Origin of the sequence: Xylanibacter brevis ATCC 19188, from assembly GCF_000621725.1 — a bacterium.
In the GTDB taxonomy this organism is placed as follows: Bacteria; Bacteroidota; Bacteroidia; order Bacteroidales; family Bacteroidaceae; genus Prevotella; species Prevotella brevis.
Window position 1 is genome coordinate 1 of sequence record NZ_KK211334.1, and the last position, 57,671, is coordinate 57,671.

General features: G+C 51.6%; 41 protein-coding genes (1 of these 41 running past the window's edge). 19 read left to right on the top strand and 22 right to left on the bottom strand.

Annotation, left to right across the window (positions count from 1 at the left end; translation table 11 throughout):
• The 5 genes from T433_RS15610 to T433_RS0113745 form a co-directional block, all read right to left on the bottom strand.
• Window positions 1-718: hypothetical protein (locus T433_RS15610; RefSeq protein ID WP_155808521.1), on the bottom strand; the 718-nt coding region annotated here is incomplete at its 3' end.
• A 58-nt stretch (window positions 719-776) separates the two neighbouring features.
• Complete coding sequence (locus T433_RS16610; protein WP_155808522.1) at window positions 777-2,621, bottom strand: autotransporter outer membrane beta-barrel domain-containing protein; 1,845 nt, start codon at window positions 2,619-2,621, stop codon at window positions 777-779.
• 130 nt (window positions 2,622-2,751) lie between these two features.
• A complete protein-coding gene (locus tag T433_RS0113730; RefSeq protein ID WP_155808523.1) occupies window positions 2,752-5,706 on the bottom strand; it encodes a right-handed parallel beta-helix repeat-containing protein in 2,955 nt (984 codons plus the stop codon).
• A 532-nt stretch (window positions 5,707-6,238) separates the two neighbouring features.
• A complete protein-coding gene (locus T433_RS0113740; protein WP_027456181.1) occupies window positions 6,239-7,246 on the bottom strand; it encodes a hypothetical protein in 1,008 nt (335 codons plus the stop codon).
• Between the two features lie 140 nt (window positions 7,247-7,386).
• Window positions 7,387-7,662, bottom strand: a complete 276-nt coding sequence (locus T433_RS0113745; protein ID WP_155808524.1) for a hypothetical protein — start codon at window positions 7,660-7,662, stop codon at window positions 7,387-7,389.
• Window positions 7,663-8,301: 639 nt separating this feature from the next.
• Here T433_RS0113745 and T433_RS0113750 point away from each other — a divergent pair.
• Genes T433_RS0113750 through T433_RS0113760 form a run of 3 tightly spaced genes read left to right on the top strand, consistent with a single transcriptional unit; the run spans window position 8,302 to window position 10,473 of the window.
• Window positions 8,302-8,796 carry a type IV toxin-antitoxin system AbiEi family antitoxin domain-containing protein gene (locus tag T433_RS0113750; RefSeq protein WP_231478038.1) on the top strand — a complete coding sequence of 165 codons (495 nt, stop codon included), beginning with the start codon at window positions 8,302-8,304 and terminating at the stop codon, window positions 8,794-8,796.
• Entirely contained in the window at window positions 8,793-9,668 is an 876-nt protein-coding gene (locus tag T433_RS0113755; RefSeq protein WP_027456183.1) for a nucleotidyl transferase AbiEii/AbiGii toxin family protein, read from the top strand. The genes T433_RS0113750 and T433_RS0113755 overlap by 4 nt, the downstream gene beginning before the upstream one ends.
• On the top strand, window positions 9,661-10,473 hold the full coding sequence (locus tag T433_RS0113760) for a metallophosphoesterase (RefSeq protein ID WP_027450571.1): 813 nt from the start codon (window positions 9,661-9,663) through the stop codon (window positions 10,471-10,473). The genes T433_RS0113755 and T433_RS0113760 overlap by 8 nt, the downstream gene beginning before the upstream one ends.
• 883 nt (window positions 10,474-11,356) lie before the next feature.
• Here the strand turns inward: T433_RS0113760 and T433_RS0113765 are convergent.
• From T433_RS0113765 to T433_RS0113775, 3 genes are all read right to left on the bottom strand, one after another.
• Window positions 11,357-12,871, bottom strand: coding sequence for a hypothetical protein (locus T433_RS0113765; RefSeq protein WP_155808525.1), 1,515 nt, complete (start codon window positions 12,869-12,871; stop codon window positions 11,357-11,359).
• Complete coding sequence (locus tag T433_RS0113770) at window positions 12,868-13,278, bottom strand: energy transducer TonB (protein ID WP_027456185.1); 411 nt, start codon at window positions 13,276-13,278, stop codon at window positions 12,868-12,870. The genes T433_RS0113765 and T433_RS0113770 overlap by 4 nt, the downstream gene beginning before the upstream one ends.
• A 105-nt stretch (window positions 13,279-13,383) precedes the next feature.
• Window positions 13,384-14,805, bottom strand: coding sequence for a Na+/H+ antiporter NhaC family protein (locus T433_RS0113775; protein ID WP_027456186.1), 1,422 nt, complete (start codon window positions 14,803-14,805; stop codon window positions 13,384-13,386).
• A 126-nt stretch (window positions 14,806-14,931) separates the two neighbouring features.
• Between T433_RS0113775 and msrA the strand changes: the two genes are divergently transcribed.
• The gene (msrA, locus tag T433_RS0113780; RefSeq protein WP_027456187.1) at window positions 14,932-15,441 is read left to right on the top strand and encodes a peptide-methionine (S)-S-oxide reductase MsrA; all 510 of its coding nucleotides are present in this window, start codon (window positions 14,932-14,934) and stop codon (window positions 15,439-15,441) included.
• A 164-nt stretch (window positions 15,442-15,605) separates the two neighbouring features.
• On the opposite strand, the gene T433_RS15615 is transcribed toward msrA, so the two are convergent.
• The 5 genes from T433_RS15615 to T433_RS0113805 all read right to left on the bottom strand — a co-directional run bounded on the left by T433_RS15615 (window position 15,606) and on the right by T433_RS0113805 (window position 21,473).
• Entirely contained in the window at window positions 15,606-16,913 is a 1,308-nt protein-coding gene (locus T433_RS15615) for an endo-1,4-beta-xylanase (RefSeq protein ID WP_081778515.1), read from the bottom strand.
• Between the two features lie 27 nt (window positions 16,914-16,940).
• Window positions 16,941-17,747, bottom strand: coding sequence for an N-acetylmuramic acid 6-phosphate etherase (gene murQ / locus T433_RS0113790; RefSeq protein WP_027456188.1), 807 nt, complete (start codon window positions 17,745-17,747; stop codon window positions 16,941-16,943).
• A gap of 263 nt (window positions 17,748-18,010) precedes the next feature.
• Window positions 18,011-20,143 carry a M3 family metallopeptidase gene (locus T433_RS0113795; protein ID WP_044110105.1) on the bottom strand — a complete coding sequence of 711 codons (2,133 nt, stop codon included), beginning with the start codon at window positions 20,141-20,143 and terminating at the stop codon, window positions 18,011-18,013.
• Between the two features lie 241 nt (window positions 20,144-20,384).
• On the bottom strand, window positions 20,385-20,975 hold the full coding sequence (locus T433_RS0113800; protein ID WP_155808526.1) for a hypothetical protein: 591 nt from the start codon (window positions 20,973-20,975) through the stop codon (window positions 20,385-20,387).
• 15 nt (window positions 20,976-20,990) lie between these two features.
• Window positions 20,991-21,473, bottom strand: coding sequence for an RNA polymerase sigma factor (locus tag T433_RS0113805; protein WP_027450876.1), 483 nt, complete (start codon window positions 21,471-21,473; stop codon window positions 20,991-20,993).
• Between the two features lie 132 nt (window positions 21,474-21,605).
• Here T433_RS0113805 and T433_RS0113810 point away from each other — a divergent pair, with 132 nt between their 5' ends.
• Window positions 21,606-22,622: a transposase gene (locus T433_RS0113810; RefSeq protein WP_044110108.1), complete on the top strand. Its 1,017-nt coding sequence runs from the start codon at window positions 21,606-21,608 to the stop codon at window positions 22,620-22,622.
• A gap of 93 nt (window positions 22,623-22,715) precedes the next feature.
• On the opposite strand, the gene T433_RS0113815 is transcribed toward T433_RS0113810, so the two are convergent.
• From T433_RS0113815 to T433_RS0113835, 5 genes are all read right to left on the bottom strand, one after another.
• Window positions 22,716-23,609: a hypothetical protein gene (locus tag T433_RS0113815; protein ID WP_155808527.1), complete on the bottom strand. Its 894-nt coding sequence runs from the start codon at window positions 23,607-23,609 to the stop codon at window positions 22,716-22,718.
• A gap of 137 nt (window positions 23,610-23,746) precedes the next feature.
• Window positions 23,747-24,505 (bottom strand): succinate dehydrogenase/fumarate reductase iron-sulfur subunit, encoded by a 759-nt coding sequence (locus T433_RS0113820; protein ID WP_027450874.1) that lies wholly within the window; start codon window positions 24,503-24,505, stop codon window positions 23,747-23,749.
• Between the two features lie 5 nt (window positions 24,506-24,510).
• Window positions 24,511-26,490 carry a fumarate reductase/succinate dehydrogenase flavoprotein subunit gene (locus T433_RS0113825; RefSeq protein ID WP_027456193.1) on the bottom strand — a complete coding sequence of 660 codons (1,980 nt, stop codon included), beginning with the start codon at window positions 26,488-26,490 and terminating at the stop codon, window positions 24,511-24,513.
• 35 nt (window positions 26,491-26,525) lie between these two features.
• Window positions 26,526-27,257, bottom strand: a complete 732-nt coding sequence (locus tag T433_RS15620) for a fumarate reductase (RefSeq protein ID WP_044110111.1) — start codon at window positions 27,255-27,257, stop codon at window positions 26,526-26,528.
• A gap of 285 nt (window positions 27,258-27,542) precedes the next feature.
• Window positions 27,543-31,412, bottom strand: a complete 3,870-nt coding sequence (locus tag T433_RS0113835; RefSeq protein ID WP_027456194.1) for an Ig-like domain-containing protein — start codon at window positions 31,410-31,412, stop codon at window positions 27,543-27,545.
• A gap of 201 nt (window positions 31,413-31,613) precedes the next feature.
• On the opposite strand from T433_RS0113835, the gene T433_RS0113840 reads away from it, so the two are divergent.
• From T433_RS0113840 to deoC, 7 genes are all read left to right on the top strand, one after another.
• Entirely contained in the window at window positions 31,614-33,839 is a 2,226-nt protein-coding gene (locus T433_RS0113840) for a carbohydrate-binding domain-containing protein (protein ID WP_081778516.1), read from the top strand.
• 143 nt (window positions 33,840-33,982) lie between these two features.
• Window positions 33,983-35,854 (top strand): tRNA uridine-5-carboxymethylaminomethyl(34) synthesis enzyme MnmG, encoded by a 1,872-nt coding sequence (mnmG, locus tag T433_RS0113845; RefSeq protein WP_027456196.1) that lies wholly within the window; start codon window positions 33,983-33,985, stop codon window positions 35,852-35,854.
• Window positions 35,855-35,902: 48 nt separating this feature from the next.
• Complete coding sequence (locus tag T433_RS0113850; RefSeq protein ID WP_027450869.1) at window positions 35,903-36,433, top strand: adenine phosphoribosyltransferase; 531 nt, start codon at window positions 35,903-35,905, stop codon at window positions 36,431-36,433.
• Window positions 36,434-36,543: 110 nt separating this feature from the next.
• On the top strand, window positions 36,544-38,370 hold the full coding sequence (gene uvrC, locus T433_RS0113855) for an excinuclease ABC subunit UvrC (protein WP_027456197.1): 1,827 nt from the start codon (window positions 36,544-36,546) through the stop codon (window positions 38,368-38,370).
• A 492-nt stretch (window positions 38,371-38,862) separates the two neighbouring features.
• Window positions 38,863-39,315 (top strand): D-aminoacyl-tRNA deacylase, encoded by a 453-nt coding sequence (gene dtd / locus T433_RS0113860; RefSeq protein ID WP_027450866.1) that lies wholly within the window; start codon window positions 38,863-38,865, stop codon window positions 39,313-39,315.
• A gap of 51 nt (window positions 39,316-39,366) precedes the next feature.
• Complete coding sequence (locus T433_RS0113865; protein ID WP_027456198.1) at window positions 39,367-39,714, top strand: nucleotide pyrophosphohydrolase; 348 nt, start codon at window positions 39,367-39,369, stop codon at window positions 39,712-39,714.
• A gap of 5 nt (window positions 39,715-39,719) precedes the next feature.
• Window positions 39,720-40,610, top strand: a complete 891-nt coding sequence (deoC, locus tag T433_RS0113870; RefSeq protein WP_044110113.1) for a deoxyribose-phosphate aldolase — start codon at window positions 39,720-39,722, stop codon at window positions 40,608-40,610.
• 172 nt (window positions 40,611-40,782) lie between these two features.
• On the opposite strand, the gene T433_RS0113875 is transcribed toward deoC, so the two are convergent.
• On the bottom strand, window positions 40,783-41,760 hold the full coding sequence (locus T433_RS0113875) for a polyprenyl synthetase family protein (RefSeq protein WP_027450863.1): 978 nt from the start codon (window positions 41,758-41,760) through the stop codon (window positions 40,783-40,785).
• Between the two features lie 86 nt (window positions 41,761-41,846).
• Between T433_RS0113875 and polA the strand changes: the two genes are divergently transcribed.
• Window positions 41,847-44,615: a DNA polymerase I gene (gene polA, locus T433_RS0113880; protein WP_027456200.1), complete on the top strand. Its 2,769-nt coding sequence runs from the start codon at window positions 41,847-41,849 to the stop codon at window positions 44,613-44,615.
• 72 nt (window positions 44,616-44,687) lie between these two features.
• On the opposite strand, the gene T433_RS0113885 is transcribed toward polA, so the two are convergent.
• Window positions 44,688-45,392, bottom strand: a complete 705-nt coding sequence (locus tag T433_RS0113885; protein ID WP_044110115.1) for a hypothetical protein — start codon at window positions 45,390-45,392, stop codon at window positions 44,688-44,690.
• Window positions 45,393-45,830: 438 nt separating this feature from the next.
• On the opposite strand from T433_RS0113885, the gene ychF reads away from it, so the two are divergent.
• Window positions 45,831-46,931: a redox-regulated ATPase YchF gene (ychF, locus tag T433_RS0113890; RefSeq protein WP_027456201.1), complete on the top strand. Its 1,101-nt coding sequence runs from the start codon at window positions 45,831-45,833 to the stop codon at window positions 46,929-46,931.
• Entirely contained in the window at window positions 46,928-47,758 is an 831-nt protein-coding gene (gene lgt, locus T433_RS0113895) for a prolipoprotein diacylglyceryl transferase (RefSeq protein ID WP_027456202.1), read from the top strand. The genes ychF and lgt overlap by 4 nt, the downstream gene beginning before the upstream one ends.
• Before the next feature lie 194 nt (window positions 47,759-47,952).
• On the opposite strand, the gene mutS is transcribed toward lgt, so the two are convergent.
• Entirely contained in the window at window positions 47,953-50,574 is a 2,622-nt protein-coding gene (gene mutS, locus T433_RS0113900) for a DNA mismatch repair protein MutS (protein ID WP_027456203.1), read from the bottom strand.
• Window positions 50,575-50,747: 173 nt separating this feature from the next.
• Window positions 50,748-52,073, bottom strand: a complete 1,326-nt coding sequence (locus tag T433_RS0113905) for a hypothetical protein (protein WP_155808528.1) — start codon at window positions 52,071-52,073, stop codon at window positions 50,748-50,750.
• Window positions 52,074-52,267: 194 nt separating this feature from the next.
• Here T433_RS0113905 and leuS point away from each other — a divergent pair, with 194 nt between their 5' ends.
• The 4 genes in view from leuS to porZ are tightly spaced (at most 1 nt apart) and all read left to right on the top strand, a layout consistent with a single transcriptional unit that may run on beyond the window.
• Window positions 52,268-55,096 carry a leucine--tRNA ligase gene (gene leuS / locus T433_RS0113910; RefSeq protein ID WP_027456205.1) on the top strand — a complete coding sequence of 943 codons (2,829 nt, stop codon included), beginning with the start codon at window positions 52,268-52,270 and terminating at the stop codon, window positions 55,094-55,096.
• On the top strand, window positions 55,097-56,071 hold the full coding sequence (locus T433_RS0113915) for a YitT family protein (protein WP_027456206.1): 975 nt from the start codon (window positions 55,097-55,099) through the stop codon (window positions 56,069-56,071). It abuts the gene before it with no gap.
• Window positions 56,068-56,694 (top strand): non-canonical purine NTP diphosphatase, encoded by a 627-nt coding sequence (locus tag T433_RS0113920; protein ID WP_027456207.1) that lies wholly within the window; start codon window positions 56,068-56,070, stop codon window positions 56,692-56,694. The genes T433_RS0113915 and T433_RS0113920 overlap by 4 nt, the downstream gene beginning before the upstream one ends.
• Window position 56,695: 1 nt before the next feature.
• A protein-coding gene (gene porZ / locus T433_RS0113925; RefSeq protein ID WP_027456208.1) for a type IX secretion system anionic LPS delivery protein PorZ crosses the window boundary here: on the top strand, window positions 56,696-57,671 show its 5' portion. The gene runs 959 nt beyond the window's last position; 976 of the gene's 1,935 nt are visible here — the first part of the coding sequence; it begins with the start codon at window positions 56,696-56,698; its stop codon lies beyond the right edge, outside the window.

The following is a 57,671-nucleotide window of genomic DNA, read 5'->3' on the forward strand; positions in this document are numbered from 1 at the left end:
CGTCGTCAGCGACGTCCTTGGCTGTGGGCACTGTGGCGCTGAAGGCGGTGAGTGCGGGGGCCTCGGTGGCTGAGGTGCCGATGGCGTACATCAGCGTGCCCTGCGTGACCTCGGTGCTCGTTCCGGCGAAGGCCACGATGCCGGTGCCCTCGGCGATGAGCGATGCGTCGGTGCCGGCGATGACGCCTTCAGCGGCTTCGGGCAGCAGCGGCTTCACTTCGGGCTCGGTGCCCGTGGTGGCGAATGCGGCTGCCTTGGCGTAGATGGGTGTCAGCACGACGTCGCTGCCGGGCATCGCGAAGGTGCCGGTCTTGGTTGCAGCGTTCCAAGCGACCTTGGGACCACCGGGGGTGGTATAGCAGATTTTAGCATTAAAATTTGTCTGAAACACTATAAACATTCTCCTGGCTTCTGGAGAACCATCATCATAATCATCATCGATAAATGTGCCACCTTCAAATTGAATCTTTTTAACGTTGTCGCCATCAAAACCATAGATGAGAACAACGATGCCATCTGGAACGGCCAGCGCCTTTGCCTCATCTTTGGTTATCTGCACAAAGTCTTTCGGCAGGTCGGCAGCCGATATTGGAGTCTCGTCACCTGTCCACGAAGCGGGAACGTCAAAGACTTTGGCTTCGTAGCTTTGTGCCCACGCGCCCGTGACTGCCGTGAGTAGCAGCGCGAGCGTCATTATATATCTTGATATTGTTTTCATATATTGTATTTCTTTATGTTGTTTATACCTTTTATATTATATACGCGCGAGAGGGGGATTAGCGGTTATCGGTCACGGTTCCTGCGACAGCCTTACCGCCTTTACCTGCAGTACAATCATCACAATCTTCGCCGATAGAACCGTTAGAGCCGTTATTGACTGACGTTGAGCCGCCGTTTATGGTCAGAGTGCCGCTGATGGCATCGCCGCCGTTGCCTCCAGAACAATCATCACTCGCATCGCCGACACTACCGCCGTTGCCTCCTCTGGCTGTCAGCGTGCCGCCGCTGACGATCACTGAGCCGTTGATGGCATTGCCGCCGTTGCCTCCATGAGAACCATAACCAAAAACGCCGACACTACCGCCGTTGCCTCCTTTGGCTGTCAGTGTGCCGCTGGTCAGTTTCAGTGTTCCTGTGCTGCCGGCAACGGTGGAAGCGGTGCTGTTGTCCGTGCCGTTGACTACCATCGTGCCATTGCCCTCAATGGTGAGCGTTGCGCCGCTGGCAAGGCTGATGCCCTTGTTCAGGGTGAGCGTCTCGCCGTCGGTCAGCACCAGTGTCACGTCGCCGCTCACGGTGATGGCGTCGCTGTAGGTCAGTCCGCCTGCGGGCACGACAAAGGTGCCTGCCGACCATGCGGTTGTGGTGTTGTCAAGCGGGTTAGATGCCGGAGCCTTCGCCTTCTTCTCCGCCTTCACGCCGATGACCTTGCGGTCGCCGGTGTAGGTGACGGTGACGGTCTGGCCCTTCGTCACGTCGGCATTGGGGTCGGCGGTCCACTCGTTGGGATCGGTGCCCTCGGCGAAGGTGACGGCGTAGGTGGGCTCGGCGGCGATGGTGACGGTGAGGGCGTTGGCGGACAGGATGTCGCCGTCGCTGAAGTTCTCTTCGTCGGTGTCGCTGTCGTTGCCGCGCACGTAGTAGTAGACGTAGGCCTCGCCCTCAGCGAGCTTCTCGGCGGTGGGCACGTCGGCTGTCCACTTGTCAGCGGCGAGGGCCAGCAGGGCGGCGTCGTCGAGGGGCGTCGGGCTGACGTAGTACATCACGGTGCCCTGGGCGGTCTCGGTGCTGCCGATGTTGGCCACGGTGCCGGCTTTGACGATGGCGCCGTCGGTGGTGGCGGGCACGTCATTGATGGCGGTGGGCGCTGCGGTGAGCGCGGCCTGCGGGTAGTACTCGGGCTCCAATGTCACGTTGCCGCCGGGCATGGTGAACTGGCCGGTGTTCGTCGCCTTGTCCCAGGCGACCTTGGGGCCGGAGGAGGCGGGGGCTAAGACTGTAACAGTGAGTGTTTTACTTTGGGCAGCCTTGTAATTTTTATTGCCTGCAAATGAAACTGTAATTGTGGCAGTGCCTGCACCAACAGCATCAATATAGCCCTCAAATATATAAGAGGAACTGGATGAAGCCCTAAATTTAGCAACATTATCATTACTTGATGAAATATTTACCTCACTTGATTCAGGACCATCTACATGACCCCTAAAATTCCTACTTTCACCAACGCCCATTTCAATTGAAGATTGTCCAGGATCATCAATATAAACATAGGCAAAGCCCTGATCTATTGTAAAACTTCTCTGTTCAGTACTCTTTTCACCGCCACCCTCAGGAATAAACTCGGCATACCAAGTATGATCTCCCGCATCCAAACTGTGAATTTCAGTCGAACACATGCCGTTATCAACCCTGAAACTGCCTGTGTATGACTTATCAATCCATAGGCCGAGAGTACCACTAGGCATATCGGGTCCCATAACATCACACATAAAGAAAGTAAACTCAGGATTATAAACAGGATCGAAATTTATATTAATATTATAATAACCTTCTGCCCACGCGCCCGTCGCTGCCGTCATCAGCAGCACGAGCGTCAGTATTGTTTTTTTAATTTGTATCATAATCTTATTGTTTTAATGTTTCTTTGTTCTTGATTCTATTCACTCCCCTCCCTCAGCAGGCGAGGGGCAGGGGGTGGGTCTCCTTCGCCTCTCCCCTCCCCTTGAAGGGAGGGGGGAGCGGCGAGGGGGATTACTCTGACAGGTAGAACGCGATGTATTTCACATTTGCGCCGCCGAACGTATCAGCATCCGTCAGCAGATCAACCGTCGAGTCGGCACTGTCCGTCCACGTGACTTTATATATTTCTGTCATAGAATCTCCACTATACGACCATCCAGAGCCGAGATCTGCAATGTCCCATCCCTCAGAGCCATTGAGCGTCATCTCGATCTTTGTGAAATTCTTGCCGGTCTGTTCCGTAAAGGTAAAGCCGTCGTATTCGTCCACTTGGAAACTGATGCCATCCAACGTCTGATTTCCGCTAGTAGTATCCCACCAGGCAAATACATTTTCGGCATTAGATCTCAGCGTGACGCCCTCCTTCTCATATGGGTCGCCTTCGAAGACATTAAGGTCGGTGACGTTCGTAATGTCCCATACGATGTCGGCCACGGGAACCTCAATGGCCGTAGCCGCAATCTCGCTGTCGGTGTGCGTGTCGTCGGCCTTCACGTAATACCAAACATATACCTTGCCACTGGCGGTGATGTCCTTAGCCGTGGGCACCGCGTCGCTGAAGCCAGCCGTCGAGGTAGGCATCGTGTTCGTCGTGGTCACCGCATACATCAGCGTGCCGTCGTCGGCCACGCCACCGCTAACCAGCGCCGTCGTCTTGCCAACGCCAACAATCGCCGCACCCGTCGGCGCCGTCGTCACCGTAGCAGCGGGCTTCGCCGCCGGTGCGTCGGTCGTAGCCACCTCGCAAACCAGGCGCACGGAGCAACCTCTGTTGCGCGTGGAGTTCTGAGTGAGCCCCGTAAATCTGCCAGATCCAAAGTAAAAGTAGCGGGCGGACTGTGCAGATGTGCTGGATGTACTTGACCAGTAGTTTCCCTTATCACCAGCATCGTTGACCGTTGCACCGTTTCTGTTGCCGCCGGCCGGAAGGAATACGGCGCCATGAGCCTCCAGCTTAGACGTCCAGTCAGAGGAAGAGATGACATTGTCAGTATAGGCAGTGCTATATGCATCGTTCACATTATTCAGGCTGTAGTAGTCGGCGCTCCAGTCGTCAGGCAGCAGCACAAGGCCTGGCACGTCGTTCACGGTCGCATGGGCATAGCGTACACCAGAGGGCGTAGTGCGGGTTTTAAACAAGTATTCCCACTCGCTACTATCATCACCACCAGTCAGCGTGCGCCAGCCAAAGTTGGCCGTGTTGCCACCATTAGTGATAGCCAGCGTACCCCAGTCAGACTTCAGCGCTTCGCCTGCAACATTACCATACTGAGCGGCTTGCATAACATTGCTGATGCCATATTGGGCAGCGCCCGTCCAGGCGCATGCTGCACCCACCCAACCGAAGAGGTCAACAGTACCAGTTCCGCTGATAGTGCCACCGCCATTGATGCTGGTATTGCCAGCAGCGTTGCCGATGTAGTCCCACTGGTTGGTGGCAAAGGCCCACGACCATGATGTGTTATAGGTAGCCTGCAGGTTGCCCTTCGAGAAATAAACCTGCTTCGTGTCGCTTACGCTGAAAACGCCGCTGAGGGCACCGTCGGGAACGCTGGGAGCAGCCGCGTCGCTTGTAGCCGTCACGCCCTTCACCTTCAGTCGTCCGTTGTACTTCAGCGTCACCTTGGTGTTACGATACACGCCGTCGGTCGTGGCCTCGGCGGGGGCAATAGTCCACTTGTCGGCATCCTGTACGCCCTCCTTCAGCTTGACGGTGTACTTGTTGGCGTCGCCATTGTCTTTGACAGTGTTGCTCGTGCTCTTGCTGCTCACGGCCTCGTCGCCAGTCTTCGCGGCAGCCTTCAGGTCGTTGTTCGTCACGGTGTTGTTGGCATCGGCAGCCGTCGAAGAAAGATACACGGCATACTCCTCGGTCGAGATGATGGTGTTGCCCTGAATCGTGGCGTTCTTATTCGATGCCGTCACCTTGCCCTGCACCTGGTTGCCGGTGAAGGTGATGTCGGCTTGCGACATGCTTACATTGCCGGTCACGCTGTTGCCAGTAGCGGTAGCGCCCTGCTGTAATGTCATGGTGCCAGTGACGGTGTTGCCAGTGGCGGTAGAGTACTTGATAACTGTGAAGTTGGCCGTAATCGTGTTGTTGAGGATGGTGTGGCCTTCGTCAGCAGAGGCAGGCGTAGCGGTACCATAGGCAGATGAAACGCTGAGATTCTCAATCGTACAACCTTCGATACGATGGCGCAGACCGCCAATCGCAAATATGCACATAGGGCTGGCGCTGCCAGACTTAGTAACCGTGCAACCCGTCACGGTGCAGTCGGTAGAATGAATATAATCGCCAAAGTCCGCAGGTTTGTCGTCAGGTTGAAAGATGTTGCCTAAATACAGAAGATTGCCGACGTTGCCTTCACCTTCAATGCGAGTGTCCTTGATGGTGCAATTGTTGCAGCCTATCAATAGGCAGGCAGAGCTGCCGCCGTTGTTCTTGGCATAGACGGTGCAGCCGTCCAGAGTCACATGGTCGCTCCAGCGGATACACATATGGCCCGTGCCGGAGCTTATACTCTTATCCTCTACATGCTGGGTAACGCCCGTCAGCGTCACGTTGCTGGTGTTGTAGATCCAGATACGCGTGTTCTCGAAGCGGATGCCCTCAACCGTAGTGCCGGCACCGGCCTTGTTGATGACGAAAGCCTTGCCAGGGTCTTCCTTATAGGCCGGCTGACCATTGGCCGTGTTCAGTTTCACCACGGCATCCTCGGTGGACGAGATGATGTTCACCGGCTTGTTGATGATCAGCGAGTGCGACGCATCGCCTTCCAGCTCGATCTCGCCCTGGAAGTCCAGCACGTCGCCGGCCTTCACAGCGTCGCCCAGCGTGTAGCCGTCGCCGCTGAAGATTGTGTTGACATTGTCTTGTTTCACGACGTGGGTCGATTGCGCCCATGCGCCCGTCGCCGCCGTCAAGAGCAGCACGAGCAGAAGTAATAATTTGTTTTTTGTCATAATTTTAAGTTTTAGATAGTTAATAAATTGTATGTTGTTTAGATATTCTTATTCATCACTGAGACATCTGCAGATCTGTGGCCGAAGACATCAGGGTGGACAGCCGCCCCCATGCATCTCCTGCTCCATGTCCTCGATCACGTTCTTCAGGTCGCGGTTCTCTACGGAGAGCCGGTCCAGGCGTTCGTCGCGGCTGCTGAGGGCGTAATATAAACATCAGCAGAGGATGGTGAGCAGCGCCACCACCCCTACGAGTGTAAAGTTCATAATGTCTGTCATGTTCATTAGGTTATATATTTCGGGTAAGTATTATGTTCTGTTGGCAAAGATAAGAAAAATCTGCGAAACATGCAATAGTTTCTTTACAGATTTTGAAACACATTTTGCAGATTTTGAAAGTCCCCGCCCCAAATGAGACGAATACAAAAGCCCGCGGGGAGGGGAATGAGACAAATAGAAAACAACAGTGCTCAGCACTTAAGTGCCGAGCGCAGGACGGAGGGAGCGAAGGATGGGAAAGTTATAGCGAAGGCTATGCTGGCGTGACGGTAGCCAAGTCGGCGGCGTAGGCGTTCATGTCGAGGCATTGCGCGCGGGTGATGCGGGCGGCAGCGGTCTCGGCGCTATAGTCGGCATAGGGCGCCAGCACCAACAGGAAGCCATCGGAGCAGCCCGACAGGTCTCTGCCGGAGGGGTAGTTGAACTTGCCGTCCAGACCGCGGTTGACGATATGTATCATGGGGAGCCTTTCCCGATAGCAGGCCTCAAAGACAGCCTTCTCTGCCGGCGAGATAAACGGCGAGACGAGCACCGTACCGCGGTGGGCTTCTCTCAGGTATTTCTCCACCTCCTGCTGTATCTGCTCCTCTGTCAGGTTGCGATGGCAGCGCACCTGGAGGCGCTCGGGATAGGTGACGAGGAACGTGTTGCCGACGGCGGTATAGCGGTGGCCCTTCGTGCCTGCGGTGAAATCATAGACCTTGCGCAGACGGTCAGGGAAATGCCACTTGAGCCAGAGGCGCCGCGGGTTGTCATCGAGATAGGCCACCCAGGTCTTCAATTGGCCCCTGCGGAACAGGATGCGGTCGTTGAAGCCGCGGGAGAAAAGGGCTGTTCTGTGCTCGGAACTTAAGTTTCGAGAACTTGACGAAGCACTTAAGTCCTTCGTCCCGTTCTCCGCACTTAAGTGTGGAGCACAAAACGAAGAAGCCCAAAGGGCGTGGGTGCAGGCGCTTTTCCAGGCGGCAACAATCTTACCCAGGGCGTAGTTGGCGGGCAGGGTGTCGCGGACATAGAGGATGCCGTGGAAATGGTCGGGCATGATCTGATAATGAAGCACCTGAACGCGGCAGCCGGTCTTCTTCGTCGTCTCGACAGCCGTCTGACGGAAGGCCTCCGCGACATAGGCGCCCAGCGGCGTCGGCTCGATGGCGGCAGTGGCGGCACTGTCGCCCACCAGCTTACCAAGAAGGCGCTGGCGGCCTTCCGTCGTCACCGTAATCAGATAGATGCAGGACGAGGTGTAGTCGTGCGTCTCCATTCGCCGCAGGCGGTTGTGCTTGACAGGGGCCTTTATCATGGTTCGTTTTCGCTTTCGCTTTCGTTTTTGTTTTTCGTTCTTGTTCTCGTTTTCGTTTTCGTTCTCCGTCCCGTTCTCCGCACTTAAGTGCCGAGCACACCTTAGTCTTTTTGCTTTAATACAACAGCCTTTCCCTCAGGCTTCAACACCTTCAAACGGCCTTTCACAACTCTGAAAACACGGAAATCGTCATTCAAAAATTGATAGTACACTTTAACCTGTTGGCACAACACCACAGCGTCTGCATCCTTGTCGGGCGCATATTCTGTCATCGTCAGCTCTTCTTTGGTAGGTTTTCCCCATTTCAGGTTAGGTTCTATACTGTCTGCAAAGACATTGATAGAAATAAAAGACAGCAAAAACAAGTATAGTCTCATGCGGTTTTTATGTTTTATGGTTTATTGATTGATTGTTTGGTGTTGCAAAGTTACAACTTATTTTTAAATGGTTGTAACACTACTACCTTTTTTTATACCATTCTCCCGTTTTTTGTCGGAATACCACAAAAAAACATTAAAACGACTTTTTATCTGAACAAAACCAAGACTAAAACACTATTAGATTTACAGATAGTAATTTCTGCGTGGGAAAGTGATATGTATAATGTTTGAAAGAATCTCTCGATTATATAGCAAAACTATAGAATACTCCAATTATTATAGAAATGTATCTCCATCTTCGCAATATTTGTGAATTCTGACAGAAATAGCATGCAGAATGTACTCAGAAAGGTTATATTCTTATAACCTTTTTATCATTTTGAATTGTTATAATGAAACTTTTTTGTTGCAAAAGTAATAAAAATATCATTACTTGATACGTTGATTTTGTATTCGGAACATCTTAATAAACATAAAAATTTGCCATTAAAAGAACAAAATCCGTACAAAACTACTACAATTAAAAATATTTGTAGTATCTTTGTACCGATTATCAAAGATAATAATATGAAAGAACGGAATACATATCTTTCTTCCGCCTCTGTAAAAAAGCAAGGGAGAACAGCTTACTATAAGATGCTGGAGAGTGCCAAGCAAGGAGAGCTTATCCAGGTCCGTCGTGGTGTGTATGCCAATATAGACCAACTCAGTGGCAACATGATTGACATCAATGCCGTTGTTCCAGAAGGCATTCTATGCCTTTGGTCAGCATGGAGCATTCATCAGCTTACCACTTCCATGCCACAGGCTTTTCATATCGCCATCAAAAGAGGGCGAAAAGTCTCTATTCCTTCTTTTCCAAGAATGGAGGTTCATCATTATACGGAAAATCTTCTAAAAATTGGTGTAATTTCGATGATAATTGATGGCTTCAATATTCGCCTCTACGATGTTGAACGATGTGTGTGCGATGCAGTAAAGTTTCGCAATAAAGTTGGTATGGATGTCTGCTCCGAAATCATCAATAATTATCTTGAACGTCCAGACAGAAACCTAAGCAAGTTGATGGACTACGCCCGTAAACTGAGAGTGGGAAAGATTCTTGAACAATATCTGCAAGTTAAACTATGAGTAACGAAGCCATAAAGAATTACGGAAAATCTATCCGCAGCAAACTGTTGAACATATCCAAAAAGGAAGATGTCTTCCATCAAACCATCCTGACTCGTTTCTTTCAAGAACGTCTGCTATACAGAATGTCACAGACAAGATACCGCGACAACTTCTATCTGAAAGGTGGTGCTTTGATGTATGCATACGAAAAGTTTGCAGCGCGCCCAACATTGGATATAGACTTCCTTGGAAAAAATATAAGTAATGAAGGAACTTCAATCGTTGCAGCATTCAAAGAGATTTGTTCCGTTCCATGCGATGAAGACGGGGTTATCTATGACGTCGAAAATATTACATCACAGAATATCACAGAGTTCAAGGATTATCATGGTATACGACTGAGCATACCAGTTAGAATGGACACAATTTCACAAGTATTGACGATGGACATCGGCTTTGGCGATGTAGTCACCCCAAGTCCAATAGATCTAGACTATCCTACTCTGCTTGAAAGTCTGCCAGCTGTAAACATTCTGGCTTACTCGCTTGAGACAGTTATTGCAGAGAAATTCCATGCAGTGGTTGATCTGGCAGACCAAAGCAGCCGCATGAAAGACTATTACGACCTATATCATCTGCTGTCAAAAGAAAAATATGACAGTGAGATACTACAAGAAGCTATTGTGCATACATTTGAGAACAGGCATACTTCATATGATGCTAACACTATGTTTTTCCGCGATGATTTTGCCAACAACCAACAAATGCAAGTTCGATGGCAAGCTTTTTTACGTAAGATTACAAAGAAAGAGGAGATGTCATTCTCGGATATTGTGACACACATACAAGACACCTTACGCCCTTATTGGGAGATTCTGGCACATGAATAAGTACCATACATACGATTTCCCAGACTGCAAATGTATTGTTGTCTGCGGTGACATTCACGGGGACTTCAATCTCCTCGTGAATAAAGTTTGTGTGCAATATCAGATGAAAGATACTCTGGTCATTGTAGCAGGAGATTGTGGCTTTGGCTTTGAAAGAAAAGGGTACTATGAGAATATTGTCAAGCGCAATACCAAGCGAGTAAATGAATCCAACAACTGGTTTCTTTTCATCCGTGGCAACCATGACAATCCAGCTTACTTTGACGGAAAAACATTCCGGCATAAAAGGTTTACTTGCATTCCCGACTACTCTGTAGTCAAAGCCAATGGTCACACCATACTCTGTGTTGGAGGAGCAATATCTGTTGACCGTCAGCCAAGAATAGATGCATGGGAACACTATCAAAGAAAGGCACATAGGTACAGCCATAACTCTTTTGACAATGAACTTTTTTCACCCAACTATTATTGGCAAGATGAAGCTCCAGTTTTCAACAATGACATATTATCTGAGATAACCAACTTGCATAAGATAGATACAGTAGTGACACATACTGCCCCATCTTTCTGTGAACTACAGAACAAAGATGGATTACTGCAATGGGCAATATATGACAACAGTCTGTTAGATGATGTACAGAAGGAACGTGAGACAATGGATGCAATCTATACCAAATTGAGAGCAGAGACCATAACACTTACACATTGGTATTACGGTCACTTTCACCAAAGCTGGCATTCATCTATTGATGGAGTCCTATTCAAAATGTTAGACATCATGGAACTAGCAGAAATTACCCCTTGACTAAATCAAGTTTTATAACGCCATTCTGTACAAACATACTACTATTTGACAGAAGTGTGGTAGTTTTGTACGGTTATATAAATTCGGCAATAAATACATTTTGTTGCCGAATTTATATTTCCTAGCAACCAAACATCTGTATTAAAGGATTCTGATTTCTGCCGTCAAAAAAGAAAGAGATGAGAAAGTCGGTATACTTGACCAATGAACGGTTTAGTTTATCCCCATATTAAATATCTATAACCTAAACTAAACCTTTTATCTTCGCCAATAATATTAAGCTACGCTGAAGGGACAGAATAAGAGCCTGGAGGTACACGAAGGGACAAAAGTCCCTCGACATAGTATCTGTCCCCCATAATTGGAGTGGCATGCGCTGATTATCAGTAACTTATATTTACAGATTTTACATTCTGCATCGGAAAGTAGATTCTGCGTGGAAAAAGAATTGCGGTGCAACAGTGTAGGTTTTGCATTGCAATAGTGTAGGTTTTGCGATGCAATTCGGTAAGTTTTGTGATGCAATTCGGTAAGTTTTGCTCCGCATCTAGCCCCTGGCCAGCGCCATTCCAGGGGCTAGATGCGGTCGTTTCAGCCCCTAGATGTGGTTGATTCAGGGGCTAGAAGTGACAGTTCTAGGGGCTAGAACTGAAACTATTGCTTTGGTTCTAGACTTTAGAAGTGCCATTTCTAGACTCTAGAACTGCCACTTCTAGACTTTAAAACAACCCATTCTAGACTCTAGAAATGGGGTTTCTAGACTCTAGAATGGATGCAAAAGTGCCACTATTAGATGGCAAAAGTGGCACTATTAGATGACGAAAGCGACACTCTTGACCTTCAAAAGGGAGACTGTTGGCTGGGCTTTCGACCAAGATGGCAGTCAGTATCTCAACAGCTGCTGGTCGAAATCCTTGGCACCGCCGGTTTCGCCAAAGAGGCGCTTCAGCAACTTCACTCGCATGTTGGTGATGGACTGTGGCGACGCCATGAGCAGACAGGCAATCTCGGAGGGCTGGAAATGATAGTATATCAGCAGACAGAGCGTCTGCTCGCGCACGCCGAGCGGCTTCAACAGCGTAAGCAGATTGGGGTTGAGCGAGAAGCAGACTTGCTGCAGGGTGCTGACATCCTCGTCGGCAGCAGCCTGGCCCAGCATGGCTGACTTATGCAGACGGGCCGTGACCTCTTTCAGCTGGCGCGAGTTGTCGCGCTGCTGGCGCTTCTTCTGTCGCTGCATCTGTACTAGTTCGCGGTGCGTCAGCAGGTAATACCACGCCATGAGGGCCAAGGCCAGGACCACGACGACGAGGGCCGAAAGCAACCAGATGACGGTGCGATACTGGTGGCGCTCGCGCTGCTGCTCGTCGTATTGCTTCTGCAGGTCGAGGATGGCAGCCGCCTCGTTGTGTTCATAGCGGTCGCGGTAGAGCCGGTTCAGTCGCTGGCTGAGGTGCGAGGCCATGCGGTGGGCAGCAGGATCCTGCTCAGCCAGCGTGTTGTAGTAGTCTATCAGTTTGGCATAGGCATCCATGCTGATGGCATAGTCGGGCGACTGGAGCACCTGCGACCAGTAGTCGCTGGCCTGCGCAGAGTGGCCCTCACGCGCGGCAATATCGCCCAGCAGCTTGATGGTTTTGTCGAGATAGGCAATCTGCTGCGAGGCATAGAGACACTCTTTGGCCTGCACGAGGTTGTTCTGGTGCAGATAGTAGCTGCCCATATTGGTGAGCATGGTGGCACGGATGGGGCCATCGACGCTGTCGAGCAGTGGCTGGCAGCGCTCTATATAGGCCTGCAGCGAGTCGGTCTGATTCATGACATCATAGGTGGTGGCGATGTTGTTCAGCTGTCGGGCCATCCACGACTTGTTGCCCAGCTGTCGGGCAGCCTGCAGCGAACGGTGGTAGTAGTCGATGGTCAGGGGGTGGTTGTTGGCATTGTCGTTGATGTCGCCCAAGACGGCATACAACTCATAATAGAGCGACGGGGCGTCCAGACGGGCAGCCTGTTCCTCGACCTGCTTCAGCAGTCGGAAGGCCTCGCCATAGCGCTGCTGACCGTAGAGCACAATGGCATGCTGCAGACTGGCTCGGGCGCAGCGGTGCTGGTCGCCCTGTTGCTCGTAGTAGTGCTGACTGAGGGCAATGATCGAATCGGACGAGAACGTCAGTCCGATGCGATGGATGGCCTCGGTGAACACCAAGGCATAGAGTGCCTTGTCGGCCTCAGTGCTAAAGCTGTCGATGTCGAGCCCGTTGAGCAGCAGAACAGCCGAGTCGGGCTGTTGCAGGCAGACGGTTTCGGCCTGCAACAACCGCGTATTGCGGCTCTGCTCCGGAGAGCAGGCCGCAACAGCTATTGTAATGATAAAAAAGAATAAACTAACAACCCTCATTTCAGCTTGAACATGATAGGTATGGTGTACTTGACGCGCACGGGCTCTCCCTTCTGGCGACCAGCCTTCCACTTAGGCATGGCTTTTACCACACGTACAGCTTCCGCATCGAGCGAAGGGAACACTGAGCGTAAGACTTTGACATTGCTCAGGCTACCATCTTTCTCGACGATGAACTGCACCAGCACGCGACCCTCTACCTTCTGCTTCTCGGCATCCTCGGGATACTTCATGTTGTCTTTCATAAAGGTCATCATGCCCTCCATGCCACCAGGGAACTCTGGCATCTGCTCTACCACGGTGAAGGGATCTTCTTGTTGTGCCTTCTGCGATACAACTGTTTTCTGTGCCAACAGCGTTGTGACGCCACAGAGGGTCATCAGCGCTACAATCATTAATTTCTTCATAATAAATTGTTTTTTTAAATGGTTAAACGATGATAAGTTGTCCGGACTTTCGTTTGCAAAAGTAGTAAAAGCCCGCGTTGGCGCCAAAAAATCGATTACATCATTTTACACCACCTGCTTTTTTCTAATTTTCCACCCGATGACAGCGATGAAAATGCTCATCAGCGGACTCAACAGATTGAAGAAGCAATAGGGCAGATAGGTGAGCGTAGGCACACCAAGAACGGTGGACTGCGTCATGCCACAGGTGTTCCAGGGTATCAGAACGGAGGTGACGGTGGCCGAGTCTTCGCAAGAGCGACTCAGTAGGCATGACTCGTAGCCCTGTTGGCGGTAGGCCTGCTTGAAGATGTCGGCATTGAGAACGATAGAGATGAACTGATCGCCAGTGGTGATATTGAGAAAAATGCCGGTTCCAACGGTAGAACCGACCAGCGTGGCCCTGCTGCGCACCCAGCGCACAATGACGCGCGTGAGACTCTCGATCATGCCGCTGGCCACCATCGAGGCACCGAAACACATGGCACAGAGGATGAGCCAGATGGTGTTGAGCATGCCGGCCATGCCTCCGGTAGAGACGAGCTCGTTGAGCGAGGCATTGCCTGTATCTACAGCCGTGGCGCCATAGTAGGTGATGGCCAGACCGCGCACCAGACCACCACCAATCTCGGTGAGGATGTGGGGCTGGAACAGGAGTGCCACCACGCCGGCCACGACCGACGAGAGGAAGAGCACGATGAGCGACGGCACACGGCGGGCAATGAGCACGCCAGTGAACAAGGGCACCAGCAGCGTCCATAGCGAGATGTGGAACGTGCGCTCCAGGCCTTCGGTATATTCGCCTACCTCCAACTGGGCACCATCACCATAGCCGAGGCCGGCCACCAAAAAGATGACGGTGGTGATGAGAAAGGTGGGCACGGTGGTGAGCATCATGTAGCGGATATGGGTAAAGAGGTCGGTGCCGGTGCTGGAAGAGGCCAGAATGGTGGTGTCGCTAAGGGGCGACATCTTATCGCCGAAGTAGGCGCCAGAGATGATGGCACCGGCCGTCCACGGCTCGGAGACGCCCAGGGCATGGCCAATGCCAAGCAGCGCCACGCCGATGGTGGCAATGGTGGTCCAGGAACTGCCCGACAGGAGCGACACCAAGGCACAGATGATGCAGGTGGAGACCAGGAAGAACTGGGGCGACATGACCTGCACGCCATAGTAGATGAGCGTGGGAACGACGCCGCTGATCATCCACGACCCCGACAGCATGCCCACGCATAACAGTATTAACAAGGTGATAGAAACTTCGCCTAATGTCTTCTTGATTTGTGTCTCGAAACGATGCCACGACACGCGATAAACGCCCATGGAGATACACACACAGACGGCCATGCCCATCAAAAGGGCCACCTGACTGCCACCGCTGAGCGAGTCGCTGCCAAACAGGGTGATGACTACCGATAGAAACGCAATGAGAACAGCCACCGGAATAATGGCTACAAGGGGATGGGGTATTTTTATTTTTTCTTCCACCTGATGATAGTTGATGATTTCGCGCCACAAAAATACAAATAATTGTTGGTTTTGTTTCTCGTTGCAAGGCTTTTTTATTACTTTTGCACCAAAATTACAAGTTAATCAGCAAGAAACGAAAAACAAATGAAAGAGATTTACTTAGCCGGTGGCTGCTTCTGGGGCACCGAGCATTACTTCAAACAGATAGAAGGCGTGATGAACACGGAGGTGGGCTTTGCCAACGGACAGACGGAGAACCCTACCTATAAGGAGGTTTACACCGACCAGACGGGCTATGCCGAGACGGTGCAGGTGGTGTACGACGAGCAGGTGGTGGGACTGGAGTTCCTGCTGAACATGTTCTTCAAGGCCATTGACCCCACGAGCCTCAACAAACAGGGACACGACGAGGGCACCCGCTATCGCACGGGCGTGTACTACACCTCGGAGGACCAGCTGCCCATCATCGAGAAGGTGTTTGCCGAACAGCAGGCACTGCTCTCCCAGCCTATCGCCGTGGAAAAGGTGCCACTGAAGAACTTCTACACCGCCGAGGAGTATCACCAGGACTACCTGGACAAGAACCCCGATGGCTACTGCCACCTGCCAACCGCCCTGTTTGAGTTTGCAAGGAAGGCTAAAGATAAAAAGTAAAAAACACTAGACCCACCCCCTACCCCTCCCTGTGGAGGGAGGGGAGTAAATAGACACAACCCCCTCCCAACCTCCCCAAGGGGGAGGGGAAGTTATAGAAAAGGAGTGCATAGCGACCTATCTCGTTATGCACTCCTTTTCTTTTTAGTATGTCTTTCCCCCCGTTATTCTGTCTTCACTTCGATGAAGGAGTAGCGCTCATAGCGGGTGCCATCGGTGGCGGTGAGCACGGCGTGCAGCTCGTGGCTACCGGCGCCCGTGGGGACCACCTGATAGACATAGGGGGCACGGCGACGGGTGGGCAGCTGGATGCCATCAAGATAAAGATCGACGTGGTCGATGGTCTTGGTGCGCAGACGGGCGCGGACGGTGACGTCTAACTGTTCGCCTTGAGCGATACGGAGGGCCAACGGCTTGATATATAGCGAGGCCTCTTTCCTCATAGCGGGAAAGGGGCTTCGGGCATTTCCTGCCTCAGGTGTCTGCATGTAGTGGCGCAGCCACGTCAGGGCAGGACGCTCCTGGCCATCACGTATCAGACCTGAGTTGCCGTTGTGGGTCCAGGTGCGGCCGTAGATATAGCCCCAGAGGGTGATGCCGGCGCAGTAGTCCTGTTGCCACATATAAGGAATCTGCTGCTGATACTGGGCCAACTGCAGGGAGTCGTTCTCCGTGGCGATGTCATACTCGGTGCAGTACATCGGCATGCGCAGGGCATCGTGGATGTCGGTCATGGCCTGACGGAACGCATCGAAGGGCATGTCGGTGAGCTCGTGCGACTGACAACCGTAAGCATCGATGGGCGCTCCGGCATCGCGCAGCGTGCGCACCAGCTGGATGAACTCATCCTTCTGCCAGCGGAACGTGTTGTAGTCATTATAAATCAGGATGGCATCGGGCCAGCGCTCGTGGGCCATCTCGAAGGCACGGATAATCCAGTCGTAGCCCGTCTGGCCTTCGCCACCCAAGGCGGCGCGGAAAGGAGCGGGCTGATGGCCTTTGACGGCCTCGTTGACCACGTCGATCATCGCCAGGTCGGGATAGCGGTCGCGGATGGCGTCCATCCAGGCTTCGATGGCGTGGCGCTGCTCATCGACAGAGAGCGAGTCCATCCAACGGGGATACTGAGCGCCCCACACCAGACAGTGGAACTTGAAGGGGATGCCATGGGCCTTGCAGTAGCGATAGGCACGGTCGGTGCCTTCCCAGTTGAACTGATCAGGCGATGTGCCTTGCACCGAGCCCCACTTCGACTCGTTCTCGGCCGTGAGCTGGTTCCACAGATAGGCATATTCAAGGCCGTCAGGGTTCACGCGACCGCTGGTGGTGATGTTGCCCAGGAACTTATGCGTATTGGCGCTGAGCGGGCCGTGAATAGCCTTCTCGGCAGTGGCGTTGGCCGTTTGTGCCACGATGGATTGCGCACAAAGGGCAGAAAGCGTAGTAAATAGTAGTTTTGTAAGTAGTTTCATTGTAGTTTTATGATATGAATGTGATGGCTAAGGATTGAGCACCCTATCGACACTGCCGGCGGCCAGCAGGCGGCGGCGGGCCTCGTCGTAGGACAGGTGCAGGGAGTCTTGAATCATGCGGGTGCCGCGGTCAATGAGCTTTTCGTTGGTGAGCTGCATCTTCACCATGCGGTTGCCCTCGACACGCCCTAAGCGCACCATGAGCGAGGTGGAGATCATGTTGAGCACCATCTTCTGGGCGGTGCCGCTCTTCATACGACTGGAGCCGGTGACGAACTCGGGACCTACGATGGTCTCGACGGGATGGTCGGAGACGGCAGCCAGCGGACTGTCGGGATTGCTGGTGAGGCAACCTGTGAGCAAACCGCAGGCATGGGCCTGACGGACAGCACCGACGACATAGGGCGTGGTGCCCGAAGCGGCAATGCCTATCACGGTATCATCGGGCGTGGGCTGATAGGGCAAGAGGTCGTTCCACCCTTGTTCGGCCACATCCTCGGCACCCTCTACGGCATGGCGCAGGGCATGGTCGCCTCCGGCAATGAGACCGACGACCATGCCTTCGGGCACACCAAACGTTGGGGGCAGTTCGCTGGCATCGAGCACGCCAAGACGACCGCTGGTGCCAGCACCCACATAAAACAGTCTGCCACCGCGGCGCATGCGCTGCTCGATGGCCACCACCAGGGCCTCGACCTGTGGCAATGCCTTGCGTACGGCCTCGGCCACCGTCAGGTCTTCCTCGTTGATATGTGCCAGGAGTTCGCCCACGGACATCTGTTCCAAGTGGTCGAAGTGCGACGGTTGTTCGGTAATCTTTTCCTGCTGTTTCATTGCAATGACGTAAAAACGCTACATGTTTTCAGTTGATGGTTGCTGCAAAACTAAGCAAAAAAGCTGAAAGGGGCAAAAAGGCAGCACCTTCTTTGGAATAATTTAACAGAAAGAAGACCTCCTCCCGACCTCCACCACACCCCCCTCCCGGCCTCCCCAAGGGGGAGGAGATATGGGGGGGGGAAAAAGAAAAAAGAGCGCAGCAGTCGGTGTGCTACGCTCTTTCGTTTATTGTATGCGGATTGTATTCGCATGACTTCAGATTAGATACCCAATCTGGCACGAACCAGACTGGAAGCATCGGGCTGCTGCATACCGGTGAAGTCGGAGAACATCTGCATCAGGTCGCCGGTGTTACCACGGCTCAGCACCTTACTGCAGAAGTCCAGACCGGTCTCGCGCTTCAAAGCGCCACGCTGAGCAAAGACGTCGGCAATGTTGACGGCCAATACCTCGGTCCACAGATAACTGTAGTAGCCTGCAGCATAGCCTCCACCCCATACGTGGTTGAAGTAGCTGGTAGAATAGCGAGGAGGAATCTGTGTGTCGAGCAAGCCTACCTGACGAAGGGCTTCGGTCTCGAAGGCCATGGCTTTGTCGGCCGTGGGTACATCCTTTGAGGCGAGCATATGCCATGCCAAATCAACACAGGTGGCGGCGAGGTTCTCGCCCAGTGCGTAGGCAGGCTGGAAGTTGATGCTCTTCAGCATGCGCTCTTTCAGTTCGGCAGGCATGGCCTCGTGGGTCTGGTAGTGGCGTGCGTAGTGGTCGAAGACCTCGGGGATAGAGGCAAACGACTCGTTGAACTGCGAGGGCATCTCGACAAAGTCGCGAGCCACGCTGGTGCCGCTGAGCATGTGATACTGACAGTCGGAGAGTATGCCGTGGAGGGCATGACCAAACTCGTGGAACATGGTGGTCACCTCATCCCAGGTCAGCAGCGAGGGCTGGCCCTCTGGTGCCTTGGCACTGTTGCAGACGTTGAAGATGATGGGCAGCTGGTTGCGCTGGCGACTCTGCTTCTGGAAACCATCCATCCAGGCACCGCCACGCTTGGTGGGACGACGGAAGTAGTCGCAATAGAAGAGGGCCTTAGGATTGCCATCCTTGTCGATAACCTCATAGACACGCATGTCGGGGTGATAGGTGGGGATGTCGGTGCGCTCCTTGAAGGTGAGACCATAAGCCAGGTTGGCGGCATAGAAGACGCCGTTGATGAGCACGCTGTCAACATTGAAATAGGGCTTCACCTCGTCTTCAGAGATGTTGAGAAGCTCTTTCTTCATCTTGGCAGAATAGTAGAAACGGTCGTAGGGCTGCAACTGGAAGTCGGCACCCTGCGTCTTGCGGGCATAGTCCTCGATGGCCTTGGTCTCGGCCTGGGCTACAGGCGTGTACTGGGCAATGAGGTTCTTCAGGAAGGCATAGACATTGTCGGGCGTCTTAGCCATGGTGCGCTCCAGAGAGTAAGAGGCATAGTTAGGATAACCCATAATCTCGGCCTGCTCGGCACGCAGCTTGGCAATCTCTACGGCAATGGGGAAGGTGTTGTACTGGCCCGTGCCGTTGCTGCGATTGACAGATGCCTCGAAGACTTTCTTGCGCAGCTCGCGGTTGTCGAGGCTGGCCAGAGGAGCCTGCTGGGTGGTGTTGACAATGACAATGGCATAGGGGGCCTTGCCGCCACGGCTCTCTGCATCCTTGGCACACTGGGCGATGTCGGCTTCGCTGAGACCGGCCAGGTCTTCTTTCTTATCGACCCACACCACTGCATTGTTGGTGGCTTCCTGCAAGAGGTCGCCCCACTGCTGCTGAAGCTCAGAGATGCGCAGGTTAATTTCCTTCATACGGGCCATCTTCTCGTCAGACAACAGGGCACCGCTCAGCACGAAACCTTTGTAGATCTCTTCCAACAGCTTCTGGTCTTCGCCCTGCAGACTGTCGTGCTCGCGGTCATAGACAGCCTTGATGCGCTCGAAAAGTGGCTTGTTGAAGGTGATCTCGTTGTCAAGGTCGGTCAGCATGGGCTGCACTTTCTTCTCGGTCTCGCTGATCTCGGGGGTCTTGTCGGCCTCTGTCAGGGCGAAGAACACACGACTCACGCGGTCGAGCGTGCGTCCGCTTTCCTCAAGAGCGAGGATGGTGTTTTCGAAGGTGGCAGAGTCCTGGTTGTCGATAATCTGCTTGATCTCCTCGCGCTTCTGAGCAATAGCGGTCTCGAAAGCGGGCAGATAGTCGGAGGGTTCAATCTTGCTGAAGTCAGGTGCGCCATAGGGAAGGGTGCTTTCCTGCAACAGCGGGTTCTCGTGTTTAGCGTTAGTACAGCTGCTTAGCTGCACCATCGCACTTGACAGCATAGCTGCCGAAATACCGAAGGTCATCAGTTTCTTTTTCATGTTTGTTTGTGATAATGGTAGTCTTTGATAGTCTTTGTCACTATTTCGCTGCAAAGGTACGATGATTTACCGAGAAAAAGGAAAAAACATACCATTTTTATTCATTTTTAAAACAGATCTCGGGGACGTCCCCGCGGTCGGATAGTGCCCCTTTCCCGCTATAAAAGCAGAAAGGCCACTCACGGCCTCCAAAAGGGAGACTATGAGTGGCCCATTCGGCCTATATGGCAGCACGCGATGTTTACTCCTCGCTCTGCGTGACGTCCTCTATCTGCTGGAGAATCTCCTGATAGTGCTTTGTCACTTTTCGGTCAAAAGAATAGCCTAAACCAAAACCTAAGACAACGGCGAAAATAAAGCAGATTACCGTATGAAACACCGAGGGGTAATGGGCTATGAGATAAGCGTTGTAGAAAAACAGGACGAACCATAGGAACAGAAGGGGATAGGAGATGATGTTAAAGATGCGCTCGTACTTCTTCACCTTCAGCACCTTCTTGCGTACCTCTAGCAACGACTGCTCGAACAGATGACTATCGCCTATCAGTCGGAATATCCGGCAGCGGTGCCAGGCATCGTAAAGCAGGCCTACGGTGATGTAGAGCCACATCCACACTGGCTGGTGCATATAATTACAGAATATAAGATAGAACAATGGGATAAAGATGATGTCCAGAATGAAGAGTAAACGATAGTTTCTGTTGACGTAAGAGGTATTCTTCTTCACCGACTGACGAATCAAAGCGTCGTTCACAATCTCCTGCTGGGCCAGTTTCTGCTTCAGCAGATCCATCTGCTGTCGCATATTCTCAAGTTCGAAATTATCATTCATAGTGGGTTAGCGTTTTTAATCGTTAGACATTTGCTTCAGTTGTTCGCGAATGCGATGCAGGCGCACGCTGACATTCTTGGCCGTGATACCTACTATCTGACCTATCTCTTCGTAGGGCAGATTCTCGAGCCACAGCAGTACGATGGCGCGATCGAAGGGCTGCAGGCGCGAGATGCGCTTGTGGAGCATATCTACCTGGCGGGTATCCTCGTCGCTGTTCTTGAACAGGTTGATATCCATCGTGATGTGTACCTCCATCTGCCTGCGTTTCTTCTTCCTGTTTTGCGAGATACAGGTATTCAGGGCGACGCGATAGATCCACGTCTTGATGTCGGATCGCTGCTCGAACCCTTTGAAACCCTTCCACAGGTTTACCAGCACCTCTTGAAAGAGGTCTTCCACCTCGTCGGCATCCTGCGAGAACATGTAGCACACGGTATATATCGTGCTGCGATGCTTCTTTACGGTTTGCGCAAACTGTTTTTCTAGATCATTCATTTCTTTGTTTTTTCTGTATTGCTTTACTCTTTAGACGCAGCAAAGATACAAAAACTACGTGATACCCATTTTATTTTTCAAAAAAAAGAGAGCAATCGTAAAAGAAAAAAAAGTACTTTTGTACCTAAAATTATGGATAGGAAGACATTTGAAAGCCGGAAACCTTTCGCGGGAGAGAAGAAAGCCTCGATGCAACGCCGCTGTGTGGACAACGACTACACCGAACGGCGCATGTATATGATTACGATGGTGACGGAAGAACGCAAGCCGCTGTTTGGCAAAGTGGTGGGGCAAAGCGAGGCCGCAGCGCCCGCGCCAGAGGCTCCACACATCGAACTGTCGGCACTTGGTGCTGAGATAGAGAAGATATGGCTCACCATCGGACACTATCATCCCGAGGTAAGTGTGATTGCCCTGCAGATGATGCCCGACCATCTGCATGCCGTGCTCTTTGTGAAAGAAAAAATGGAGAAGCCTTTAGGCAAGGTGCTACTGGGCGTGAAGCAGGCCTGCAACCGCGCGTTCCGCGAGATGATGCCGGAGGAATTTGTCGCTGTGGCACAGCGACACGCAGAACAGAGCAGAGACAATGGTCTACTCTTTGCAAAGGGCTTCAACGATCAGATACTGCTGCGCGAGGGCCAGCTGGAGCGCTGGCTTCACTACCTAAAGGACAACCCTCGCCGCCTGCTGATGAAGCACGAGCACCCCGATCTGTTCCGCGTACAGCGAGGACTTGCCTTTGCCGGTCTTCAGTTTTCAGCCATTGGCAACCGCTTTCTTCTGGAGCGCCCTCTGAAACTGCAGGTACAATGCTCCAGAAGCATCACAGACGGCGACCTGCTGGCCAAAACAGCCGCCTGCCTGCAAGCAGCCCGTCAAGGAGCCGTGCTTGTATCGCCTGCCATTTCCAAGGGCGAGAAAGCCATCATGCGAGCAGCCTTCGATGAAGGCTTGCCCCTCATCTATCTGCAAGAGAACGGCTTCACAGACCTGGCAAAGCCGGGCGGCAAGCGCATGGAGGCGTGCGCCGGCGGTCAGCTACTCATCCTCGCCCCTTGGGAGCACCACAACGAAAAGCTCACTATCAAGCGCTCCCAATGCCTGCAGCTCAACGAAATGGCCCGCGCCATCTGCGCGGGCCAATAAAGCATAGAGCCTGCCCCCTAAGTAGAGTCTGTCGCTGTGCCACAGCGACAAGCAGAAGAGAGCCGCAAAAGAGATCAAGGGCAGGTAAGCGCCCTATTGATTAATCACCCATACCAGCGGTATATTTAACACTTTTTCGCTTTCAACGACCAGCCAGTCTGACTGAAAACCGGGGACGTTTGCTGCGCTGTACTTATATTCGTATTCGAAACCTTCCGGCAATGAGCTTGCCCCATAATGATAATCAATCTGCTGTTCGTACTTTTCGTTATTACTAGCCATGGTAAGTCCCGTCATCTCGTGTTTGGGCAAAGTGCCAAAGTAACCCATATTCGCCAAAACAGAGATGTAGGTTCTATCATGATCCATCAGATAGTCAAACGACATGAAAGGCAACAAGGCTGTCAGCAAATGGTCATTATAATGAAAAACGGTCTCGAAGTATTTCTCACCATCCTGCGTGGCAATCATGTCTTTCAGGTCGTCACCCTGCCAGTTCAGTCGCTGTACGTACTTCGTTCTCATCACGTTGCCGTCTAATGTACCATAGACCTCATAGCCTGTCAATTTGTTGTCAGTATAAGAGTATGCAATACTGTCCCTTAGCCTGTCGTTACGGATATCGAGAGGCATGCTGCCAGAGACTATCTTACCGTCTTTGGTATAGAAAATACAATAGGGCGTAAATCTGGCCACTGGCCCCATTCTCATGAGTCGTCGGTAAAGAATCATGTGGAGGACGATTCTTCCTCGAACATAATGAAACGAAATAGTATCGGATTTTCCAGAGACTGTTTCTCCCCATGTTTTTCTGTACTCTTTCACCCGGTGTTGGGCATCATAGTCAAAATGGAAAAGGCTTTCACCGTCTGGAATATCGGGGATGCTATCAATACGCATCGCTACCTTTCCAGGCACGTCGGGCCGAGCTGTTGTATCATCACTATTGCAGCCCGTCAGGACAATGATTATTAAGGATAAATACAAAAATATCTTTTTCATGAATACAAATATCATTTGTAGTATACAAAAGCACCGCAGAAAATTCCGCGGCGCTTTTATATAATATAAATAATGTCTATTGACTTAGTCAGCTTAAAAAGCCTTGACTAAAGTCACCAACTTTAGTCAGCCATCTTTGCCTTGATCATCTCGCGGTTCAGGCGAGCGATGTTGGCGATGGTTTCGTTCTTAGGACATACAGCCTCACAAGCACGGGTGTTGGTGCAGTTACCGAAGCCCAGCTCGTCCATCTTGGCAATCATGTTCTTCACACGACGGGCAGCCTCAACGCGACCCTGGGGAAGCAGAGCCAGCTGGCTAACCTTAGATGAAACGAACAGCATGGCAGAACCGTTCTTACAAGCTGCTACGCAAGCGCCACAGCCGATGCAAGATGCGCAGTCCATAGCCTCGTCGGCATCCTCCTTAGGAATCAGGATAGCGTTGGCATCCTGAGCCTGACCGGTGCGGATGGTGGTGTAGCCACCAGCCTGGATGATCTTATCGAAGGCGTTGCGGTCAACCATACAGTCTTTGATCACGGGGAAGGCAGCTGAACGCCAAGGCTCAACAGTGATCACGTCGCCATCGTTGAAGCGACGCATGTAGAGCTGACAGGTGGTAGCGCCACGCTCGGTGAGACCGTGAGGTGTACCGTTGATGTAGAGTGAACACATACCGCAGATACCCTCGCGGCAGTCGTGATCGAACACGAATGGCTCCTTGCCTTCGTTGATGAGTTCTTCGTTCAGAATGTCGAGCATCTCCAGGAACGAGGTGTCATCGGGAATGTCGTGCATCTCGTGAGTATCGAAGTGACCCGCATCTTTGGGACCATTCTGACGCCAAAATTTAATGGTGAAACTTATATTCTTAGCCATAGTCTTTAATTCTTATAATTACGGGTTTGTACTTTAATTGCCTCATACTCCAGTGGCTCCTTAGAGAGCTCGGGCTCTACGCCCTTGCCTTTGTACTCCCAGCAGCCTACGTAGAAGTAGTTCTCGTCATCACGCTTAGCCTCGCCTTCCTCGGTCTGATACTCCTCGCGGAAGTGACCACCGCAAGACTCGTTACGAGAGAGAGCGTCGAAAGCTACGAGTTGACCCATGGTGAAGAAGTCGCGCAGGTGGATAGCCTTGTCGAGCTCTACGTTGAGACCTTCCTTGGTGCCAGGCACGAAGAGGTTGGTGTCGAACTCCTTCTCGAGCTCGTGCATCTTCTTCAAGCCTTCCTTCAGGCCCTCGGCGGTGCGACCCATACCTACATACTCCCACATGATGTGACCCAGCTCCTTGTGCAGAGAGTCAACAGAACGCTTACCCTTGATGTTGAGCAGACGAGTCAGCTCAGCGTCAACAGCCTTCTCGGCCTCGTCGAACTCAGGACGATCGGTAGAGATCTTGCCCCAGATAGACTGGTCGGCCAGGTAGTTCTGGATGGTGTAAGGCAGTACGAAGTAACCATCGGCCAGACCCTGCATCAGTGCAGAAGCACCCAGACGGTTAGCACCGTGGTCAGAGAAGTTACACTCACCGATAGCGAACAGGCCAGGGATAGTGGTCTGCAGCTCGTAGTCAACCCAGATACCACCCATGGTGTAGTGGATAGCGGGATAGATCATCATGGGCTTGTAGTACTTCACGCCATTGATCTCGTTGGCCAGGTCGCCAGGGAATACGTCGGTGATCTCCTCGTACATCTCGAACAGGTTACCATAGCGCTGCATGATAACGTCGATACCCAGACGGTTGATAGACTCAGAGAAGTCGAGGTAAACGGCCAGACCCGTGTTGTTGACACCGAAGCCCTTGTCGCAACGCTCCTTAGCGGCACGTGAAGCCACGTCGCGAGGAACGAGGTTACCGAAGGCGGGGTAGCGGCGCTCCAGATAGTAGTCGCGATCCTCCTCGGCAATATCCCAAGGATTGATCTCGCCCTTCTGCAACTTCTTAGCATCCTCGATCTTCTTTGGTACCCAGATACGACCATCGTTACGCAGTGACTCTGACATCAGCGTCAGCTTAGACTGCTTGTCGCCGTGAACGGGGATACAGGTGGGGTGAATCTGAACGTATGAAGGGTTGGCAAACATAGCACCCTTACGATAGCACTGAACGGCAGCGGTACAGTTACATCCCATAGCGTTGGTAGAGAGGAAGTAAGTGTTACCGTAACCACCAGTAGCAATAACAACGGCATTGGCAGAGAAGCGCTCCAGCTTACCTGTTACGAGGTTCTTGGCGATGATACCACGGGCGCGGCCATCAACGATAACCACGTCTTCCATCTCATAACGGGTGTAGAGCTTCACCTTACCAGCGTTTACCTGGCAGCTCAGTGAAGAGTAAGCACCCAGCAGCAGCTGCTGACCGGTCTGACCCTTAGCATAGAAAGTACGGCTTACCTGAGCACCACCGAACGAACGGTTGGCCAGCATGCCACCATACTCACGAGCAAAGGGAACACCCTGAGCCACGCACTGGTCGATGATGTTGTTTGAAACCTCAGCCAGACGATAAACGTTAGCCTCACGAGCACGATAGTCACCACCCTTTACAGTGTCGTAGAACAGACGGTAAACAGAGTCACCATCGTTCTGATAGCACTTAGCGGCATTGATACCACCCTGTGCTGCGATAGAGTGAGCACGACGGGGAGAGTCCTGAATGCACAGGTTGATGACGTTGAAGCCCATCTCACCGAGAGAAGCAGCTGCAGAAGCACCAGCCAGACCGGTACCTACAACGATCACGTCGAGCTTCAACTTGTTCTTGGGGTTAACCAAGCGCTGGTGAGCTTTATATTCTTTCCATTTCTCAGGCACTGGTCCTGCAGGAATCTTTGAATCTAATACTTTTGCCATAATAATATTCCGTTTTCAAAATCCATTAAACTAATTTACTGACAGCAAACAGCTGCAGCCTCGCAGCAAGCACCATCGGGGCAGCAGTCCAGCGAAGGAGCGCAACCGAAATAGAAGCCCAGCACTACAACCGTGAAGCCCAGCATGAGGAGGGTCACGTAGATAAGACCGAAGCACTGCATGCGCTTCAACCAGATCTTACCACTCAAGCCCAGTGTCTGCATAGCTGACCAGAAGCCGTGTGCCAGGTGGAACCAGATAGCTGCGAACCATACCAGATAGAGCACTACCAGTGGCCAGTGTGAGAAAGTGTCGATGATGAAAGCGAAGCCGTCTGCGGGGCTGTGACCGTTGGTGAAACCAGCAATCTCTGCAAACATCATGTTGTACCAGAAGTTCTGCAGGTGAACCAACAGACCGATCAGGATGATCAGACCCAGCACGAGCATGTTCTTAGAAGCCCACTCCACCTTACCGGGATTAACGGTAGTAGAAACCTCATAACGGCTGTTACCGCGAGCCTTACGGTTTTGAGCCGTGAGGATAAACGCGAAAACGATGTGAATGACAGCAAGGGCAGCCAGACCCATGGTAGCCACGAGGGCATACCAGTTGGCACCCAGCAATTCGCAAATAGTGTTGTAAGCCTCACCAGAGAAGAGCGCTACGATGTTCATTGCACAGTGGAATGTCAAGAACAGGATCAGCGCAATGCCAGTAACAGACATTACAACCTTTCTACCAATTGATGAATTTAATAACCACATAAAAGATTGAAAATTAATTAATTAATATTGATTTTAGATTTATTGTCAGCAAGACACAGGCCTTCACAGGCTAACAAAGATACTCATAATAGAGTACGTATATACGTAATGTGGGTACAAAATTAATTAAAAATAATGAATCTGCAAATCTTTACTGCAGAAAATTGGGTTATTTATACAAAATAAAAGAATCGGAATTGCAAGGCAAAAGTGCCACAATTCCGATTCTTTTGTACAGTAATTCCGTTCCTTTTAGATCGTCATTCCTGCTCTTTCATACCGAGATTAATAGTCAACCATCTTGGTATAGCTTGTGCCATTGGTTGTAAATACCACCTTGATGCGTGGCTTATACACCTTGTTCAGCTTGTTGAGAAGAGCGATTGACAATTGTCCATCGACTGCCAGCGATGGGCTATAGCTGCCAAGATTGATTGACAACGCATTGTCGTTGCCATCCAGCAGTTGGATGCTAGTGATGACGATCGGCAAGCGATAGTTGTTGACGATGACGATAGGACTCTGAGAGGTGACGACGCTGCCAACCTTTTCGTACTCGCCCGAACCGCGCTTGACGTTTACCTTATCGGTGGCATCATAGACCTTTACTTCACAATAATCAAAGTAATTAGTGTAGGTGATGCCATCCTTCGTAAAGTCGGGTATGCCTGCATTAATATGAACACTGCCCCTCGCAAGTGCAGTTACACGCCCCTGCTCACTGACAAAAGCCACCTTCGCATTACTACTGCTCCACTGAATATTTGCGCCATTAAAGGCTTTTGCCTTCAGCGTGGCGGTATTACCCACCTCCAGTTCCAGGCTCTCTTGCTCCACATAGACATACTTATGCTGTTTGACAGGGAAGGCTATACGCACCTCGTCGTTATAGAGTACCACAGAGTCTATACGCTCGAAGCCCTCTCCCCTGTAAACCGGAACTTTGACAAGGTTGTAATACTGGTCATAGCCATCTTTTATCGTCTGATCTACCGAGAACCATGAGCCATTTTTCGTTGTTTTGCTCACGTGATAGCCTGGTGTCAGCGTCTTCACAGGCAGGTTAAACTCACCGCCTTCCTTACCATAAGAAACGATTCTGCGGTTATCACTGAAATTGATGGTGATATGAGGATTGGTACGCTGCTTTACAGCCACCTTAGCCATCTCTTCGCCAGCAACGAGGAAACGCAGGGTATCAGCATACGCTTCATTCTTAACGTTCTCTTTGAACGAGAGGGTTATCTTCTCGGTGGTCTCGTCTATAGGAGTCATGACGCAGTCCACCCACGACGGGCTCTTGATCTGGTACTTCACGTTGCTGACAATGTTGAATTCCGAGGTCTGTTTCTCGTAGTTCACCTCCACCTTCTTTACGCTAGGCACCAGCTTCACCTGGAAGTTCTGTTCCACCTTGAAAGAAGTCTTCACCGAGTTCTCGTCAATGGTGTTGCCATTGGGCAGATACAGCGTAACGGTGGCCGAGCGCTTAGCCAGCGCCGTGTTGACCTGCGAGGTGAAGATGACCTCGTTGTCCTCCACCACAGCACTCAACCAGCGGGCCGACAACTGCGTTTCGTCGTCGATGATCTGGCAGCGGATGTCCTCCAAGTCGCGGGTTAGCTTCAGGATGTCCTTCGTCTGGTCGTAGCGCAGTTCGCGGTTCTCGATGCTCAGATTGTCGAAGATGTTATCATGATGCTGAGTCACGCGGAACGACTTCTGGGGTGTGCTCTCGGTGATGGTCGAGCCGCTGACATAGAGCGTCACCATGGCCGAGCGGTCGTGCTTGGTGGTGAGCTTCGAGGGTTTCAGCTCTATCTTATTGCCACTAAGCACGATATTCAGCCAAGTGGGCGTCTGCTGAGTGTCTTCGTCCACCAGCTTATACCTCACGCTGGTCAGGTCAACCTTTGTTGTTATCTCATGACTTGACGTATTCCATTCAAGACCCAGGTTGGCCACTTTCAGACTGTCTAACAGGTTATTGCCATTCTGCGTAAACGTGAATCCAGTATGTACAGTCTTTGCATCGATGGTATTGCCATTGGGCAGATAGAGCGTCACACTGGCCGAGCGCTGATACTTAGAGTAGTTGGGCTGAGTCACAAATTCCACATGCTTGCCGTTCACCGTGGCCTGTAGCCAACCTGGTGTCTGTTGGGTCTCGTTGTCCACCAACTGACAGCGGATGCCAGTCAGTTCGCGAGTCAGTTTCAGCGTGTCGTACTTCTCGTCCCAATTGACCGAGCGATTACTAAACTGCACATCGTCAAAGATGTTGTAATGTTCCTGATTCACCACAAACGACACCTGTTCGGTGTTCTCGTCGATAGTATTACCATTATTGGGCACAAACAGGGTCACCGTGGCCGAGCGGTTATCGACCGAGGTCAACTGCTGTGGTTTAAGAATCAGTTCCTGATGTTCGGCATCGAGTGTCACCTGCAACCATGTTGGTGCACGCTTGGTGTCGTTGTCCACCAGTTTGGTGCGCAACAGCGAGAGGTCCACCGTCTGTTTCAGAGCCCGAACGGTCTCGTTCCAGCTCATGGTCTGGTTCTCAAACCGATGACCGTTGAAGATATTATTGCCCGACTGCTTGAAGGCAAAGCTCGTCTTCACCGTCTTTTCGTCGATGGTGTTGCCATTAGGCAGATAGAGCGTCACTGTGGCCGTACGGTCGGCCTTCGACATATTCTCTTTTACCGTAAAGAAGACCTGCTTGCCCTTCACCGTGGCCTGCAACCAGGTGGGCGTCTGCTTCGTGTCAACATCTGTCAACTGACAACTGATTCCCGTCAACTCTCGCGTCAGTTTCAGCGTGTCGGCCTTTTCATCCCAGCTGACCACACGATCTTTATACATCGCACCATCAAAGATGTCGTCGTGTTTCTGCGTCACATAGAAACTGGTCTGCACGGTCTGTTCCGTCAGCGTATTATCCTTGCCCACCATATACAAAATTACCTGCGCTGTGCGGTTGATTTTCGATGTCAGCGTCTGCGACTTAAACACCACCTTGTTGCCTTCCACCGCGGCCTGCAACCAAGTGGGTGCTTTCTTCGTCAGCGTGTCCACCACCTGACAACGAATGTTCGGCAACTCTTGCGACGATGTCAGCGTGTCGGCAGTTTGGTTCCACGCTATGAAGCGGTCAACAAAGCGCCTTGCATCAAAAATTTTGTTATGCTCCTGTTCTACAACGAAAGAATGGGTGATGGTAGTAGAATCGATGGTCTCGCCATGGTTAGGATAGTAGAGCGTCACCGTGGCCGTACGGTCTTTCTTCTGGTTATAGATGGTCGTTGTCACCACCACCGAACTGTCAACAACCGTAGCCGTGCACCACGTGGCGCGCTCCTTGGTGGCATCGTCGGTCACCAGTGCCTTGACGCCAGTGAGCTTTCGGCCGGTAGGAATCCTGTGTATATCACCCGTGGCCTGCGACTTCACTTGTGGAATATTCAAACTGTCGAGCACAGGGTTATGGTTTTGTCGCACCAGCACCGATGCCTTCGAGAGCAGCGAGTCGTTGACGTACTGCTCACTGTTGGGCACCAGTCTCACCAGTGCTGCACGGTCGTCCTTCGAAGAATACTGCGACACACTGATGGTGAGTCTTTTGCCTTCGATGGCCGTCTTCAGCCAGTCCACCTTGTTACCGTCCAGGTCGGAAATCTCTGCCTTCACGTTTTTCAGTGTGTTCTTAAACGTCAGCGTGGTGTCGCCCTGCTCAAAGCCCATGACCACCTCGTCAACATCCAGTCCGTCGAACATAGAGTTTCTCTTCTGGGTGACATAGAACACCACCGGCTGTGCGTCCGAGTCGTCCATATCGTCGCTCTTCACGTGCAACGTCACACAAGCCGTACGTTCACTGACCGTGATGTTCTCCATCAGCGTCAGCGCAATCGCCTTTTGATTGATGTTCACATCGAGCCAGTTGGCTGGATAGTTGGTCTTGGTGTCAATGACGGTTGCCATCACATCGGTCAGTACATTGTCAACTTTGATAATGCTCTGTGCGGCACTGGCCGAGAAAGTTTGATCTTCAATATGAAGTCCCTCAAGAGGTGATGGAAAGTCTTCATGTTCTACACACGATACAATAATTCCCAAAACAACCAACAACGGGAACAATACCTTTTTCATATTCACAAAAAGATTTTTATGGATGCTAATAAACCATTATAATTTTCTGTCGGCAAAATTACGTAAAAAGAACGAATTACACAATATTAAAATGACTTTTAATTGAAAAAAAAGTGCATTTAATTGAATTTATTATCTCGTTCATAATAAATACATTATCTTTGCCAAGCAAAATAACATGTCAACAAAACAGCGACACTAATGAAAAAAATTCTACTTTATATGGCTGCCATCTGGGCCTGGACAACTGCCGGAGCACAGACGTTGAACGTACAACTGGGCGAGGTTGTCTATCAGATTCCGGCCAGTCAGGCAGGCGAGATGGCTTATGAAAACGGACAGACCGTGACCATCATGGGCAAGAGTTTCACACTCAGCGACATCAACCAGATGTACATAGACAACAGCACCGTGACGGACAATAGCGTCAACATCGACTATCAGGGCAGCGAAGCCCGTGTGACCGTGGCCGGGAATATTGCTAAGTACCTGACTATCAACACAAACAAGGCACACGTGACCGTGATACAGAGTGCAGAACTGCTCGACGAGATTACCTATACCCTGAGCGGCACATCGACCAATGGCTCCTTCTATATGGACGGCGAGCTGAAGGCCAGCATCGTGCTGAACGGTGTCGCGCTGACCAACCCCGACAGTGCTGCCATCAACATCCGCAACGGCAAGCGCATCAGCATCGAACTGGCCGAAGGCACCACCTCGACACTGGTGGACGGCGTGGGAGGCAGTCAGAAGGCATGTCTCGCCGTGAAAGGTCACACGGAGTTCAAGGGTGCCGGTACGCTGAACCTGACCGGACGCACGGCGCACGCCTTCTGGGGCAAGGAGTATGTGCAACTGAAAAAAAGCACTGGCACCATCAACATCCTGGGGGCGGTGGGCGACGGCTTCAACGTGAACCAGTATTTCCAGATGAATGGGGGCACCGTGAACATCAATAACGTGGGCGACGACGGTCTGCAGCTGAGCTATAAGACCGACGACGACGAGCAGATCATTCCGCTGACAGACGATGAAGACAACACCGCCGAGGTGATTGTCAATGCTGGCACGCTGAAGATCAGCACCACAGCGGTGGGCGCTAAGTGCATCAAGAGCGAGAACAAGGTGACGGTTCACGATGGTACACTGACGCTGAAAGGCAGCGGTGGCATAGACACCAGCGACAGCAGCGACCTGTCGTATGCGGCAGGTATCAAGGCCGAGGACTTCACCCAGAATGGTGGCACCATCGAGATGACCATCAGCGGCACGGCCGGACGCGGTGTCTCAGCCGACCATATCACCACCAATGGTGGCATACTGACCATCAACAACAGCGGCGCACCGCAGACGGTGTCCAGCGACGTGAAATCGGCCAAGGGCCTGAAGGGCGAATATGTGGCCCTGAACGCCGGTACCATCACCATCACCATGACAGGCAATGCCGGCAAGGGCATCGTGGCTGGCGACGGCACCAAGAGCACCAGTGGCGGTGGTGGCAGGATGGCTCCTGCATGGGCACCAATGAAGGCACCAATGATGGCACCGATGAAGGCACCAATGATGGCGCCGATGATGGCACCAGATGCTCGTCCTGGTGGCGGCGGCATGGGCGGTGGCACCACCTATACTAACGTTACGGGTGCTTACACGCAGGGCACTGCCGACGGCAACGGACCCACGCTGACCGTCAGCACCACCGGTAGCGCCTACAGCAGCTCGTCGGCCAAGGCCATCAAGGCTATCTGCCAGGCGGTGATCTACGGCGGCGAGACCACCGTGACCACCAAGACGAATGGTGCCGAGGGACTGGAGTCAAAGACAGGCATCTCCATACAAGGTGGCCAGCACTACTTGCAATGCTACGACGACTGTATCAACACGTCGGGAAAGATCACCTTCAACGGTGGTGTGACGGTGTGCTACTCCAACGGCAACGATGCCGTCGATTCAAATGCAGGCACCACGGGCGCCATCACCATCGGCGACGGCATCTGCTTTGCCTATACCTCGGCAGGTGGACCAGAGGAAGGTTTCGACTGCGACAACAACTCGTATATCCAGATCACGGGCACCGGCATCGGCATCAGCGCCGGCGGCGCACAGGGTGGCGGCTCCAGCAGCTCGACCATCTCTAACGCTGCTCAGGGCTATACGTTCCTCACCAGCAGCATCAGCTACACCACCGGACGCTATTATACCCTGGCCGACAGCAACGGCCAAAACCTGGTGACCTACAGCTTTGCGGCCAACGTCTCCAGTTCGCTGGCGCTGATCACAGCCCAGGGGATGACCTCTAAAGGCAGCTACAACATCAAATACAGTACCACGGCGCCCACCGATGCCACCACCGTCTTCCACGGTCTGTATCTGGGCAGCAGCGCCAAAGGCACGAATAGTGTGACCAGCTTCACAGCCAAGTAATACAGGATAACATCGTATGTGTTGACTGAACGAGGGGCAATACCGCACAATGCGGCGTTGTCCCTCTACATTTTTTAAGCATTATTATACATACTAATTGCAGAAGATTTTGTAATTTTGCAAACGAAATATTTCAAGTTACAATGACATTAAAATACGACGTAGTGGTTATCGGCGGCGGACATGCCGGCTGTGAGGCAGCTTGTGCCTCGGCCAATATGGGTGCAAAGACGCTACTGGTAACTATGGACATGAACAAGATTGCACAGATGTCGTGCAATCCTGCGGTTGGTGGCATCGCTAAGGGACAGATCGTACGCGAAATTGACGCCCTTGGCGGACAGATGGGAATAGTGACCGACCGCTCCACCATTCAGTTTCGCATGTTGAACATAGGCAAGGGCCCCGCCGTTTGGAGCCCACGTGCCCAATGTGACCGCGGCAAGTTTATCTGGAACTGGCGCACGGTCATCGACCATACGCCCAATCTGGACGTGTGGCAGGACCAGGTATGCGAACTGATGGCAGAAAAGGGCCAAGTCATCGGCGTCAGAACAATCTGGGGAGCAGAAATCCTAGCGCGTGCCGTCGTGGTGACGGCGGGCACGTTCCTCAACGGTCTGATGCACATAGGACGCAAGATGGTGGCTGGCGGACGCATCGCCGAACCCGCCGTGAGCGACTTCACCGAGAGCATCACGCGCCACGGCATCCGCTCAGCACGCATGAAGACGGGCACACCAGTGCGTATAGACAAACGCAGCGTGCACTTCGACGAACTGGAAGAGCAGCCGGGCGACACGAGCTACTACCAGTTCTCGTATATGGGCGAGGCCCGCACCCTGCAGCAGTTGCCTTGCTGGACGGTGAACACGAATGCTAAAGTGCACGAGATTCTGCGCTCAGGACTGAACGACTCCCCACTCTACAACGGACAGATACAATCCATCGGACCGCGCTACTGTCCGTCGATAGAAACAAAACTGGTGACGTTTCCCGACCGCGAACAGCACCCGCTGTTTCTGGAACCCGAAGGTGAGGACACCAACGAGATGTACCTGAACGGTTTTTCGTCATCGCTGCCCATGGACGTTCAGATCGAGGCTTTGAAGCAGATGCCGGCCTTCCGCGACGTGAAAGTGTATCGTCCGGGCTACGCCATAGAATACGATTTCTTCGATCCTACACAGTTGAAGCATACGTTGGAATCGAAAAAATTGGATGGCCTGTTCTTTGCCGGACAGGTGAACGGCACCACGGGCTATGAGGAAGCTGCCGGACAGGGACTCGTGGCTGGCGTGAATGCAGCTCTGAAATGCGATGGAAACAACGAATTTGTGATGCATCGCGATGAGTCGTACATCGGTGTACTGGTGGACGACCTGGTAACAAAGGGCGTTGACGAGCCCTACCGCATGTTTACCTCGCGCGCAGAGTATCGCATTCTGCTGCGCCAAGACGATGCCGACGCCCGACTCACAGAGCGATCTTATGCGATGGGACTGGCAAAAAAAGACCGATACGACCGCTGGATGGAGAAGAAACAGGCCATCGAAAGAATCGAGGCTTTTTGCAAGACCTTCCCGATTAAAGCAAAAGAAATCAATCCCGCGCTGGAAAAACTGGGCACCACCCCACTCCAATTTGGCGTCAAGTTGGAAGACCTGGTGGCACGTCCACAACTGAACTTCCGCAATCTATCGGAGATTGTGCCCGAACTGCGCGAATTAATCGAGAGCGCACCCAACCGCAAAGAGGAGATTGCCGAGGCTGCCGAAATACGTATTAAGTATAAAGGATACATCGAGCGCGAGAAACAAGTGGCCGACAAAATGCACCGCTTGGAGAATATCAAAATCAAGGGACACTTCGATTACAACACGATTCAATCGCTCTCTACCGAATGCCGACAGAAGTTGACCGCCATAGATCCCGACACACTGGCACAGGCCAGCCGCATTCCGGGCGTCTCTCCCAGCGACATCAACGTGCTGTTAGTGCTCATGGGGCGATAAGTTTCACGTGAAACAAATACATTAATTTAATCATATAACTAACTGAGTATGAATACCCAATTACTGTTGGACAATCTGCGTTGCATACCAGATTTCCCGAAGAAAGGAATCAATTTCCGCGATGTCACCACGCTGTATAAGAACGCTGCGTGCATGAAAGAAATGGTCGATGAACTCTATGAAATTTACAAAGACAAGGGCATCACTAAGATTGTGGGCATCGAGAGCCGAGGATTTGTACTTGCTTCGGCGCTGGCTCTAAGGTTAGGTGCCGGCGTGGTGCTGGCCAGAAAGCCTGGAAAACTACCTTGGACCACCATCAAGGAGTCGTTCTCGAAAGAGTATGGCGTTGACACCGTAGAGATGCACATCGATTCCATCGACGAAAACGACGTAGTGTTAATCCACGACGACCTGCTGGCTACCGGCGGAACAGCCAAGGCCACCTACAAATTGGTGAAGCATTTCAATCCCAAAGAGATTTTCATGAACTTCATCATCGAGATCAAGGACGAAGGTCTGCACGGACGCGATGAATTCGACGGACTTTGCGACGTAACGACACTGTTGACGATTTAAATCGCAAAAACAACACCAACCCCCTCCCCCAACCTGCGATGTGGGAGGGGATTTTTATAGGAAAACGCAGGAAGAAGAAAGCAAATACGTTTCACGTGAAACACTAAAGTATGACAAAGGAAGAGAACGAGGCACGTTTAGCCTATCTGAAGGGTATCGTTTCGCGACTCCCTGAGAAGCCTGGCAGCTATCAATATTACGATAGTGAAGGTACGATTATATACGTTGGTAAGGCGAAGAACCTGAAATCGCGTGTCTCATCCTACTTTCATACCGAGGTAGATCGCTTCAAAACGAAGGTGCTGGTGTCTAAGATTCACGACATCAGCTACACGGTGGTCAACACCGAAGAGGACGCACTACTGCTTGAAAATTCGCTCATCAAGAAGTATAATCCGCGCTACAACGTGCTATTGAAAGACGGAAAGACCTACCCCAGCATCTGTGTGACCAACGAGCCCTTCCCACGTATCTTCAAAACACGCACCATCAACAAGAAATGGGGCACCTATTTCGGGCCCTATTCCCACATCGGTTCGATGAATGCCGTGCTGGAACTAATCAACAAGCTGTACCATCCGCGCACCTGTCGGCAGCCCATCACAAAGGAGGGAATTGCCGCCGGAAAATACCAGGTGTGCCTGGAGTATCACATCAAGAATTGCGGTGGGCCATGCGTAGCAAAACAGAGCTACGAAAACTACCAGCAAAACATGCTGCAGGCACGCGAAATCTTGAAGGGAAACACGCGCGAAGTGCTGCGCCAGATGCGCGAAAAGATGCAGCTTTTGGCCGAGGAGCTACGCTTTGAAGAGGCCGAAGAGGTGAAGCGAAAATACCTGTTGATAGACTCGTTTGTGAGCAAGAGCGAGGTGGTGAGCCACACCATCAACAACGTAGATGTGTTCTCGATTACCAACGACGAGAAAATTGCGTATATCAACTACATACACGTGTCGAACGGAGCCATTAATCAGTCGTTTACGTTCGAATTTAAAAAGCGCTTGAAAGAAACAAACGAAGAGCTGTTGCAGTTGGGCATCGTAGAGATGCGTGAGCGTTTTAAGAGCAATTCCAAGGAGATTGTGGTGCCTTTCGACCTCGAAATGGAACTGGATGGCGTCACCTTCACCATCCCTCAGCGCGGCGATAAAAAGACGTTGCTGGACCTCTCGGAAATGAATGGCAAACAGTATAAGTTCGACCGCCTGAAACAGGCTGAGAAACTGAATCCAGAACAGAAACAGGTGCGCCTGATGAAGGAACTGCAAGAGAAACTGGGACTGCCAAAGATGCCCTATCAGATAGAGTGTTTCGACAACTCTAACATATCGGGAACGGACGCCGTGGCCGCTTGTGTGGTGTTTAAATCGATGAAACCCAGCAAGCAAGACTATAAGAAATACAACATTAAGACGGTGGTGGGGCCCGACGATTATGCGTCGATGAAGGAGGTGGTGTATCGCCGTTATAAGCGCCTGGTGGAGGAGGAAGAGCCCCTACCCGACCTCATCGTAGCCGACGGTGGTAAAGGCCAGATGGAGGTGATCCGCGAGGTGATACAGGACGAGCTGAACCTGGACATTCCTATCGCCGGTTTGGCGAAAGACAACCGCCACCGCACCAACGAACTGCTCTATGGTTTTCCGCCCCGCGTGATTGGTTTGAAGACCAACTCTGAGCTCTTCCACGTGCTCACGCAACTACAGGACGAGGTGCACCGCTTTGCCATCACCTTCCACCGCGACAAGCGCAGCAAACATGCACTGCACTCGGAACTGGATGATATTCAGGGCATTGGCCCCAAGACGCGCGACGCACTGATTGACAAACTGAAGAGCGTGAAGCGCATCAAAGATGCTGATATTCAACAACTTACAGAGATTATTGGCACATCAAAAGCACAAATCATCTACAACCACTTCCACCAATCATAACTTTCCACGTGGAAAAGCATCAGCCTGCACCATCCAAAGCGGCACTTTCTTCAACCGGAAGTGCCGCTTTTGCATGTCAATAGTGACAGTATTGTGATGCAATAGTGCCACTATTGTTTTCTAAAAGTGCCACTATTGTTTTCTAAAAGTGCCACTTTTGACTTCCAATAGTGGCACTTTTGGTCTGAATCTAGAGTCTAGATCACCCATTTCTAGACTCTAGAATGACTCAATCTAGACCCTAGAATGAGGTCATCTAGACTCTAGAAAGCACCTTTCTAGCCCCTAGACGAAAAACAATGGGGTAAGTATTGCATTTTGAAAGGGAAACTATGAGGGGGCAAAAGCGCTTGTTTTGGCTCGTGATTTGGGCGCTTTTAATTCCTAAAACGAGGTTCCAGGGCACAACAAAGAATGAATTTCGAAGATACTTTCGTTCGGAAAATTGCAAATAAATTTGCATTTTCGCTCACTTAATCGTACCTTTGCAACATGAGAATAGTAATACAACGCGTGAGCCATGCCTCAGTGACTATTGATGGGGCCGTGAAATCGAGCATTGGAAAGGGATATCTGATACTTCTGGGCGTCTGCGAAGAGGACACCGAAGAGGATGTAGATTGGCTGGTGCGCAAGGTGGTGGGCCTGCGCGTTTTCGACGACGAAAACGGGGTGATGAACCGTTCTATCATGGAGACGGGCGGCGAGGCACTCGTGGTGAGCCAGTTTACACTGTTTGCAAGCTACAAGAAGGGCAATCGACCCTCGTGGTTGAGAGCAGCAAGGCACGAGGTCAGTGTGCCGCTCTACGAGCTTTTCTGCAAGAAGCTGAGCAGCGAGATGGGCAAGCCCTGCGGCACGGGCGAGTTTGGTGCCGATATGAAGGTGGAACTGCTCAACGATGGGCCGGTGACCATCTGTATGGATACGAAGAACAAGGAGTGAAGACCTCACCCCGGCCCTCTCCAAAGGAGAGGGGGATATATAATTATTGATATGACGATAGAAGAGGCACAGGAGACTGTGGATAGATGGATTAAGACGTATGGCGTGAGGTACTTTGGCGAACTCACCAATATGACGGTGCTGACTGAGGAGGTGGGCGAACTGGCGCGCATCATCAGTAGGCGCTATGGCGAACAGTCGTGGAAAGCGTCAGACCCACGGGCTGTCGACAACGGGCGCGAGGCGCTGGGCGAAGAGATGGCCGACGTGCTGTGGGTGCTGCTCTGTCTGGCCAATCAGACGGGCGTGGATCTGACCCAGGAGCTACAGAAATCTATCGATAAAAAGACAAAGAGAGACGCAACAAGACATATATGTAACCCTAAACTTAAAGCATAACAACTATGGAAGAAAAGAACAAGATTGAACAAGTGCTGAGCCAGTACAACCTCGACATCACCGACGAGGAAGTACGTGAGGCCGTGAAGACGATCATCGCCGAAAAGGTGCCCCTGAACGATACACATGAAGTGAAGAAATTCCTGATGGGAAGCGTGGAACTGACCACCCTGAAGACCACCGACAGCGAGACGTCGGTGATGGCCTTCACTGAGAAGGTAAACCAGTTTGACGAGCAGTATCCCGACCTACCCCACGTAGCCACCATCTGCGTTTATCCTAAGTTTGCCAAGACAGTCAGCGAGACACTCGAGGTAGAGGGTGTCGAGGTGGCCTGCGTATCGGGCAGTTTCCCCTCGTCACAGTCGCTCATCGAGGTTAAGACCGTAGAGACCTCGCTGGCCGTAAAAGACGGTGCCACTGAGATAGATATCGTGATGAACGTGGGTGCCTTCCTGGAGGGCGACTACGACACCGTGGTAGATGAGATCCAGCAACAGAAGGAAGCCTGTGGCGAACAGGCCATGAAGGTGATTCTGGAGACCGGTTGCCTGAAGACGGCCAAGAACATCAAGATTGCCTCACTGCTGTCGATGTATGGCGGTGCCGACTATATCAAGACCTCTACCGGCAAGCTGGAGCCCGCCGCTACCCCCGAGGCTGCCTACGTGATGTGTCAGGCTATCAAAGAGTACTACGATAAGACCGGCATACAGATTGGTTTTAAGCCCGCTGGCGGCCTTAACAGCGTGATGGATGCACTGATCTACTACACCATCGTGAAAGAGGTTCTGGGCGAGAAATGGCTCACCAACAAGTGGTTCCGCATGGGCACCAGTCGTCTGGCCAACCTCCTGCTGAGCGAAGTGGTAGGCGAAGAGGTGAAGTTCTTCTAAGCGCATTTTCATGCGCTTAAACTGAGAGTTGAGAACTGAGAACTGAGAGGTTCTTATAAGTGAAAAGTGAGAGGTGAGAAGTATTATTAGTACTACTCACCTCTCATTATAATTAGAACCAGCAGGTCTAATCATACCTCTCAGTTCTCAACTCTCAGTTCTCAGTTAAAACCTACTTTCTTCTCTGAATAACATAGTCCAGATACGCCGTGAGCGCCGTAGCAATCGAGGGATCTTTTACGCAACTATCTACATACTGTTGCGCCTTGCGGTGGTAGTCCTCCATGCATTTCTCAGCATATTCTATACCACCCTGCTGCTTGGTGAACTCCACCAAGACGGCGATTTCATCGGGGTTGATAGTGCCCGCCTTCACCTTCTTGGCCAACGTCATCATCGAGTCGAAGGGCGAATGCTGCAGGGCGTAGATCACGGGCAGCGTCAGCTTACCCTCCGCCATATCATTGCCCGTAGGCTTACCTATCTCCTTCGAGTCGTAGTAGTCGAAGATATCATCGCGGATCTGGAACATGATGCCCAGGTCGTGACCAAACTGGCGGGCCTTCTCCACCTCCTCGTCGGAGGCACCGGCAGAGAGCGCACCTATCGATGAACAGGCGGCAAAGAGCACCGCCGTCTTCTGTTCTATCACCTGATAATAGACATCCTCGGAGATCTCCTCGTTCTTGATGTTCTGCAACTGCAGAATTTCGCCCGAGGCCAGCACCCTACCCAACTCTGCCAGCGTCTCGATGATGCGCTGGTTGTTGGTGAACGACACCTTCAGCAGTGCGGTGGAAAGGATGAAATCGCCCACCAGCACAGCCGCCTTGTTATTATAGGTGGCATTCACCGAGGCCTGTCCGCGGCGCTCCTCGCTCTCATCTACCACATCGTCGTGAACCAGCGAGGCCGTGTGCAGCAGTTCCAGACCGATGGCTGAGTTCAGCGTCACGTCCGTCACCGAGCCATAGTTCTTAGCCAGCAGCATCAGCAACATGGGGCGCATGCGCTTGCCACCGCGCTGTTTGATGTGCGACAGCACCTCAGACAGCAACGTATCCTCATGACTCAGAGACTGCTCGAAGAGTGAAATAAACTCGTTTAGTTCCGACTCGATAGGTCGTTTGATAAGAGATAGATAGTCCATTATGATTAATTTTGAGACAAAATTACTGAAAATATCGGAGTAATACCAATTTTTTTAGTAATTTTACCGAAAAATCTGAAATATACATGGAGAAACTGTTTCTTTTAGATGCCTATGCCCTGATTTACAGGTCGTACTACGCATTCATCAAAAACCCACGCATCAACTCCAAAGGTCTGAACACATCGGCTATCATCGGCTTTGTGAACACCCTCCAGGAAGTCATAGAGAAAGAGCAACCCAAATACCTGGGTGTGGCCTTCGACCCCCATGGACTGACCTTCCGCAGCGAGGCGTTCCCCGCCTATAAAGCACAACGCGAAGCCACCCCCGAGGATATCCGCAAGGCGGTGCCCATCATCAAAGACCTGCTGGCAGCCTACCGCATATCGGTGCTGCAGGTGGATGGTTTCGAGGCCGACGACGTGATAGGCACTCTGGCCAAAAAGGCCGATTCTATCGAAAACATCGAGACCTACATGCTGACCCCCGATAAGGACTACGGCCAATTGGTGAGCGAGCGCACCAAAATCTTCCGCCCGCGCCATGGTGGCGGCTACGAGGTGATGGGTCCACACGAGGTGTGCGAGAAATATGCCATCGAAAACACCACGCAGGTCATAGACTTGTTGGCACTGATGGGCGACTCGGCCGACAACTTCCCCGGTTGTCCGGGCGTGGGCGAAAAGACGGCTGCCAAGATCATTGCCGACTTCGGCAGCGTGGAACAGCTACTGGCCCGCACCGACGAACTGAAGGGTGCACTGAAGAAGAAGGTGGAGGAACACGTGGACGACATCAAGATGAGCTATTTCCTGGCCACCATCCGCACCGACGTGCCCATCGAACTGAAACTCGACGAACTGCAACTGCAGCAACCCGACGAGGAAAAACTCAGCGAACTGTTCACCGAACTGGAGTTTAAGGCACTGACACAACGAGTTCTTAAAAAAGTTGAAAAGAAGCCAAAATCTAATAATTCGCAGCTTTCTCTCTTTGAAGAATTTGCCACCGACGATGCGGAAACGCCAAAATTTTCGAGTTTTGAGACCATTAAAACGGTGGCTCATAATTACAAACTCGTTGAAAATGAGGTAGATTTAAAAAATCTATATGATTTATTTAGGACAAAACAAATTCTTTGTCTAGACACGGAGACCACTTCCACCACCGCCATCGACGCCGAATTGGTGGGTTTGAGCTTCGCCGTGACCGAACATGAGGCGTTTTATGTGCCCATTCCTGCCAAACGTGAAGAAGCGTTGCGAATTGTTAATATCTTTAAACCTCTCTACGAAGACCCTTCGATTTTGAAAATCGGTCAAAATTTGAAGTACGACCTCGAGGTGCTGAGAAATTATGATGTGCATCTGGACGGCCCGATGTGGGACACAATGATAGCCCACTACCTCATCCAACCAGAGTTGCACCACAACATGGACTACATGGCCGAGACACTGCTGAACTACCAGACGGTGCACATCGACGAACTGATAGGACCCAAGGGAAAGAACCAGCGGTCTATGCGCGACCTCACACCACAGCAGGTCTATGAGTATGCCTGCGAGGATGCCGACATCACGCTGCAACTGAAAAACAAGTTGGAGGGTCTGCTGAAAGAGCACCACTGCGAGGAACTGTTCTACGAGATAGAGATGCCACTGATGCCCGTGCTGGCCGAGATGGAAATGAACGGCGTGTGCCTGGACACCGAGTCGCTGCAGGAAACGGCGAAGGCACTGAACGAACGCATGGCAACCATCGAGGCGCGCATCTACGAACTGGCTGGTCAGCAGTTTAATATTGCCTCGCCAAAACAGGTAGGCGAGATATTGTTCGACAAGCTAAAGATTGTAGAGAAAGCCAAGAAGACCAAGACTGGACAGTACGTGACCAGCGAAGAGGTGCTGCAACAGCTGAAAAACAAGCACGAGATTGTGGCAGACATCCTGGAACACAGAGGGTTGAAGAAACTCATCGGCACCTATATAGAGGCACTGCCCAAGCTGATAAACCCACGCACAGGCCACATCCACACTTCGTTCAACCAGACGGTGACGGCCACCGGACGACTCTCTTCGTCAGACCCCAACCTGCAGAATATTCCCATTCGCGGCGAGGACGGCAAGGAAATACGCAAGGCCTTTATCCCCGAACCGGGCTGCCTGTTCTTCTCGGCCGACTATAGTCAGATAGAACTGCGCGTGATGGCGCATCTGTCGAAAGACGAACACATGATCGAGGTGTTTAAAAACGGAAAAGACCTGCATGCTGCCACCGCAGCCAACATCTATAAAAAGCCTATCGAGGAGGTGAGCCGCGACGAGCGAACCAAGTCGAAGCGTGCCAACTTCGGCATCATCTACGGCATCACCGTGTTCGGACTGGCTGAACGACTCGACATTCCTCGCGAGGAAGCTAAGATGCTGATAGACGGCTATTTCGACACCTTCCCACAGGTGCAGCAGTACATGGAACAGTCGAAAGAGGTGGCACGCCAGCAGGGCTACGTCACCACCCTATTCGGACGTCGCCGCTATCTGCCAGACATCAACTCGCAGAACGCCACCGTACGAGGCTTTGCCGAGCGCAACGCCATCAACGCACCCATCCAGGGCACCGCTGCCGACATCATTAAGGTGGCGATGATACGCATCTTCCAGCGCTTCAAGGCCGAAGGCATCAAGAGCAAGATGATACTACAGGTGCACGACGAACTGAACTTCAGCGTCTTCCCCGAGGAGAAAGAGCAGGTGGAGAGCATCGTGCTGGAGGAGATGCAGCACGCCATGAGCCTGGACGTGCCACTGGTGGCCGACTCGGGCTTTGGCAAGAACTGGCTGGAGGCGCACTAAGAGCAACAAAAAAAGTGGGCGCGATCATCAACTGAGGGCGCCCACTAATGAAAAAATAGTAATAATAAAGTATTAAACAGCTGGGATGTTAGCAAGACCTCCCAGAGAACCATGTTGCATAATGGGCAACATGACGTTATTTATCTCGTCGATCAGCTCATTGAGTTGATGACACATGCTCGAACGTATATGCTCGTTGCGACCGTAGGTAATCATCTGGCGTTCGGCCTTCACCAAACTGCCATGATACCACTCCTCTACAATGCGCCACTCGCCATTATACTCGTCGAAGACGTGACTGATCCACTGATCGTGCGGACGACCATCTTCATCGAGATAACCATTAAACCTGTACCCATGCAGAAAACCGCTGATCTCGCCTACCAGGCGACGGCGGTTGACCGTGAATGTGAGACAGGTTCGCGTAGGCACACTCGAAATGTTGGTAGAGTCGAAAGTCTCAAACTGCAGTTTGCCGTCAATCAATCCATTGACAAAATCTGCGTTCAACTTCATACGCTTCTGATCGCTCTTGTAAAAGTAGCACCAACCACCATTCTTCAAGCCATCGATGAAGTTGCCGCGAGCCATGCTCTGAACCTCCTTGCCATAGCGGTTGAGTGAGCTTAAACGCAAATGAAAAGGACCATCAAACACACGGAGGTTGTTGTCGTCCACATAGTAAGAGTAAGACGACTTTCCTCCATGGTAAGGTCCCTCGTATAAACGGTGCTTCTTGATGCCACCATTAAATACTCGTTTAAGCCTCAGTTTCATTTTTGTAAACTGATTCATTTTCCTGTGTTAATTATAGTGTTAAATAGGTTTGGTTGAATCCCCTAACAATCTTTTCGACTGCAAAGTTAGTAAAAAACGGAAATAATCATGCCAGAAATATACAACGATTACTTTCCTTTAATGCTTATTGTGTCACTTTAACACTTGTTCGTATCTTTAGCTTCAATAAAAGTACTACCGCTCGACAAAAAAAGAATAAATTCTTTGCTTTTGTTCTCGCTTATTCGGCCACCTTTGGCTGCGCCAAAGGTACTCTCGTTCGGAAAATTGCAAATAAATTTGCATTTTCGCTCACTTAATCGTACCTTTGACTTTCGTCTTAGGTACTGGCGCTCGACAAAAAAAAGAATGAATTCTTTGTTTTTGTTCTCGCTTATTCGTACCTTTGCACTCAGAAATAAACGTTTATAGAAAAAAATGGCATTAAAATGTGGTATTGTGGGACTGCCTAACGTGGGCAAGTCCACACTTTTCAACTGTCTGTCGAGCGCTAAGGCGCAGGCAGCAAACTTCCCTTTCTGTACAATTGAACCCAACGTGGGCGTAATCACCGTTCCCGACGAGCGACTCACCAAACTGGCTGAGTTGGTTCACCCCGGACGCATCGTGCCTGCCACCTGCGAGATCGTTGACATCGCCGGTTTGGTGAAGGGTGCCTCTAAGGGTGAAGGTCTGGGAAATAAGTTCCTGGGCAACATCCGCGAGACCGATGCCATCATCCACGTGCTGCGCTGCTTCGAAGACGAGAACATCACCCACGTAGATGGTAGCATAGATCCCATACGCGATAAGGAAATCATTGACACCGAGCTGCAACTGAAAGACCTGGAGACCATCGACTCGCGTCTGGCCAAGACCGAGAAGGCCGCTGCCGCTGGCAACAAGGATGCCAAGGTAGAGGTGACGGTGCTGAAGGCCTATAAAGAGGTGCTAGAGCAGGGAAAGAACGGCCGTATCGTGGAGTTCGACAGCAAGGAGGAGCAAGAGTGCGCCCGCAACCTGTTCCTGCTCACGTCTAAGCCCGTGCTCTACGTGTGCAACGTGGGCGAGGCTGAAGCTAAGAGTGGTAACGACTTCACCAAGAAGGTAGAGGCACTGGCCAAGGAGGAAGGTGCCGAGGCAATGGTGATTGCTGCCAAGACCGAAGAAGATATTGCCGAACTGGAGAGCTACGAGGACAAGCAGATGTTCCTAGAGGAGCTGGGCCTGGAGGAGAGCGGCGTGAACCGACTCATCAAGAAGGCCTATGCCCTGCTGAACCTGGAGACCTTTATCACCGCTGGCGAGATGGAGGTGAAGGCCTGGACCTATAAGAAGGGCTGGAAGGCACCTCAGTGTGCCGGTGTGATCCATACCGACTTCGAGAAGGGCTTTATCCGTGCTGAGGTGATCAAGTACGAGGACTACCTGAAATATGGCTCAGAGGCTGCCGTACGCGAGGCTGGCAAGATGGGCGTAGAAGGTAAGGAATACGTGGTACAGGACGGCGATATTATGCACTTCCGTTTTAATGTATGATTAACCTACTTAATTATATTATCTGGCATCCGGGTCTCGAGGCCTTCCACCTCGGACCTCTGGCAGTGCGCTGGTACTCATTGTGCTGGCTGATAGGTCTGCTGTTGGCCTACTTCGCCGTGAGAACGCTCTACAGACAACAGAAGATAGCCGAGGAGAAGTTCGAGCCGCTGTTCGTCTATTGCTTCCTGGGCATCCTGATTGGTGCCCGCCTGGGCCATTGCATCTTCTATCAGCCCGACTACTACCTGACGTCGGTGAAGGGCTTTGTAGAGATGCTGCTGCCCATCCACTTCATGTACGACGGCAGTTGGAAGCTGACGGGCTACGAAGGACTGGCTTCGCATGGCGGCACGCTGGGACTGATGATTGCGCTGTGGCTGTATGTGAAGCACCACAAAGTGCCCCTGTGGCAGGTGCTCGACAACATTGCCATTGCTACGGGCATCACCGCCTGCTTCATCCGTCTGGGCAATCTGATGAACAGCGAGATTATTGGTAAGGTGACCGATGTGCCCTGGGCTTTTGTGTTCGAGCGTGTAGATGCCCTACCCCGCCATCCCGGACAGCTCTATGAGGCCATTGCCTATGCCCTACTCTTCTTGTTGATGATTATCCTCTATAAGAAGATGCCACAGAAGGTAGGCACCAGCTTCTATTTCGGTCTCTGTCTGACCTATATCTTCACCTTCCGCTTCTTCATTGAATACACCAAAGAGGTGCAGGAGGCCTTCGAGAATTCCCTCCCCATCGATATGGGACAGATTCTCTCTATCCCCTTCATCATCATTGGCACGTATTGCATGGTGAAAAGCTTTACTAAGTGAGAGGTATTTTTAACTGAGAGTTGAGAACTGAGAACTGAGAGGTATTACTAAGTGAGAAGTGAAAAGTGAGAGGTGAGAAGTATTATTTGTACTACTCACCTCTCATTATAATCAGAACCAGCAGGTCTAATCATACCTCTCAGTTCTCAACTCTCAGTTCTCAGTTAAAAGCAGTTCTCAGTTAAAAGCAGTTCTCATTTTCCCGAGACTATTTTCTTGATTTCATTGAGTTTGTTGAGCGCCTCAAGAGGCGTCAGGTTGTTGACATCGAGGCCAAGGATCTCGTCGCGCACCTGACAGAGCACGGGGTCGTCGAGCTGGAAGAAAGATAGCTGCATGCCTTCACGACTATGGGCAATCTCGGCCGTTGGCTTAGCTGCTGCGCCCACCTGCGCATTCTCGCTCTCCAGCTGTTTCAGAATGACGTTGGCACGCTTCACAATGCTGCGCGGCATACCAGCAATCTCGGCCACGTGGATACCGAAAGAGTGCTCGCTGCCGCCACGCTCCAGCTTACGCAGGAAGATGACCTTGCCATCGACCTCCTTCACACTGACATTATAGTTCTTGATGCGCGAAAAGGTCTTCTCCATCTCGTTCAGCTCGTGATAGTGAGTGGCAAAGAGCGTGCGTGCCTGTGCCTTGGGATGCTCGTGCAGATATTCCACGATGGCCCAAGCAATGGAGATGCCATCGTAGGTAGAGGTGCCACGGCCCAACTCATCAAACAGCACCAGCGAACGCGGCGTAGCATTGTTCAGGATGTTAGAGGCCTCTGTCATCTCGACCATAAACGTAGATTCACCCAGCGAGATATTGTCGCTGGCACCCACACGGGTGAAGATTTTATCCACTAGACCGATTTTCGCGGCCTCTGCGGGCACAAAACATCCCACTTGGGCCAACAATACTATCAATGCCGTTTGACGCAACAGCGCCGATTTACCGGCCATATTCGGGCCCGTGATGATAACTATCTGCTGTCGCTCCTGATCCAGGAGGATATCGTTGGGCACATATTGCTCCTCTACGGGCAACTGTGTTTCGATGACTGGATGGCGCCCCTGACGGATGTCTATCACATCGCCATCGTCCACCACCGGACGGATGTAGCGATGCTCCTGTGCTGTTTTGGCAAAACTGAGCAGACAGTCAATGCGTGCCAAGATGGTGGCATTGGTCTGCACCTTTTGTATAAACGCCTGTACGGCGATAACAAGCTCGTTGAAGATGCGAGCCTCGAGCGAGAGAATCTTTTCTTCGGCCCCCAGAATTTTCTCTTCGTATTCCTTCAGTTCCTGGGTGATATAGCGCTCGGCCTGAGCCAGCGTCTGCTTGCGCACCCACTCTTGCGGCACGCGATCTTTATATGTGTTTCTGACCTCGAGATAATAGCCGAACACGTTGTTATAGCCAATCTTCAGCGACTGGATGCCTGTTTGTTCAGCCTCGCGGTTCTGTATCTGCAGCAAGTAGTCCTTGCCACTATAGGCGATGTGGCGCAGCTCGTCGAGTTCCTGGTTGACGCCATTGCGCACCACCCCACCCTTCTGCACCAGCTGTGGCGGGTCGCTGACAATCTCGCGCTCTATGCGGTCGCGAATATCGCGGCACTCGTTCATGCGTTCGCCCAACTGACGAATCACTTGGTTGTCGGCCTGCAGACAAGCCTGCTTGATAGGCTCCACAGCCTGTAGCGCACGCTTCAGCTGTACCATCTCACGAGGAGTCACTCGTCCTACGGCCACCTTCGAAATGATACGCTCCAGGTCGCCCACCTGTTGCAACTGTTCGTCGATCAGTTCGCGGAAGTACGGCTCGCGGAAGAAATAGTCCACGATGTCCAGTCGGCCCTCGATGGCTGCCTTCTCCTTGAGGGGGAACACCAGCCAGCGGCGCAACATACGTCCACCCATGGGCGACACGGTGCGGTCTATCACGTCGAGCAGCGAGCGTCCACCCTCCTGCATGGTCTGTATCAGTTCCAGCGAACGGATGGTGAACTTATCCAGTCGGACGTATTTATCCTCTTCGATGCGCGATATCTGCGTGATATGACCAATCTGCGTGTGCTGTGTCTGTTCCAGATATTGCAGAATGGCGCCAGCAGCCACCACGCCACTGTGCAGATGATCCACGCCAAATCCCTTGAGCGACTTCACCTTGAAGTGCTTCAGGAGCTTCTGCATGGCAAACTGTTCGGTGAACACCCACTCGTCCATCTCGAACGTCACGTAGCGCACACCAAAAAAGCGCTCAAAGTCCTGACGGTGGTCGCGGTCGTAGAGCACCTCCTTAGGCTGTATGCTGGCCATCAGCTTCTCCACATAGTCGTAGGTGCCCTCTCCCGTCAGGTATTCGCCCGTAGAGATATCGAGGAAAGCCACGCCACAGGCCGACTTGCCGAAATGTACAGCACACAGGAAGTTGTTCTCCTTGTAGTTCAGCACATTGTCGCTCATAGCCACACCAGGAGTCACCAGCTCGGTGATGCCACGCTTTACCAGTTTCTTAGTGAGCTTAGGATCTTCCAACTGGTCGCAGATAGCCACGCGCTTGCCGGCACGAATCAGCTTAGGAAGATACGTATCGAGTGCATGATGAGGAAATCCAGCCATCTCGTCGCCCTTTCCACTATTGCCATTATTGCGTCGGGTCAGTGTGATGCCCAATATCTGTGAGGCCTCCACAGCATCGTCGCAATAGGTCTCGTAGAAGTCGCCACACCTAAAGAGCAGCAGCGCCTCGGGGTGCTGTGCTTTCAGGTCGAAGAACTGTTTCATCATCGGGGTCAGTTCCCCGTCTTTCTTTGCCATTCTTTTACTTTTATTATCGCAAAGCTATGCTTTTAGAATAGTAAAGTGCCACTATTCCACCTGTAAAGCTATGCTTTTCTCGTTGCAAAGTTACGTTTTTTTTCTGTAATAACAAAAAAAGCGAGGCAAAACCAATAGGTTCTTGCCTCGCCGATATAGGTATTATCAACGAATTACTTCACGAAGCACTTCTTGCCGTTGATGATGTACAGACCCTTCTGTACGCTCTTCACGCGCTGACCAGCGAGGTTGTAGATTACCTTCTTAGCACCTTCGTTCTTCATGTTGTTGATGCCAGAGGTAGCACCATTGATGCTAACGATGTAGCTGTCTTTCAACTCAGGAGTAGTAACATTATCCTTTACATACTTCTGGAGTGAACCCTGAATAACTACCTCATCACCATCCTTGAGGGCTGTAATGTCGTCTTCACCGAAGTTCTTATTGTTAAAGAACTTACAACGGTAAACTGTCAGAGTGTTAGAACCATTCTTCTCAGCAGCAATAGTGAAAGTGGTATTTCCAAAGAGAGAATTATCTTCAGTTTTACGATCGAAGGTAGGATCACCACCCACGACGAAGCCCTTCACCTGATAAGCTGCAGTCGTTGCATTATCATCAAGAGCATTGATGAGCTCCAATGCCTGTGCAACACCAATGAGCTCTACTTTTTGCTCTGTATCACCATTGACAGATACAACATATCCACTTGTAATCTCAGGGATAATCTCAACAGGAGTAACGTCGGTCTTCTCATACTTCAGCAGATTACCGAACAACACAACAGTATCACCCTTCTTAAACAGACCTGTAGCAGCGTCCTTATTGCCAAGACCTTTCAAGTTGTAAGCCTTCAGAACGGCTGTACCTTCAGCTGTATCAGCAATGGTAAAGGTTGCACTGCTATAGTTGATCTCAACTTCAGAAGTAGCAATACCCTTCACATAGTAAGTGAAATCAGTTGACTTACCAGTTTCAAGACCATTGATAATCTCCAAAGCACGAGCTACGGTAATAGCTGTCTCTGCTGTCTGACCCTCTGTGGGAACTTCAGGAATTATAGCATCGTCGTTGACAGCAATTGACTTAATACGCCAGTGACCAGCACCTTCAGGACGTGTGAACACAACCTCTGAAGCCTCACCAGTCCAGTAACCGCCAGCTACATTATAAGTACCTACGTTTACAACATCTTCACTTTCAGGCTTGTTGGTACCATCATAAACAATGACAATCTTCTTGATAGTGCCTTCCTTAGCGGCAATCTTCATAGTTCCATTAGCATACAAGCGAATACCAGTACCAGTATTATAGTATTTACCGTTATTACCACCACCAGCAAAGGTCACGGTAAAGTCGCCACCATCGAATGGATCAAGATAGGCTACAGCATTCTCCAGTTTAGGAGTAATATCGGCAAACACGATTTTGCCAGCATTTGCATTCATGCCAACCATAGCCAACATGGCTACCAAAAACAAGCGTAATGTTTTAATCATAATCTTTCGTATCGTTTAAAGTTAATATAAAATGAATCTGTATGCAAAAGTAACTTTTTTATTTTAAACAGCAACGTTTTTAAGCATTAATTTTATTAAATAATGTGATTTGAAGGTATTTTTTTGGAGAAAAGAATAATTCTCAGTAACTTTGCACTCTTGAAAACATAAGAAAATAAAAGCAAAACAAAGATATGGAATACAATTTCAGAGACATTGAGAAAAAATGGCAGAAACGCTGGGTGGACAATGGCACCTACCGCGTAGTGGAAGATGAGAAAAAGAAGAAATTCTACGTTCTGAACATGTTCCCCTACCCTAGCGGCGCCGGACTTCACGTGGGTCACCCCCTCGGCTACATTGCTAGCGACATCTATGCACGCTACAAGCGCCTGAAGGGTTTCAACGTGCTGAACCCCATGGGATACGATGCCTACGGTCTGCCCGCAGAGCAGTATGCCATCCAGACGGGCCAACACCCTGCCATCACCACCGAACAGAACATCAACCGCTATCGCGAGCAGTTGGATAAGATTGGCTTCTCGTTTGACTGGAGTCGCGAGGTACGCACCTGTGACCCAGGCTATTACCACTGGACACAGTGGGCCTTCCAGCGTATGTTCCGTTCTTACTACAGCATTTCTTCGCAGAAAGCACAGCCCATCATCAAGCTCATCGAGCACTTCGAGCTGATGGGTTCTAAGGACTGCGGTGCTCAGGGCAGCGAGGAGCTGCACTTCACGGCTGCCGAATGGGCCGCATTCTCTGAGAAGAAGAAGCAGGAAGTGCTGATGAACTATCGTATTGCCTATCTGGCCGAGACCATGGTGAACTGGTGCCCCGCACTGGGTACCGTGCTGGCCAACGACGAAGTCATCAACGGTGTCTCTGAACGTGGTGGCTATCCCGTAGAACAAAAGAAGATGCGCCAGTGGTGTCTGCGCGTATCGGCCTATGCACAGCGCCTGCTCGACGGACTGGACACCATCGACTGGACCGACTCGCTGAAAGAGGCTCAGCGCAACTGGATTGGCCGTAGCGAGGGTACCGAGGTTGAATTCAACGTGGCCGACAGCGACAAGCACTTCACCATCTTCACCACCCGTGCCGACACCATGTTTGGTGTGACCTTCATGGTACTGGCTCCTGAGAGCGACCTGGTAAAAGAACTGACCACCGCCGACCAGCAGGCTGCCGTCGATGAGTATCTGGCCTATGTGAAGAAGCGCACCGAGCGCGAGCGCCAGATGGACCACAGCGTAACTGGTGTGTTCTCTGGCTCATACGCCATCAACCCATTTACCGGCGACAAGATTCCTGTATGGATCTCTGAATACGTATTGGCTGGCTACGGCACTGGCGCCATCATGGCTGTGCCTGCTCACGACTCGCGCGACTATGCCTTCGCTAAGCACTTCAACCTGCCCATCATCCCCGTCATCGAGGGTGCCGACGTCAGCGAGGAGAGCTTCGATGCCAAGGATGGTATCATGTGCAACTCTGCCAGCGATAAGTTCTCGCTCAACGGTCTGACCGTGAAAGAGGCCATCGCTGCCACCAAGAAATACGTCACCGAGCAAGGCTTGGGCCGCGTGAAGGTGAACTACCGTCTGCGCGATGCTATCTTCTCACGTCAGCGCTACTGGGGCGAGCCATTCCCCGTTTACTACAAGGACGACATGCCCTATATGATTCCAAAGGAGTGTCTGCCCCTGGAACTGCCTGAGATCGATGAGTATAAGCCCACCGAGACCGGCGAACCCCCATTGGGTCGCGCCAAGAAATGGGCTTGGGATACCAAGACCAATAGCGTGGTCAACGTGGCCGACATCGACAACGAGACCGTGTTCCCCTTGGAGCTGAACACCATGCCTGGCTTTGCAGGTTCATCAGCCTACTATCTGCGCTATATGGACCCCCACAACGACCAGGCGCTGACCGACAAGGAAAAGAACGAATACTGGCGCAATGTGGACCTCTATGTGGGCGGTAGCGAGCACGCCACTGGACACCTGATCTACTCACGCTTCTGGGATAAGTTCCTCTATGACTCAGGCTACACCTGCGAGGACGAGCCCTTCAAGAAGCTGGTGAACCAGGGTATGATTCAGGGCCGCTCTAACTTCGTATATCGCATCGAGGACGAGGGCGCCGACAAGGGTAAGTTCGTGAGCCTGAACCTGCGCAAGAACTACAAGGAGACCACACCCATCCACGTGGATGTGAACATCGTTTCGGCCGACGTGCTCGACATCGAGGCCTTCAAGGCTTGGCGTCCTGAGTACAACAATGCCGAGTTTATCCTCGAGGATGGCAAATATATCTGCGGCTGGGCTGTGGAGAAGATGTCTAAGTCTATGTACAACGTGGTGAACCCCGACATGATTGTAGAGAAGTATGGTGCCGACACCCTGCGCCTTTACGAGATGTTCCTCGGTCCTGTAGAGCAGTCAAAGCCTTGGGATACCAACGGTATCGACGGTTGTCACCGCTTCCTGAAGAAGTTCTGGAACCTCTGCAGCTCTGCATGCTGCGATGGCACCGCAACAGACGCAACACCCGAGAACCTGAAGAGCGTGCACAAGCTCATCAAGAAGGTGTCGCAGGACATCGAGCAGTTCTCTTACAACACGTCGATCTCGGCCTTCATGATTTGTACCAACGAGCTGTCGCAGCAGAAGTGCAAGAACAAGGAGCTGATAAAGACACTCGTCATCCTCATTGCACCTTTCGCACCCCACATGGCCGAGGAGCTGTGGGAGATGCTGGGCGAGCAGGGTAGTGTGTGCGATGCACAGTGGCCCGAGTACAACGAGCAGTACCTGGTGGAGAGCAGCGTGAAGATGGGTGTAGCCTTCAATGGTAAGACCCGCTTCGAGATTGAGCTGGCTGCCGATGCCGACAATGCTGCCATCGAAGCACTGGTACGCGGCGACGAGCGCACGGCCAAGTACGTGGAAGACAAGCAGATAGTAAAGGTTATCATCGTCCCTAAGCGTATGGTGAACATCGTTATCAAATAAATGACTATCAATCACAAAATCATCATGAAAGAGGTCCAGGATTATGTTGTCATAACCCTTGGCCTCTTTTTGTATGCCTTCGGTTTCACCTTTTTCCTCATGCCCTATGAGATCGTGACTGGAGGCGTGTCGGGTATTGCTGCTATTGTGGAGTATGCCAGCGGCTTCCCCAACCAGTACACCTATTTCCTCATCAACCTGGCGCTGCTGGTCATCGCACTGAAGATCCTGGGACTGAAGTTCCTGATGAAGACCATCTATGCCATCATCGTTCTCACCTTCCTGTTGGGACTGATGAAAGAGCTGGTACCACGCGATGAGACAGGCGAGATGGTGAAGATATTGGGCGAGGGGCAGAACTTCATGTCGCTCATCATCGGCTGTATGATGACAGGTTCAGCGCTGGGCATCGTCTTTCTGAACAACGGCTCTACGGGTGGTTCCGACATCATCGCGGCCTCTGTGAACAAGTACTACAACATGTCGCTGGGCACGGTGCTGTTCATCCTCGACTTCATGATTGTAGGCTCCTGTCTGTTCATCCCGCAGTTTGGCGACATGCTCGACCGCACCCACATGGTGGTGTTCGGCTTCTGCACCATGCTGATAGAGAACTTCATGCTCGACTATATCTACAACCGTCGCCGCTCGTCGGTGCAGTTCCTCATCTTCTCAGAGAAGTGGCAGGAGATAGCCAACGCCATCGGCACCCGCATGGACCACGGTGTCACCATCCTCGACGGTCACGGCTGGTATTCGGGTAAGGAGCGCAAGGTGCTTTGTATTCTGGCCAAGAAGAACGAGAGCACCGACATGTTCCGACTCATCAAGATGATCGACCCCCATGCCTTCGTGTCGCAGAGTGCCGTCATCGGCGTCTTTGGCGAAGGTTTCGATGCCATCAAGGTGAAGACACCCAATAATACCAACATTGACCCTACGGCGCCCAAGACGCCCAAACTGAAGACCACATGAAGATAGTTTTTGCTACCAACAATGAGCATAAGCTCAGCGAGATACGCCAGATACTGGGCGATAGGGTAGAGGTGCTCTCCCTGAAAGACATAGGCTGCGACGTGGATATCCCAGAGACGGGCACCACGCTCGAGGCTAACGCCCTGCAAAAGGCACGCTACGTCTATGACCACTATCACCTCAGCTGTTTTGCCGACGACACTGGTCTTGAGGTAGAAGCTCTCGGCGGTGCACCAGGCGTCTATAGCGCCCGCTACGCCGCCACCAAGAATCCTACGGCAGAAAGCCACGACAGCGAGGCCAACATGACCCAGCTGCTCCAGGATTTAGCAGAAAATAACAATCGCAAGGCACGATTCCGCACCGTCATTGCGTTAATACTAAAAAAGGATGTCTGTCCCTGTGGTTGCACCAGCATCAAACAGGAGTACCAGTTCGAGGGCATCGTCGATGGCGAGATTACCCGCGAGCGGAGTGGGGCAGAGGGCTTTGGCTACGACCCCATCTTCCGTCCCGAAGGCTACGACAAGACCTTTGCCGAACTGGGCATGGAGGTAAAGAACACCATCAGCCATCGTGCCCGTGCCACCCAGAAGTTGGCCGACTTCCTACAAAAGGTATAAGATGAGAAGAATCGTTGTTCTATTACTACTCACCGTGTGTGCACTCGTGTCACTGCAGGCACAGGTAGGTTCGTGGCAGGCATACATGTCGTACCACGAGCCCCAGCAAATTGCGAAAGGTGGCAACAACCTCTATGTGCTGGCGTCCAACAGCTTGTATCAGTACAACCTCAACGACCAGAGCATCACCACCTACGACAAGATCACAGGTCTCAGCGATACCTATATCACACATATTGCCTGGAACAACGACGCCCGTAAGCTCATCATCATCTATCAGAACTCCAACATAGACCTGCTAGATGCCAATGGTAACATCACCAATATAGCAGCACTCTACAAGAAGTCTATGACCGACGATAAGACCATCGACAGCCTGACCATCGATGGCATCTACGCCTACCTGTATGCCCGCTTTGCCATTATCAAAGTCAACATGCAGCGTGGGGAAATCAGCGATACCTATCGTCCCAACCATCCGCAGTATCCCACCTCGCTGCCCATTCTTAAGACCGACGACTACGACACCTACCTGCCCGTGGTCAAGACCCTCCAACCAGGTGGTCCAAAGTACAACTACTTCTATAACATGCAGTTCGTTGGCAATCGGCTCTATACCGTGGGTGGCTATTACCTGGCAGGCTCCATGGACCTGCAGCGCCCAGGAACTGTTCAGCAGTTTGATGGTGATGAATGGAAGATTTACGAAGATGAACTTCAAAACAAGACGGGCTTTTCATATCTGAACAACAACTGCGTTGCAGTAGATCCTACCGACCACAACCATGTCTTTGCTGGCGGACGCTGCGGCCTTTACGAGTTCCAAGAAGGACAACTCGTGAACTATTACACCCAGGACAACAGTCCACTGCACAACGCCTTCAGTAATGGAAAGACACTGGGCAACAACTACAACATAGTGGACGGACTGCAGTTCGACGACCGAGGCAATCTCTGGGTGCTAAATAGTCATGCAA

Bases quoted from the DNA above. Each gene is read 5' to 3' on its own strand.
- T433_RS16610 (WP_155808522.1), bottom strand. From the start codon at position 2,621: ATGATACAAATTAAAAAAACAATACTGACGCTCGTGCTGCTGATGACG.
- T433_RS0113730 (WP_155808523.1), bottom strand. From the start codon at position 5,706: ATGACAAAAAACAAATTATTACTTCTGCTCGTGCTGCTCTTGACGGCG.
- T433_RS0113740 (WP_027456181.1), bottom strand. From the start codon at position 7,246: ATGGAGACGCACGACTACACCTCGTCCTGCATCTATCTGATTACGGTG.
- T433_RS0113745 (WP_155808524.1), bottom strand. From the start codon at position 7,662: ATGAGACTATACTTGTTTTTGCTGTCTTTTATTTCTATCAATGTCTTT.
- T433_RS0113750 (WP_231478038.1), top strand. From the start codon at position 8,302: ATGCTGGAGAGTGCCAAGCAAGGAGAGCTTATCCAGGTCCGTCGTGGT.
- T433_RS0113755 (WP_027456183.1), top strand. From the start codon at position 8,793: ATGAGTAACGAAGCCATAAAGAATTACGGAAAATCTATCCGCAGCAAA.
- T433_RS0113760 (WP_027450571.1), top strand. From the start codon at position 9,661: ATGAATAAGTACCATACATACGATTTCCCAGACTGCAAATGTATTGTT.
- T433_RS0113765 (WP_155808525.1), bottom strand. From the start codon at position 12,871: ATGAGGGTTGTTAGTTTATTCTTTTTTATCATTACAATAGCTGTTGCG.
- T433_RS0113770 (WP_027456185.1), bottom strand. From the start codon at position 13,278: ATGAAGAAATTAATGATTGTAGCGCTGATGACCCTCTGTGGCGTCACA.
- msrA (WP_027456187.1), top strand. From the start codon at position 14,932: ATGAAAGAGATTTACTTAGCCGGTGGCTGCTTCTGGGGCACCGAGCAT.
- T433_RS15615 (WP_081778515.1), bottom strand. From the start codon at position 16,913: ATGAAACTACTTACAAAACTACTATTTACTACGCTTTCTGCCCTTTGT.
- murQ (WP_027456188.1), bottom strand. From the start codon at position 17,747: ATGAAACAGCAGGAAAAGATTACCGAACAACCGTCGCACTTCGACCAC.
- T433_RS0113795 (WP_044110105.1), bottom strand. From the start codon at position 20,143: ATGAAAAAGAAACTGATGACCTTCGGTATTTCGGCAGCTATGCTGTCA.
- T433_RS0113800 (WP_155808526.1), bottom strand. From the start codon at position 20,975: ATGAATGATAATTTCGAACTTGAGAATATGCGACAGCAGATGGATCTG.
- T433_RS0113805 (WP_027450876.1), bottom strand. From the start codon at position 21,473: ATGAATGATCTAGAAAAACAGTTTGCGCAAACCGTAAAGAAGCATCGC.
- T433_RS0113810 (WP_044110108.1), top strand. From the start codon at position 21,606: ATGGATAGGAAGACATTTGAAAGCCGGAAACCTTTCGCGGGAGAGAAG.
- T433_RS0113820 (WP_027450874.1), bottom strand. From the start codon at position 24,505: ATGGCTAAGAATATAAGTTTCACCATTAAATTTTGGCGTCAGAATGGT.
- T433_RS0113825 (WP_027456193.1), bottom strand. From the start codon at position 26,490: ATGGCAAAAGTATTAGATTCAAAGATTCCTGCAGGACCAGTGCCTGAG.
- T433_RS15620 (WP_044110111.1), bottom strand. From the start codon at position 27,257: ATGTGGTTATTAAATTCATCAATTGGTAGAAAGGTTGTAATGTCTGTT.
- T433_RS0113835 (WP_027456194.1), bottom strand. From the start codon at position 31,412: ATGAAAAAGGTATTGTTCCCGTTGTTGGTTGTTTTGGGAATTATTGTA.
- T433_RS0113840 (WP_081778516.1), top strand. From the start codon at position 31,614: ATGAAAAAAATTCTACTTTATATGGCTGCCATCTGGGCCTGGACAACT.
- mnmG (WP_027456196.1), top strand. From the start codon at position 33,983: ATGACATTAAAATACGACGTAGTGGTTATCGGCGGCGGACATGCCGGC.
- T433_RS0113850 (WP_027450869.1), top strand. From the start codon at position 35,903: ATGAATACCCAATTACTGTTGGACAATCTGCGTTGCATACCAGATTTC.
- uvrC (WP_027456197.1), top strand. From the start codon at position 36,544: ATGACAAAGGAAGAGAACGAGGCACGTTTAGCCTATCTGAAGGGTATC.
- dtd (WP_027450866.1), top strand. From the start codon at position 38,863: ATGAGAATAGTAATACAACGCGTGAGCCATGCCTCAGTGACTATTGAT.
- T433_RS0113865 (WP_027456198.1), top strand. From the start codon at position 39,367: ATGACGATAGAAGAGGCACAGGAGACTGTGGATAGATGGATTAAGACG.
- deoC (WP_044110113.1), top strand. From the start codon at position 39,720: ATGGAAGAAAAGAACAAGATTGAACAAGTGCTGAGCCAGTACAACCTC.
- T433_RS0113875 (WP_027450863.1), bottom strand. From the start codon at position 41,760: ATGGACTATCTATCTCTTATCAAACGACCTATCGAGTCGGAACTAAAC.
- polA (WP_027456200.1), top strand. From the start codon at position 41,847: ATGGAGAAACTGTTTCTTTTAGATGCCTATGCCCTGATTTACAGGTCG.
- T433_RS0113885 (WP_044110115.1), bottom strand. From the start codon at position 45,392: ATGAAACTGAGGCTTAAACGAGTATTTAATGGTGGCATCAAGAAGCAC.
- ychF (WP_027456201.1), top strand. From the start codon at position 45,831: ATGGCATTAAAATGTGGTATTGTGGGACTGCCTAACGTGGGCAAGTCC.
- lgt (WP_027456202.1), top strand. From the start codon at position 46,928: ATGATTAACCTACTTAATTATATTATCTGGCATCCGGGTCTCGAGGCC.
- mutS (WP_027456203.1), bottom strand. From the start codon at position 50,574: ATGGCAAAGAAAGACGGGGAACTGACCCCGATGATGAAACAGTTCTTC.
- T433_RS0113905 (WP_155808528.1), bottom strand. From the start codon at position 52,073: ATGATTAAAACATTACGCTTGTTTTTGGTAGCCATGTTGGCTATGGTT.
- leuS (WP_027456205.1), top strand. From the start codon at position 52,268: ATGGAATACAATTTCAGAGACATTGAGAAAAAATGGCAGAAACGCTGG.
- T433_RS0113915 (WP_027456206.1), top strand. From the start codon at position 55,097: ATGACTATCAATCACAAAATCATCATGAAAGAGGTCCAGGATTATGTT.
- T433_RS0113920 (WP_027456207.1), top strand. From the start codon at position 56,068: ATGAAGATAGTTTTTGCTACCAACAATGAGCATAAGCTCAGCGAGATA.